Annotated in this window: 51 protein-coding genes (2 of these 51 only partly in view); 25 read left to right on the top strand and 26 right to left on the bottom strand. The window is 67.6% G+C overall.

Annotation, left to right across the window (positions count from 1 at the left end; genetic code table 11):
- Positions 1–1280: the 3' portion of a sigma-54 dependent transcriptional regulator gene (locus VL15_RS10575; protein WP_048245430.1), read on the top strand. 112 nt of this gene lie to the left of the window's left edge; only the last 1280 of its 1392 coding nucleotides appear in the window; its start codon lies off the left edge, out of view; its stop codon occupies positions 1278–1280.
- A gap of 40 nt (positions 1281–1320) precedes the next feature.
- Here VL15_RS10575 and VL15_RS10570 read toward each other — a convergent pair whose 3' ends face one another.
- From VL15_RS10570 to VL15_RS10545, 6 genes are all read right to left on the bottom strand, one after another.
- Positions 1321–3780 (bottom strand): glycoside hydrolase family 2 protein, encoded by a 2460-nt coding sequence (locus VL15_RS10570; RefSeq protein ID WP_230684422.1) that lies wholly within the window; start codon positions 3778–3780, stop codon positions 1321–1323.
- Positions 3781–3809: 29 nt separating this feature from the next.
- On the bottom strand, positions 3810–4865 hold the full coding sequence (locus VL15_RS10565; RefSeq protein WP_048245511.1) for a DUF1839 family protein: 1056 nt from the start codon (positions 4863–4865) through the stop codon (positions 3810–3812).
- Positions 4862–5836, bottom strand: coding sequence for an amino acid--[acyl-carrier-protein] ligase (locus tag VL15_RS10560; RefSeq protein WP_048245428.1), 975 nt, complete (start codon positions 5834–5836; stop codon positions 4862–4864). Before VL15_RS10560 ends, VL15_RS10565 begins: the two co-directional genes overlap by 4 nt.
- Positions 5833–7029, bottom strand: coding sequence for an acyl-CoA dehydrogenase family protein (locus VL15_RS10555; RefSeq protein WP_048245427.1), 1197 nt, complete (start codon positions 7027–7029; stop codon positions 5833–5835). The genes VL15_RS10560 and VL15_RS10555 overlap by 4 nt, the downstream gene beginning before the upstream one ends.
- Positions 7026–7277 carry an acyl carrier protein gene (locus VL15_RS10550; RefSeq protein ID WP_048245426.1) on the bottom strand — a complete coding sequence of 84 codons (252 nt, stop codon included), beginning with the start codon at positions 7275–7277 and terminating at the stop codon, positions 7026–7028. The genes VL15_RS10555 and VL15_RS10550 overlap by 4 nt, the downstream gene beginning before the upstream one ends.
- 179 nt (positions 7278–7456) lie before the next feature.
- Positions 7457–8239 carry a Crp/Fnr family transcriptional regulator gene (locus tag VL15_RS10545; RefSeq protein WP_196319571.1) on the bottom strand — a complete coding sequence of 261 codons (783 nt, stop codon included), beginning with the start codon at positions 8237–8239 and terminating at the stop codon, positions 7457–7459.
- A 942-nt stretch (positions 8240–9181) separates the two neighbouring features.
- Here VL15_RS10545 and VL15_RS10540 point away from each other — a divergent pair.
- The 4 genes from VL15_RS10540 (at position 9182) to polX (ending at position 14078) form a co-directional block, all read left to right on the top strand.
- Positions 9182–9964: a Crp/Fnr family transcriptional regulator gene (locus VL15_RS10540; protein ID WP_048245424.1), complete on the top strand. Its 783-nt coding sequence runs from the start codon at positions 9182–9184 to the stop codon at positions 9962–9964.
- Between the two features lie 11 nt (positions 9965–9975).
- Positions 9976–11382: an undecaprenyl-phosphate glucose phosphotransferase gene (locus VL15_RS10535; protein WP_048245510.1), complete on the top strand. Its 1407-nt coding sequence runs from the start codon at positions 9976–9978 to the stop codon at positions 11380–11382.
- 390 nt (positions 11383–11772) lie between these two features.
- A complete protein-coding gene (locus tag VL15_RS10530) occupies positions 11773–12165 on the top strand; it encodes a TraR/DksA family transcriptional regulator (protein ID WP_048245423.1) in 393 nt (130 codons plus the stop codon).
- Positions 12166–12314: 149 nt separating this feature from the next.
- Entirely contained in the window at positions 12315–14078 is a 1764-nt protein-coding gene (polX, locus tag VL15_RS10525) for a DNA polymerase/3'-5' exonuclease PolX (protein WP_048245422.1), read from the top strand.
- Positions 14079–14117: 39 nt separating this feature from the next.
- On the opposite strand, the gene ald is transcribed toward polX, so the two are convergent.
- On the bottom strand, positions 14118–15233 hold the full coding sequence (gene ald / locus VL15_RS10520) for an alanine dehydrogenase (RefSeq protein ID WP_048245421.1): 1116 nt from the start codon (positions 15231–15233) through the stop codon (positions 14118–14120).
- 316 nt (positions 15234–15549) lie between these two features.
- Here ald and VL15_RS10515 point away from each other — a divergent pair, with 316 nt between their 5' ends.
- Entirely contained in the window at positions 15550–15966 is a 417-nt protein-coding gene (locus VL15_RS10515; RefSeq protein WP_048245420.1) for a DUF3995 domain-containing protein, read from the top strand.
- A gap of 12 nt (positions 15967–15978) precedes the next feature.
- On the opposite strand, the gene VL15_RS10510 is transcribed toward VL15_RS10515, so the two are convergent.
- Positions 15979–16563 (bottom strand): RNA 2'-phosphotransferase, encoded by a 585-nt coding sequence (locus VL15_RS10510; protein WP_048245419.1) that lies wholly within the window; start codon positions 16561–16563, stop codon positions 15979–15981.
- 565 nt (positions 16564–17128) lie between these two features.
- Between VL15_RS10510 and VL15_RS10505 the strand changes: the two genes are divergently transcribed.
- From VL15_RS10505 to VL15_RS10490, 4 genes are all read left to right on the top strand, one after another.
- A complete protein-coding gene (locus tag VL15_RS10505) occupies positions 17129–17869 on the top strand; it encodes a gluconate 2-dehydrogenase subunit 3 family protein (protein ID WP_048245418.1) in 741 nt (246 codons plus the stop codon).
- Positions 17869–19647, top strand: a complete 1779-nt coding sequence (locus tag VL15_RS10500) for a GMC family oxidoreductase (protein WP_048245417.1) — start codon at positions 17869–17871, stop codon at positions 19645–19647. Before VL15_RS10505 ends, VL15_RS10500 begins: the two co-directional genes overlap by 1 nt.
- The gene (locus VL15_RS10495) at positions 19644–21068 is read left to right on the top strand and encodes a c-type cytochrome (protein WP_048245416.1); all 1425 of its coding nucleotides are present in this window, start codon (positions 19644–19646) and stop codon (positions 21066–21068) included. The genes VL15_RS10500 and VL15_RS10495 overlap by 4 nt, the downstream gene beginning before the upstream one ends.
- 208 nt (positions 21069–21276) lie before the next feature.
- Positions 21277–22992, top strand: coding sequence for a cation:proton antiporter (locus tag VL15_RS10490; RefSeq protein WP_048245415.1), 1716 nt, complete (start codon positions 21277–21279; stop codon positions 22990–22992).
- A gap of 65 nt (positions 22993–23057) precedes the next feature.
- On the opposite strand, the gene VL15_RS10485 is transcribed toward VL15_RS10490, so the two are convergent.
- The 4 genes from VL15_RS10485 to VL15_RS10470 all read right to left on the bottom strand — a co-directional run bounded on the left by VL15_RS10485 (position 23058) and on the right by VL15_RS10470 (position 27668).
- Complete coding sequence (locus tag VL15_RS10485) at positions 23058–23822, bottom strand: SDR family oxidoreductase (RefSeq protein WP_048245414.1); 765 nt, start codon at positions 23820–23822, stop codon at positions 23058–23060.
- Between the two features lie 19 nt (positions 23823–23841).
- Entirely contained in the window at positions 23842–24837 is a 996-nt protein-coding gene (locus VL15_RS10480) for an arabinose ABC transporter substrate-binding protein (protein WP_048245413.1), read from the bottom strand.
- Positions 24838–25005: 168 nt separating this feature from the next.
- Positions 25006–26904 carry a peptidoglycan D,D-transpeptidase FtsI family protein gene (locus VL15_RS10475; RefSeq protein WP_048245412.1) on the bottom strand — a complete coding sequence of 633 codons (1899 nt, stop codon included), beginning with the start codon at positions 26902–26904 and terminating at the stop codon, positions 25006–25008.
- Between the two features lie 419 nt (positions 26905–27323).
- Complete coding sequence (locus VL15_RS10470) at positions 27324–27668, bottom strand: DUF3564 family protein (RefSeq protein WP_048245411.1); 345 nt, start codon at positions 27666–27668, stop codon at positions 27324–27326.
- A 649-nt stretch (positions 27669–28317) separates the two neighbouring features.
- Between VL15_RS10470 and VL15_RS10465 the strand changes: the two genes are divergently transcribed.
- Positions 28318–29529, top strand: coding sequence for an SDR family oxidoreductase (locus tag VL15_RS10465; protein ID WP_048245410.1), 1212 nt, complete (start codon positions 28318–28320; stop codon positions 29527–29529).
- Positions 29530–29584: 55 nt separating this feature from the next.
- On the opposite strand, the gene hpaR is transcribed toward VL15_RS10465, so the two are convergent.
- Complete coding sequence (gene hpaR / locus VL15_RS10460; protein WP_048245409.1) at positions 29585–30025, bottom strand: homoprotocatechuate degradation operon regulator HpaR; 441 nt, start codon at positions 30023–30025, stop codon at positions 29585–29587.
- A gap of 152 nt (positions 30026–30177) precedes the next feature.
- On the opposite strand from hpaR, the gene VL15_RS10455 reads away from it, so the two are divergent.
- The 8 genes from VL15_RS10455 to VL15_RS41875 all read left to right on the top strand — a co-directional run bounded on the left by VL15_RS10455 (position 30178) and on the right by VL15_RS41875 (position 36482).
- Positions 30178–30867, top strand: coding sequence for a fumarylacetoacetate hydrolase family protein (locus tag VL15_RS10455; RefSeq protein WP_048245408.1), 690 nt, complete (start codon positions 30178–30180; stop codon positions 30865–30867).
- Positions 30864–31628 (top strand): fumarylacetoacetate hydrolase family protein, encoded by a 765-nt coding sequence (locus VL15_RS10450; RefSeq protein ID WP_048245407.1) that lies wholly within the window; start codon positions 30864–30866, stop codon positions 31626–31628. The genes VL15_RS10455 and VL15_RS10450 overlap by 4 nt, the downstream gene beginning before the upstream one ends.
- Positions 31629–31650: 22 nt before the next feature.
- A complete protein-coding gene (gene hpaE, locus VL15_RS10445; protein ID WP_048245406.1) occupies positions 31651–33114 on the top strand; it encodes a 5-carboxymethyl-2-hydroxymuconate semialdehyde dehydrogenase in 1464 nt (487 codons plus the stop codon).
- A gap of 209 nt (positions 33115–33323) precedes the next feature.
- A complete protein-coding gene (gene hpaD, locus VL15_RS10440; protein WP_048245405.1) occupies positions 33324–34172 on the top strand; it encodes a 3,4-dihydroxyphenylacetate 2,3-dioxygenase in 849 nt (282 codons plus the stop codon).
- Between the two features lie 104 nt (positions 34173–34276).
- Positions 34277–34669, top strand: coding sequence for a 5-carboxymethyl-2-hydroxymuconate Delta-isomerase (locus tag VL15_RS10435; protein ID WP_048245404.1), 393 nt, complete (start codon positions 34277–34279; stop codon positions 34667–34669).
- A gap of 20 nt (positions 34670–34689) precedes the next feature.
- Positions 34690–35493: a 2-oxo-hept-4-ene-1,7-dioate hydratase gene (hpaH, locus tag VL15_RS10430; protein ID WP_048245403.1), complete on the top strand. Its 804-nt coding sequence runs from the start codon at positions 34690–34692 to the stop codon at positions 35491–35493.
- Between the two features lie 7 nt (positions 35494–35500).
- Positions 35501–36307 (top strand): 4-hydroxy-2-oxoheptanedioate aldolase, encoded by an 807-nt coding sequence (hpaI, locus tag VL15_RS10425; protein WP_048245402.1) that lies wholly within the window; start codon positions 35501–35503, stop codon positions 36305–36307.
- Positions 36308–36314: 7 nt separating this feature from the next.
- Positions 36315–36482: a hypothetical protein gene (locus tag VL15_RS41875; protein WP_196319570.1), complete on the top strand. Its 168-nt coding sequence runs from the start codon at positions 36315–36317 to the stop codon at positions 36480–36482.
- On the opposite strand, the gene VL15_RS10420 is transcribed toward VL15_RS41875, so the two are convergent.
- The gene (locus VL15_RS10420; protein ID WP_048245401.1) at positions 36473–37282 is read right to left on the bottom strand and encodes an AraC family transcriptional regulator; all 810 of its coding nucleotides are present in this window, start codon (positions 37280–37282) and stop codon (positions 36473–36475) included. The genes VL15_RS41875 and VL15_RS10420 overlap by 10 nt on opposite strands.
- A gap of 95 nt (positions 37283–37377) precedes the next feature.
- On the opposite strand from VL15_RS10420, the gene VL15_RS10415 reads away from it, so the two are divergent.
- Complete coding sequence (locus VL15_RS10415) at positions 37378–37629, top strand: hypothetical protein (RefSeq protein WP_048245400.1); 252 nt, start codon at positions 37378–37380, stop codon at positions 37627–37629.
- Between the two features lie 46 nt (positions 37630–37675).
- Positions 37676–38638 carry a quinone oxidoreductase family protein gene (locus tag VL15_RS10410; RefSeq protein WP_048245399.1) on the top strand — a complete coding sequence of 321 codons (963 nt, stop codon included), beginning with the start codon at positions 37676–37678 and terminating at the stop codon, positions 38636–38638.
- Between the two features lie 148 nt (positions 38639–38786).
- On the opposite strand, the gene VL15_RS10405 is transcribed toward VL15_RS10410, so the two are convergent.
- The 5 genes from VL15_RS10405 to VL15_RS10385 all read right to left on the bottom strand — a co-directional run bounded on the left by VL15_RS10405 (position 38787) and on the right by VL15_RS10385 (position 45774).
- Positions 38787–39878 carry a porin gene (locus tag VL15_RS10405; RefSeq protein WP_048245398.1) on the bottom strand — a complete coding sequence of 364 codons (1092 nt, stop codon included), beginning with the start codon at positions 39876–39878 and terminating at the stop codon, positions 38787–38789.
- A gap of 157 nt (positions 39879–40035) precedes the next feature.
- Positions 40036–41103, bottom strand: coding sequence for an ABC transporter ATP-binding protein (locus VL15_RS10400; RefSeq protein ID WP_048245397.1), 1068 nt, complete (start codon positions 41101–41103; stop codon positions 40036–40038).
- Positions 41096–42868 carry an ABC transporter permease gene (locus VL15_RS10395; RefSeq protein WP_048245396.1) on the bottom strand — a complete coding sequence of 591 codons (1773 nt, stop codon included), beginning with the start codon at positions 42866–42868 and terminating at the stop codon, positions 41096–41098. Before VL15_RS10395 ends, VL15_RS10400 begins: the two co-directional genes overlap by 8 nt.
- Before the next feature lie 100 nt (positions 42869–42968).
- Positions 42969–44069: an ABC transporter substrate-binding protein gene (locus tag VL15_RS10390; RefSeq protein ID WP_048245395.1), complete on the bottom strand. Its 1101-nt coding sequence runs from the start codon at positions 44067–44069 to the stop codon at positions 42969–42971.
- A 217-nt stretch (positions 44070–44286) separates the two neighbouring features.
- The gene (locus VL15_RS10385) at positions 44287–45774 is read right to left on the bottom strand and encodes a PLP-dependent aminotransferase family protein (RefSeq protein ID WP_048245394.1); all 1488 of its coding nucleotides are present in this window, start codon (positions 45772–45774) and stop codon (positions 44287–44289) included.
- Positions 45775–45876: 102 nt separating this feature from the next.
- Between VL15_RS10385 and VL15_RS10380 the strand changes: the two genes are divergently transcribed.
- The 4 genes from VL15_RS10380 (at position 45877) to VL15_RS10365 (ending at position 50150) form a co-directional block, all read left to right on the top strand.
- Positions 45877–47112 (top strand): multidrug effflux MFS transporter, encoded by a 1236-nt coding sequence (locus VL15_RS10380; RefSeq protein ID WP_048245393.1) that lies wholly within the window; start codon positions 45877–45879, stop codon positions 47110–47112.
- Positions 47113–47236: 124 nt separating this feature from the next.
- Complete coding sequence (locus VL15_RS10375) at positions 47237–47908, top strand: response regulator (protein WP_047903423.1); 672 nt, start codon at positions 47237–47239, stop codon at positions 47906–47908.
- 79 nt (positions 47909–47987) lie between these two features.
- Positions 47988–49388, top strand: coding sequence for a sensor histidine kinase (locus VL15_RS10370; protein ID WP_196319569.1), 1401 nt, complete (start codon positions 47988–47990; stop codon positions 49386–49388).
- Positions 49389–49661: 273 nt separating this feature from the next.
- Complete coding sequence (locus tag VL15_RS10365) at positions 49662–50150, top strand: hypothetical protein (protein ID WP_048245392.1); 489 nt, start codon at positions 49662–49664, stop codon at positions 50148–50150.
- Positions 50151–50272: 122 nt separating this feature from the next.
- On the opposite strand, the gene VL15_RS10360 is transcribed toward VL15_RS10365, so the two are convergent.
- The 7 genes from VL15_RS10360 to VL15_RS10330 all read right to left on the bottom strand — a co-directional run.
- Positions 50273–51139 (bottom strand): MOSC domain-containing protein, encoded by an 867-nt coding sequence (locus VL15_RS10360; RefSeq protein WP_048245391.1) that lies wholly within the window; start codon positions 51137–51139, stop codon positions 50273–50275.
- Positions 51140–51210: 71 nt separating this feature from the next.
- A complete protein-coding gene (locus VL15_RS10355) occupies positions 51211–52164 on the bottom strand; it encodes an ABC transporter substrate-binding protein (RefSeq protein ID WP_048245390.1) in 954 nt (317 codons plus the stop codon).
- Between the two features lie 37 nt (positions 52165–52201).
- Positions 52202–53383 (bottom strand): c-type cytochrome, encoded by a 1182-nt coding sequence (locus VL15_RS10350; protein ID WP_048245389.1) that lies wholly within the window; start codon positions 53381–53383, stop codon positions 52202–52204.
- Positions 53384–53433: 50 nt separating this feature from the next.
- A complete protein-coding gene (locus tag VL15_RS10345; protein WP_048245388.1) occupies positions 53434–54261 on the bottom strand; it encodes an ABC transporter ATP-binding protein in 828 nt (275 codons plus the stop codon).
- Positions 54255–55346 (bottom strand): ABC transporter permease, encoded by a 1092-nt coding sequence (locus VL15_RS10340; protein ID WP_048245387.1) that lies wholly within the window; start codon positions 55344–55346, stop codon positions 54255–54257. The genes VL15_RS10345 and VL15_RS10340 overlap by 7 nt, the downstream gene beginning before the upstream one ends.
- Positions 55347–55350: 4 nt before the next feature.
- Positions 55351–56385 (bottom strand): ABC transporter substrate-binding protein, encoded by a 1035-nt coding sequence (locus VL15_RS10335; protein WP_048245386.1) that lies wholly within the window; start codon positions 56383–56385, stop codon positions 55351–55353.
- Positions 56386–56417: 32 nt separating this feature from the next.
- Positions 56418–57229: the 3' portion of a class II aldolase/adducin family protein gene (locus VL15_RS10330; protein WP_048245385.1), read on the bottom strand. The gene runs 28 nt beyond the window's last position; the window shows 812 of its 840 coding nt (coding positions 29–840); its start codon lies beyond the right edge, outside the window; its stop codon occupies positions 56418–56420.

Below are 57229 nucleotides of genomic sequence, written 5' to 3'. Positions count from 1 at the left end.
CGCGACGCGACTGGAAAGTCTCGATCGTCGCGCAGGCGAGCGAGCTGCGCGACACGTCCGGTGAGATCACCTGCGGCATCCTCGACCTGAGCGGCGGCCATGCCGATGCGATCGGCAGCATCGCATCGACCTGCGCGTCGATGCGCGATGTCGTCTGGGTGGCACTCATCGACGTCGGCCAGACCGCGTCGCCGAACGTGCGCGCGCTGTTGCGCGACTATTGTTTCGACTACGTCACGTTGCCCGCGTCGCACCAGCGGATCGCCGATACGGTCGGCCATGCGTACGGCATGGAATGCCTGTTCGCGCGCGACCGTGAACAGCTCGAATCGGAAGAGAAAGGCATCGTCGGCACCTGCAGCGCGATGCTGCGGCTGTTCGATACGGTGCGGCGCTTCGCGCGCACCGACGCACCGGTGTTCGTGTTCGGCGAAACCGGAACCGGCAAGGAACTGACGGCGGTCGCGATCCATCGTCATTCGGAGCGGCGCAACGGCCCGTTCGTCGCGGTGAACTGCGGCGCGATTCCGCCGCACCTGCTGCAATCGGAGCTGTTCGGTTACGAGCGCGGCGCGTTTACCGGCGCGAACGCGCGCAAGATCGGTTATGTCGAGGCCGCAAACGGCGGCACGCTGCTGCTCGACGAGATCGGCGACTTGCCGCACGAGAGCCAGGCGAGCCTGCTGCGCTTTCTGCAGGAGCGCTCGATTCATCGCCTCGGCGGTAGCGATCCGGTGCCGGTCGACGTCCGGATCGTGTCGGCGACGCACGTCGACCTGCGTGACGCGATGGAGGAAGGGCGCTTTCGCGCGGACTTGTTCCACCGTCTGTGCGTGATGCGCATCGACCAGCCGCCGCTGCGCGCGCGCGGCAAGGACATCGAACTGCTCGCGCACCACATGCTCGAACGCTTCCGCGGCGACGCGCGCCATCGTGTGCGCGGCTTCTCGACGGATGCGATCACGGCACTCTACAAGCACGACTGGCCCGGCAATGTCCGCGAGCTGATCAACCGCGTGCGCCGTGCGGTCGTGATGACGGAAGGGCGCCTGATCACCGCGCAGGATCTCGAACTCGAATACTGTCTCGACGCGGCGTCGCCGTCGGTGGCCGACATCCGCAAGTCGATCGAGCGCGAGGCGATCGAAACCGCGTTGCTGCGCACGCGCGGGCGTGTCGCGGCTTCGGCGCGCGAGCTCGGCGTGTCGCGCGCGACGCTGTATCGCTGGATGGAGGCGTACGGGATCGAGCGGCCGCGCGGTACGGGCTCTTCCGACTGAGATTGGACCGGCGACGCTCGCGGCGACCGCGAGCGTCGCGTCAACCGGCGTGCGTGGCGCGCACCGTTCGCGCGGCGTTCACGGCACGGATTTCGACAGCGGGTGGCGCATCGGCGGCGGCCGGATGCTTCCCGGCATCCCCTGCAATTTCCAGCGGAACGAGCGCGACATGTGCCGGCGTGCCGGGCGCGAGATGGAACCAGTCGTCGCGCGGCATGAAGCCCGGCGCGTCGATCTGCACGTGCCGCGCCACGTGTCGCGTGTCGATGTCGACGTGCCATGTATCGCCGCTACGCGATACGCACGCCTCGATCCCGAGTTCGCGACGTGTCAGCACGGCCGGATGCGTGCGGGACGGGAAATGGAACGCCTGCGACAGCAGCGTGCCGTCGTCGGCGCGCAGCGTCGCGACGACCGTGTCGTGTTCGCACGGCCCGAAGCGGTACGCATAGGTCCAGTCGAAGAAGCGGCCTAGCAGCTCGGCCGAGCCGATCCGCACCGCGTCGTGCGCGGCGATCCGCACCGGGCAGCCGGCCCGCGCGACCGGCGTGCGGCCGTCGCGCAGCGCGACCAGCTCGAGCGCCGCCGACAGCGGCGCCGGGTGCTCGTTGACCACGTGGACGTCGAGCCCGTTCAGACCTTCGTCGACGAGCAGCACCTGCACCGGCTGCAGCACCTGGCGCAGCGCATACCACGCCGATTTCGGCCGGTGCTCGGCGTCGATCACGCCCCATCCGGCGCCCGGCATCACGTCCTGGAACTGCCACACGAGCGCGCCGGCGCAGCGCGAGCCGGTGCGGCGCCATTCGGAAAACGTCTCGCGCATCAGGTCCGCGATCACCGCGCGCGACAACTCGAAGTAGCGCGCCGGATCCTCGCGTCGCAGCCGGTCGGGCACGACGTCGTACAGCGTCTGCAGATAGTGGTCGCGGACGTCCTCGAAATCCCACGACGTGCCGGGGTCGCGTGGCACCGCCGCCTTCCAGCGCGGCTCGTGCACGCTCGGCCAGCCAAGCTCGGCGAGCGTCGCGTCGCACGGCACGTTCGCGAACGCGAGGCATTCGCTCGCGAAGCGCACGTCCGCGCGGCGCGCGTCGTCGAGCGGGCGCAGGTACGCGCCGACGCCGTAGTAGTGCGACACGCGTTCGCGCGGCGTGAACGGCAGCACGCCGCCGTCGGGCGAATCGGGCACGTACGGGACGTCGGGGCGGCGCGCGGCCGCCAGGCCGGCCAGCCGCTCGGCGGTCAGCTCGAGGAAGCGCTGCTTCGGCCCGAGCCCCGACATCGCGGCCTGTTGCGCGATCTCGCTGCCGCCGCACAGCACCGTGAGCGATGGCGACGCGCCGTGACGTGCGAGGAACTGCCGGGCTTCACGGTCGATGTTCTCCGCGAACCCGGGATCGTCGAGCGCATAGTCGAAATTCGCGAACATGAAATCCTGCCAGACCAGCAGCCCGAGCCGGTCGCACCACGCGTGGAACGCGTCGGCCTCGTAGGTCATCGTGCCGCCGACGCGGATCATGTTGAAGCCCGCGTCGCGCGCGAGCCCGAGCAGGCGGCCGTAGGTCGCGTCGTCCGCGTGCAGCGCGAGCGGTGCGGCGCTGCTCCAGCACGCGCCGCGCGCGAACACCGGCACGCCGTTGATGCGCAGCCCGAAGCCCTTGCCGTCGGCGCCCGCGTCGACCTCGATCGTGCGAAAGCCGGTCGAGCCGAGCGGCCGCCGCTCGTCGCCGAGGTGCAGCGCGATCTCGTAGAGTGCCGGCTCGCCGTGCGTATGCGGCCACCAGCGGCGCACGTTGGGCACCGCGACGCTCGCGTGCAGCCGGTCGGCGCCGGCGTGTTCGAGCGTTGCGTGGTGTTCGCCGCACGACAGCCGCGCCGCGAGCGTATCGGGCAGCGGTGCGGAGAACGCCAGTTCCGCGTCGAGCCAGCCCGTGTCGCCTTCGATGCGCGCCTGCAGGTCGCAATCGACCAGAACGGGCCCGGCGGCCGGATCGAGCACGTCGACGGGCCGCCACGGGCCCGCCGGCACGTAGGGCGGAAACCACCCGGGCATGTGCCCGAACAGCGAGGTGCGGACCGTGCGCAGTGCCGCCGGCTCCGCGAGCCGCGTGCGCCAGCGCGCACGGCGCGGCGCGCGCGCGTCACGCAGGTGCGGGGCGAGCGCGCGGAAGCACAGGGTCAGCCGGTGCGTGCCGTCGAGCGACACGGTAACGTCGTGCGCGACGAACATGCTGTCGGCGCTGAGGAGCGGCGTGTCGTCGAGCCACGCTTGCGCGAGCGTCGCGAGGCCGTGAAAGCGCAGTACGCGCGGCCCGCGTCCGCGCAGCTCGATCCGGTACCAGTGGTCGCGTTCGTCGAGTGTCCCGGCTTCGTCGAGCCGGCCGGCGAGCGCGAGCGCCTGCGCGACCGTGCCGGGTACGGGCGCCGCGATCCAGCCGTTGCCGGCGGCCGGGAGGTCGCGCGGTGCCTGCGCGGCGCCCGCGGCCGTCGCCAGCATCGACCACGCGGGCTGGGCACGCGCGCGCGTCACCGCATGACCGGCACGGGCGCCGCATCGCTGCGGGCGGGCGTCATGTGCCGCAGCGGCGCGCCGATCTGCCGCGCGCAGGCGACGAGGTCGGCATACGCGGTCTCGATCGCTTCGAGCGTCGAATCGCCGCGCTCTTCCTTGCCGCGCGCGCAGGCGCGCGCGAGCCGGAATTCCAGCACCATCGCTTCGGACGCGATGCGCTCGCACGCGGCGCGGATCTCGGCGAACGGCCCGACGCAGCCGCTGGCCTGCAGCCAGCGCGCGTAATGACCGAACAGTTCGAAGTTCGCGCCGAGCTGCCGCACCGAATTGAACGAGTACGCATGGAAGCGCTCGAGCGGCGAATCGGCGAGCGTCCGCGCGTCGGTCTGCAACTGCCGCCGGAATGCCGCGATCGGATTGACGATCGGCAAGCGCCGCAGGTGACGCTGCAGCGCGGCGAGCGACGCTTCGCACAGCGCGCGCTCGTCGAGCGGCGCAAAACGCCGCTTCGCGCATTCGACATACGGCGGCAGCGTCATCGTCGAGCTGTCGCCGACGAGCCCGTTGTAGTCGAAATCCTCGGCCACGTAATAGCCGCTGTTGTGGAAGTAGCCGATCTGGTGCTTGTCGCGGTCGATCGCATCGATGCCGATCGTCGTCTTCGTGTGCTGCGTGCGATAGCTGCTGCCGCGCGTGTCGGGCAGGAACCACGCGTCGACCTCGACGATCATCAGGTGACCGCGCGCGACCTGCGTTTCGATGTGCTGGTCGAGCGGCTCGTAGATCGAGTGTTCCTGCACGACGACGCCGTAGAGCCGCTCCAGTTCGTCGTGCGGGAACTTGAAGAACGTGAACTGGTCGCCCTCGAAATCGAGCGCGATCGTAAACGGCAGCGCCGCGTACGGATTGAAACCCCACCACCGGAGCACTTCGAGCCACATGTCGACGTAGCAGTTGGTCTGCTTCCAGACCATCTCCTGACTGTGCAGCGGGTGCGGCCGGTAGTGGCGCGCGCGGTGGCGCACATCCTCGAACGACGCGTCTTCGCCGTCGCGGGACACGAACCTCATCGCGTGCCCCACAGCACGTCGCGGACTTCGCGCGGCCATGCGTCGAGGTCGAAGCCGTGATGGCGGAACAGCGCGAGCGTGAGCCGCTCGAGGCCGAAGCCGACGCAGCCCGTATGCGCGACGTCGCCCGTCGCGGTGCGGATGTCCCACAGCAGGCCGAAATGGTCCATGTGGTAGTTGAAGCTCAGGCACGCGGTCTGGCGGTCGTCGTGCTCGATCGGGATCAGCAGCTCGAACTTCAGGTTCTGCTCGCGCTGGCTGTTCGCGACGATCTTGCCGCCGCGGCCGAAGAACGGGTCGTTCGCGAGATCGATCGCGTTCGGCAGGCGCAGCGCCTCGATCATCCGCGTGCCGCGTTCGATCCAGGTCTCGCGGAACGCGACGATCTGCTCGGGCGTGCCGATCCGCACGAACTCGCGCATCCGGAACAGCTGCATGCGGGTCGGGTCGAGCGACGGCTCGTGGCGGAAGCAGTACGAGAACACGTCGACGATCCGGCCGTCGCCGGGCAGCGCGCCCGCGCGCGCGACGACCGGATAGACGGGGTAGCATGCGGCCGGCGTCATCACGACGTAGGTCGGCTTCTGGTTTTCGGTCCAGTCGTCGCCGCGATCGAGGCACTGCAGCAGGCGCTGGTGCTGATGCTCGTCGCCGCAGAACGCATGCACGCTGCCCGCGAGTTGCGGAAAGCTCTTCATGTACTCGCTGCGCTCGAACTCCAGGCGGCTCATCGCCGGCGGAAAGCGCAGCACTTCGGCCTGCTGGTCGGCGCCGATGCGCGTGACGAACGCGTCGAGCGCTTCCACGACGCGCTCGAACCGTTCGCTGCGGCCGAACAGGCCCTGGATGCCGGTCGAGACCAGCAGGCCCGCATCGATCAGCGCATCGCGCAGCGGGTTGACGCCCGCGCGGTCGAGCGGTGCATCGGCGGGAGCGGAGGCGGCGGAGGGCACGGCGAGGCGATCGTTCACGTATGTTTCTCCAGCGTCGCAGGACGCAGCGCGAGCAGCAGGCTCGCGGTGTTGGCGGCAATGCGGTCGTTGCTGATCATCAGCGGCGCCGCGTACAGGTCGCGAATATGGCGGCCGATGCTGAACGGCGTGCCTTGCTTGTAACCGGCCATCCCGCAGATCATCATCGCCTGGTGCGCGACTTCCAGCGCGGTCGCCGACACGTAGGTCTTCAGCGTGTTGATCTCGGCGGCCCAGGCCATGCCGGCCGACCACGAGCGGGCCGACGCGTTCGCATAAAGGTGCAGCACGTGGTCGACGCGGGTCTGCATCGCCTGCATCAGCGCGAGCGATTCGGCGATGCGCCGCGCCGCGGGCGACGGCGCGCCGTCGGTCTGGCGTGCCTGCGCGCGGAAGAACTGGTGCGCGCGGTGGAACGCGTCGCCGGCCACGCCGATCCATACCGCGGCCCACAGGATGTGCGAGACCGGCACCATCGTTTCCTCGGCGATCTTCGCGAACGGCACGGGCAGGCACTGGACGGTGGCGCCTTGCGCATCGAGCGCGAAGCCGTTGCTGCACGTGCCGCGCATGCCGAGCGTGTCCCATTCGCCGCGGCGCGTGAGCGTATAGCCGTCGCGCAGCAGCGTGACGAGCACCTGCTCGGAGGCCGGCGCGTCCGCGTCGCGTCGCGCGGTCGCCAGGATGCCGTCCGCGTAGTCGCCGTACGAGATTGTCGGCGCGGATTTGCGCAGCCGGAACTCGCCGCCGTTGGCTTCGAGCGCGCACTGGCTCGCGCGCAGGTTACCGCCGACGCCGTCTTCCGACGTAGCCGACGCGAGCAGCCACTGGTGGCGCACGAGCTGCCGCAGGAACAGCTTGTGCCAGCCCTGGTCGACGGCGTGGTTGACGATGCAGGCGACCTGGATCTGGTGCATCGCGAACACCATCGCCGACGATGCGCAGGCCTGGCCGAGGATCGAGCAGGCGGAAGCGACGTCGGCCAGCGATGCGCCGGCGCCGCCCAGATGGGTCGGCACCATCGCGCTCAGCAGCCGGCGCGCGCGCATCGCCTCGATCGCCTCGACGGGGCAGCGCGCGTCGCGATCGACCGCATCCGCGTGCTGCGCGGCGATCTGCGCAACGGCATGCGCGGCCTCGTCGAGCCGATGCGCGTCGCTGTCGGCCGCGAGTTCGGGAAGCAGCCCGCTCATGCGGAATGCTCGGTGCGTTGAAGTGCGGCGATCGTGTCCGCGAGCGCATCGATGCTGCGGAACAGGTTGCGGTTCAGCATCTCGTCGGGAATCTCGATGTTGAACTGCTTCTCGATCGCGAGCATCAGCTGGATCGTATCGAGCGAGGAGAGGCCCGCTTCGTAGAGGTCGTCCCCGTCGCCGATCGAATCGATCGCGGCTTCGAGATGGGCGACGTGCCTGAGGATGGTTCTGATTTCGTTTTTCACGTGCTGCTCCGGCGTGCGTGGTGTCGTCCGCTCGGGCAGACGCGCGCTAAGCGCTGACGTCCCCCCGGCAGTCCGGCATCAGTAGACCATTGGCAGGCACGGCGTTCTGTTCGCCACCCTACAAACAGCTAACCCCGATGCAGCCGGCGCCGAAGCGCCGCACCGATCGGGCAGGCCAATCAGGCGCGCGCCGCGGCCGGCACGCCCGAGTCGGCCGACAGGATGCGCTTCATCTCGTCGCGCACGATCGCGCGGCAGCCGCACGACATTTTTTCGAGGCCGTCGAGGTCGGCCAGCTCGATCGAGCTCCGGTATTGCCGGATCAGGCCGAGCTTCTGGATTTCGCCGGCGGCATCCGTCACCGTTTCCCGCCGCACGCCGAGCATCTGCGCCAGCATGTTGTGCGTCACCTGGATCTCGATGCTGCGCGTCCGGTCGTACGCCAGCAGGAACCATCTGCATAACTGATGTTTGAGCACGTGATGGCGGCTGCAGAACGTGATCTGCGATACCTGCGCCATCAGCAGCCGCACGCAGACGAACACCAGGTGGCGAATCACCGGCGACGCATCGAACGCGGCGGCGAATACACGCCGGTCGAGCCGGTAGACGAAACCGTCGCGGCAGGCGACCGCTCGGCAGGGCATCCGGCCGCTGCCGCCGATCACGTCGTCGCAGACCACGCTTTCGCTGCCGATTTCGGCGACCTCCAGCGTCATGCCGCCGGACGACACGTACTGCAGCGAAATCGCCGTCGTGACGGGCAGGTAGACCGCGGCGAGCATTTCGCCGGGTTCGCAGAGCACTTGCCCCGATTTCAGGTGGACGAGTTGAAGGTGGGGGACCAGCGTGGCGAGTTCGTCCCGATCGATGGCCGCGAGAAACCGGTTGGCATCGAAGCTGTGGGAAAGCTCGATCATGCCGTTCGCGTGCGCGACGGCGTCAAGGGCCTGGAGAGTCACGGCACATCCTCGTAGGGTGGCGGTCGCGCGTCGTCGCGGCGATACCCCGCAAAAGGGGATTTCGCACGATCGTGCGGACTTGTGTTCGTCGAAAATAAAATGACGATGCTGGCAAAAAGGCTAACACGCAATTGAATTAAAACAATTGCACCTTGCGTCATCTCACAAAGTTTGACGATTTGGATTGAGCGAAAACGTCATGTGGATTTAATGATTCATTTCCACGAAATTAATCATCCGGAAATGGAATGACTGGCCGGCGAACCATTCGATGTCGAACGGGAATCAATCGCGCGACGCCGCGCATCGTACAGCGAAAAGTGCCGGGCGCACATTGAACATTATTTGACAAATGCTGGTTCGGTGAAAAAATTCCTATGCGCATCAATGGCTTGGGTGCGATTTGTACGGTAGCGTACAGATCGTGGAATTAGTGTGCAGATTCAAATTTGAGACAGTTTCAAACGTGTTCATGAGGCGTGGCATCGCTGCGGAGCGCCGTCCGGCACATCACGGAAACAATTGAAAATCGGCTGTAAGTATTTGAACGATAAGCCTCGCGGCTTCGAGGCGGCTGCTCGGACACGACGCGCACGAATTGATCAGGCGAATGGCGAGCCGGGTCCTTTGCACGGAAGAGTGTCCGTCGCACGGAAGAGTGTCCGGAAATGAGACGCTTTTTTTGCTTTTAGACAGCTTATTCGATCGATCTAAATCGGACGTGATTCATATATTAAGGATGGGCGGGTATTGGCACGTAAATCGCTTATTCGGGCTGGCGTGTCGAAACGGGACGGTCGATTCAATCCAACGGCAACAAGCCGACGGTCAATCGGATTCAGGGTTGTGGGCCGCAACCACGGTCAACGTCCGGACGCGCATCGCGATAACGAGTTCCGTGCACGCGGCTGCAGGCTGCGCGGACAATAAAAGGATACAGACATGCTTCATCTTCACTCGAGCTACTCGGCGAATGCCATCCTCGATGCCCTCCCCGAGGACAGCATCCGCGCCATCGCACCACACCTCGAACTGGTCAGGATCAAGGCCGGCATGCTCGACCGGGTCGGCGAGCCGGCGCGTCACATGCATTTCCCGACGACGGCGATGATGTCGGTGCAGCACCTGATGGAGGACGGTGCGATGGTCGAGGTGGCGGTGGTCGGCCGCGAGGGCGTGGTCGGGCTCGCGACGCTGGTCGGCGGCGCCGCGGCGTCGAGCCGGGTCGAGGTCCGGATCGGCGGGATGGCGTATCGCGTGCCGAGTTGCGTGATGCGCACCGAATTCGAGCGTTCGCCGGCGACCTACCGGCTGCTGCTCAACTACTGCCAGGCGACGATGGCGCAGATTTCGCGCAGCGCGCTGTGCAACCGGCATCATTCGGTCAGCGAGCAGCTCAGCCGCTGGCTGCTGCTGGCGCACGACCGTATCGACGGCGACGAGCTGGCCGTCACGCAGCAAACCATCGCGAACATGCTCGGCGTGCGGCGCGAGGGTGTGACGGAAGCGGCCGGCAGCCTGCAGGAAGCCGGGCTGATCCGGCAGCGCCGCGGCCGCATCACGGTGCTCGACCGCGACGGTCTCGAACATCAAGCATGCGAATGCTACGACCTGATTCGCGCCGACTATCGCCGGTTGCTCGGCACGCGCGGGAACACGAGGCCGATGCCGGTTCGCCCCCGACTGCCGGAGGTACGTTGCGGATTCCCGGCACATGGTGCGTGACGATGCAGTCGATGTCCGGTGGAACGAATGCGATGCGGCGTGCCGCGATCGCGGCGGCCGACGTCGTGCTCGTGCTGGCCGGCGCGCTTGCGGCGCAGGCGGCGTCGGGCCTTGCCTGGCGCGAGCTGTCCGACGCGCAGCGCGGCGCGATTGCGCTGCTGTGCGTGCTGACCGCGGCGCTGCTGCCGCGCTACCTGCACACCGTGCGCGGCGGCATGGCGGCGCAGGGTGGCGTGCACGCGCTGACGCGGACGATGGTTGCCGTCGTCTGCGCGAGCGTGCTCACGGTGGCCGGCACGGCGTGGGTCATGAACCGCGGCGGCACGGTCACGACCCGTTGGATCGTGTGCACGGTGCTGGCCGGCGACGCGGCGCTGCTGCTCGGCCGCGCCGTGCTGCTGGCACTCGTGCTGACGCGTGACGACCCGCGCGCGCGGCAGCGCCGCGTCGCCGTCGTCGGCGCAACGGCGTACGGGCGCGTGGCGATCGAGCGGATGCAGCTTGCGCCGAATGGCCCTTTCGTGGCGGCGTGCGTATTCGACGACGACGTGCAGGCCACCGCGGGCGGCATCGGCGGCGTGCCCGTGATCGACGACTGGAACACCTTGCGCGACCTGATTCGCGGCGGCGAGATCGACGAGGTGTGGCTCACGCTGCCGATGTCGCACGCGCGGCGGATCCAGCGCATCGTGCGCGAGTTGCGCGACGAATTCGTCGAGCTGCGGCTATTGCCCGACGTGCGGCAGATGGCGGTCATCGATCGCTCGGCGACCGACGTGCTCGGCATGCCGGCGATCAATCTCGCGACCACGCCGCGCTCCGCGCCGGAGCTGTGGGCGAAGTTCGCGTTCGACCGGCTGTTCGCGTTCGGCGTGTTGGTTCCGTTGTTGCCGCTGCTGTCGATGCTGGCGATCGCGGTCAAGCTGTCGTCGCCGGGGCCCGTGCTGTTCAGGCAGCGCCGCAAGGGCGTCGACGGCCGCGAGTTCAATATCCTGAAGTTCAGGACGATGCGCGTGCATCGCGCGCAGCCGGGCGTCGTGCGGCAGGCATCGCGCAACGATTCGCGGATCACCTCCGTCGGCGCGTTCCTGCGGCGCACGTCGCTCGACGAGCTGCCGCAGTTCTTCAACGTGCTGTTCGGGCAGATGTCGGTCGTCGGCCCGCGCCCGCACGCGATCGAGCACGATGACTTCTATCGGCAGCTGATCGACAGCTACATGTACCGCTACCGCGTGCGGCCCGGCATCACCGGATGGGCGCAGGTGAACGGCTATCGCGGCGAGACGCGCAAGGTCGAGGCGATGGAAGCGCGCGTGAAGTTCGATCTCTTCTACATGCAGAACTGGAGCTTCTGGTTCGACATGAAGATCATCCTGTTGACTGTCGTGCGCGGCTTCACCGGGCGGAATGCTTTCTGAGGATCACGAATCATCGGGGGAGCGGTACGTCGTGTTAAAAGCCGCCAACGAACGGGTTGGCGGCGGTTCGAGTGTATCTAAGGAAGCAGGCAGCAACGCAGCGAATTGCTGCACTGCGGCTGCGCCGCCGGGCCGCTCGGCGCACGTCGAGCGTGGCGATTTCGCGTCCGTCCCCAGTTTCCGCGAGCGTGTCGCGCGCGTCGCCGGCCCGGTGATTCCCGTCAACACACGCGTGTTCAATGGGTTTATCCTGCATCGAATGCGTTCGGCGCTTCATGTGTCCGGGCGCGCATCCGGGCGCGGCGGCGCCGGTCTTGCCATGCCCGCCGCACACCGGCGCGACACCGCGCGCCGCATTTCCGCGCGGAATCTGGAACAGGAGAGACGGCCATGTCGCTCGACCAACAACAACGGCGGACGCTGCAACAGCGCTTGAACGAAAGCGAACAGACGTTGCGTGCGGAAATCCGTACGAGCGAGGACCAGCGCGCGGCGGAATCCTATGCGGACCTTGCCGGCGCGGCGCCGGACGAGGGCGACGAAGCGAACGCGGACCTGTTCGTCGACGTCGACCATGCACTGATCGGCATGAAGCTGACCGAGTTGCGCGCCGTCGGCCGCGCCCAGCAGCGGATGCGCGACGGCAGCTACGGCGAATGCATCGACTGCGATGCGCAGGTCGCCTACGCGCGCCTGCTCGCGCGTCCGACCGCCGAACGCTGCACGCATTGCCAGTCGATCTACGAACGACGGTACGCCACGACGCCACGCGCATCGCTCTGACGTCGCGGCCGCCTGCGCGCTGCACCCGCCGCGCGGCCGGCGCACGATGACGAACGGGCGCCCGGCGGCGTCGACATGCGGCGCCGGGCGGGCAGACGCCGTCGCGCACGCGCACGGCGTCATCCACGTGGAAGGGAGCCACGCCGATCATGCCGATCCGCAATGCCGAGTGCGCGGCCGTGTTCGCCGAGATCGCCGACATGCTCGAGATCCAGGGCGCCAACCCGTTCCGCGTGCGTGCGTACCGCAATGCCGCGCGTACGATCGCCGACTACGGGCGCGATATTCCGGCGATGGTCGCGAACGGCGACGATCTCGGGAAGATTCCGTCGATCGGGCCCGACCTCGCGTCGAAGCTGCGCGAGATTGCCGCGACCGGCACCTGCGAACTGCAGCAAACGCTGCGCCATGCGCTGCCCGGCGCGATCGTCGAACTGCTCGAGGTGCCGGGGCTCGGCGCGAAGCGCGTGAAAGCGCTGCATGACGCGCTGCATGTCGATTCGCTCGAGCAGCTTCGCGCCGAAGCGAAGAGCGGGCACGTGCGCGAGCTGCCGGGCTTCGGCGCGAAAACCGAAGCGCACCTGCTCGACGCGATCGACGAGCGCTTGCGCGATCCGCAACGTTTCCTGCTGCCGGATGCCGCGCACGCGCTGATGCCGTTGCTCGAACGGCTGCGCGCGGTCGAAGGCGTCGGCAAGGCCGTGCCGGCCGGCAGTTTTCGCCGTCGCCGCGAGACGGTCGGCGATCTCGACATCCTCGTTACCTCACGCGATCCGGTCGCCGTAGCCGACGCATTCGTCGGCTACGGCGACGTGGCGCGCGTGCTCGCACACGGCAAGACGCGTTCGAGCGTCGTGCTCGTCAACGGGTTGCAGGTCGACCTGCGCGTCGTCGATGCCGATGCGTTCGGCGCGGCGCTCGTCTACTTCACGGGATCGAAGGCGCACAACATCACGCTGCGCAGGATCGCGCAGGCCGGCGGGCTGAAGATCAACGAATACGGCGTGTTTCGCGGCGACGAACGGATTGCCGGCGCGACGGAGGCATCGGTCTACGAAGCAATCGGGCTGCACGAGGTACCACCCGAACTGCGCGAGGATCGCGGCGAGATCGACGCGTCGCGCGCCGGCACGCTGCCGGCGCTGGTCGAGCGCAAGCACGTCCGCGGCGACCTGCATGCGCATACCGACGCATCGGCCGGCCGCGACAGCCTGCACGCGATGGCCGATGCGGCGCGCGCACGCGGGTTCGCGTATCTGGCCGTCACCGACCGGACGCCGCATGCCGCCGGCGGTCGCAACGCGTTCGAATGGCTCGCGCGGCAACTCGACGAGATCGATCGCGTCAATGCGTCGTTCGACGATTTCGTGCTGCTCAAGGGCGTGGAGGCCGGCATTCGCGAGGACGGCAGCCTCGACGTGCCCGATGAGATGCTCGGCCGGCTCGATCTCGTGGTCGGTGCGGTACGCAACGGCTTCGACCTGTCGCGCGACGCGCAGACCGAGCGCATGTTGCGCGCGATGGACCATCCGCATTTCACGATTCTCGCGCACCCGACCGGCCGCGTGCTCGGCGAGCGCGACGCATGCGAACTCGACCTGCCGCGTGTGATCGCGCAGGCCGCGGCGCGTGGCTGCTTCGTCGAACTCGATGCGCAGCCGCGGCGGCTCGACCTGCCTGACATCTGGTGCCGCGAGGCCGCGAAGGCCGGTGTGCCGGTGGCGATCGGTTCGGACGCGTGCAGCGCGGATGAACTCGACAATCTCGCGTACGGGGTCGATCAGGCCCGGCGCGGCTGGCTTACGCGGCAGGACGTGCTGAACACGCGCACGCTCGCGCAACTGCGGCCGCTGCTGGCACGCACGATGGGGGCGGGCGGCGCGTCGAAGCGCAGCCGCTCGAAGGGCGCGTGAAGGCGGCCGGCAGCGCGTGCCGCCAGCCGTGCGTTCAGGTCAGGCCAGCACGCCGGCCGCCGGGACATAAGGCAGGCCGAGCGCCTGCGCGACCGCTTCGTACGTGATGTGTCCGTCGCAGACGTTCAGGCCCGCGCGCAGATGCGGATCGTCGGTCATCGCCTGCTTCCAGCCCTTGTCGGCGAGCGCGAGCGCATGCCCGAGCGTCGCGTTGTTCAGCGCGAAGGTCGACGTACGCGCGACCGCGCCGGGCATGTTCGCGACGCAGTAGTGCACGACGCCGTCGACGACGAAGGTCGGGTCCGCGTGCGTCGTCGCGTGCGATGTCTCGAAGCATCCGCCCTGGTCGATCGCGACGTCGACGACGACGGCCCCCGTGTGCATCGTCGCGATCATGTCGCGCGTGACGAGCCGCGGCGCCGACGCGCCCGGCACGAGCACGGCGCCGATCACGACGTCGGCATCGCGCACGGCTTCGTCGATCGTGTGCGCATTCGAGCAGACGGTCGTGATCCGGTTCGCGAAGACCAGGTCTAGCTGGCGTAACCGGTTGACGTTGGTGTCGAGCACGGTGACGCGCGCGCCGAGACCGACCGCCATCTGCAGCGCGCCGGTGCCCACCACGCCCGCGCCGAGCACGACGATATGCGCGGCCGGCACGCCGGGCACGCCGGCCATCAGCAGGCCGCGGCCGCCGCGCGGGCTTTCGAGATGGGTCGCCGCGACCTGGATCGACATGCGTCCGGCCACCTCGCTCATCGGCGCAAGCAGCGGCAGTCCGCCGCCGGGGCCCGTCACGGTTTCGTATGCGATGCAGACGGCGCCGGACTTCACGAGCGCGGCCGCCTGATCGGGATCGGGCGCGAGATGCAGGTACGTGTAGAGGATCTGGCCGCGCCGCAGCATCGCGCATTCGGCCGGCTGCGGCTCCTTGACCTTGACGATCATGTCGGCGCGCGCGAAGACTTCGTCGGCCCCGTCGCACAGCGACGCGCCCGCGGCCGTGTAGTCGTTGTCGAGCAGGCCGATCGCAGTACCCGCGCCGCGCTGCACGAGCACGGTATGGCCGTGCCGCGTGAGTTCGTGTGCGCTGGCCGGCGTGAGGCCGACGCGGTATTCGTGGTTCTTGATCTCCTTCGGCACACCGATCAGCATGAGTCACCTCCATGGCCTTCGTTATCGTTGTCGTGCATCCGCGCGGCGGCGATGCACGTGCGGCCGCTGGCGCAGGGGCATGCGGGCCGCAGTACTGGAATAACAGCGTAGTAGTGCGCGGAGGGAAGTCAAGCGGCCGGCCGGCGTGACGATGCACGCGCACTGCATCGCAACATGCGCAGTCGCGGGTTGCGACCGGACGTCGCAATGCACGCGTTGCCAGGTTTCGGTATCGTCATGCGTGTCGCGGGCCGGGCCGCGTGCCGGAACCGTTCCGGCAGAACAACGACACATCGAGACGAGGACATTTACCGACATGACCGGTGCGTATTTCAGCGTGCCGACGCTTTGCGCGATTGCGCTCGTTCACGTCTACTGGGCGTTCGGCGGGCGGCTGGGCAAGCGTGCGGCCATTCCGGAACAGGACGGCGAGCCGCTGCTGCGGCCGACCGCCGTCGGCACGCTCGCCGTCGCGGCGGCGCTGCTGGCCGGCGCGTGCATGGTCGCCACGCGAGCCGGCTGGTTCGGGCGGAACCCGTATCCCGGCACGATCGCATTCGCGGTCGTTGCGCTCGCATTGATCTTCGCGGTGCGGGCCGTCGGCGATTTCCGCTACGTCGGTTTCTTCAAGCGGATTCGCGGGTCGCGTTTCGCGCGGATGGACACGCTGTACTACTCGCCGCTTTGCGCGGCCCTCGCGCTGTCCATCGCGTCGATGTTCTGGCCGTGGTGAGCGGCGTGCGGCTCAGCACGCAGGCGGATCGATCGGTGTGAGGAATTCGGCCGGCACGGCGTCGGTCAGCCATACGCCGTTTTCGGCGACGAAGAACGTGTGGCCTTGCCGCTGCATGCGCAGCGCATCGATCTCGAGAATCACGGGGACGCCGTAGCGCGTACCGACGGCCAGTGCCGTCCCGATGTCCGGCGACAGATGCACGTGATGTCGGGCGCCTGGTTTCAGCCCTTGCGCACGAATCGAATCCAGAAAGCGTGTCGCGGTGCCGTGATAGAGGCGCTCGGGCGGTTGCGCGGCCGGATACCGGCGCTGCACGGCGGATGTCGAATGGCCTTGTACCGCGCGGATGCGTCGACCGTCGTCGGAGAGGGCGAAGCGCTGCTTGTCGCTGGTCGCGCAGACGGTTTCAATCGTCGTGCGATCGAGGCTGCGCCCGTCGCGGGCGGCGCCGGCGATCAGCTCGCCGATGTCGGCCCAGCCTTCCGGGTCGAGTTGCAGGCCGATCGTCTGCGGCGCGTGGCGCAGCAGGTAGCTAAGGTATTTGCTGATACTGGTCGCGTCGGGCGCCAGCGGATTGTTGTTCTGTGTATTCATGAGACGCGGAGGCTACCAGACCGCGCTGCAAACCGGCACCGGCGCGTTGCGCCAGCGTCGCTGGAAAGAGACAGTCACCGGCTCGGCACGACTCGGAACAATCGCCTGCCCGGCGGGCGGATCGGCCTGTAATCGCGCCGTCCTTGCGTATTCCACATCCCGGATTTTTCAATTGTTGCAATTTTCGATGCATTGAATTGCATTGAACTGTCTAATAATGGAACCGGTTCCATTTATAATTCGCGCCACGCGTCGCCGGACCCGAAAGAGGGTCGTGCACGTTGCGCTTGCCGTCGGCAAACGTGGCGTCTAAGTTGAATCAGGGTCATGGCGATGGCGGGCAGATGCGGGCCGATGGCTGGTATTTGTCCGACGATAAGGCCCGCGTAGAGGTCGATCCGCGCAGCGCCCCCGGAACCCGGCGCGCACGCGGCTGCATCGAGGTTGTTCGCAGCATCCGAAAGAACAGGACGGCCGGCCGCGTGCGGCATGGCTGCCGTGCCGGACACGCAGCACACGGAATGCGTGCGTCCGGCCCCCGATCCCCAACGATCAACATCCGACCATGTCCACGCCATCTGACAAACCCAACTCGCGCCGCCGTTTCCTGCGCACGTCGGTCGCGCTCGTGCCGATCGCGTCGGTTGCCGGCTGCGACCTGCGCTCGTCGTCGCAGTCCGCGACGACGGCCGGCAGCGCGCCCGCCGCATCGGCCGGCGCCGAACGCGCCCCGTACAAGCCGACCTTCTTCGATGCGAAGGAATGGGCGTTCGTCCAGGCCGCCGTCGACCGGCTGATCCCGGCCGACGCCGAAGGCCCCGGCGCGCTCGAATCGGGCGTGCCCGAATTCATCGACCGCCAGATGGAGACGCCGTATGCGCAGGGCGCGACGTGGTACATGCAGGGGCCGTTCCAGCAGGGCGTGCCCGAGCTCGGCTACCAGCTGAAGCTCGTGCCGCGCGACATCTACCGGCTCGGCATCGCGGCCGTCAACCGCTATTGCGAGAAGGCCCACGGCAAGGCGTTCGCGGAGCTCGACGCGCCGACGCGCGACACGGTGCTCGGCGCGCTGGAGAAGGGCGGCGCGCAGATCGACGACGTGCCGCCCGAGGTGTTCTTCGGGCAGCTGCTGCAGAACACGCGCGAAGGCTACTTCTGCGATCCGGTGCATGGCGGCAATCACGACATGGCCGCGTGGAAGATGATCGGTTTTCCGGGTGCGCGCGCGGACTTCATGGATTTCGTCAACCAGAACGGCAAGGCCTATCCGTATGGCCCCGTCTCGATCAACGGGGAGCGCAGCTGATGGCCGCAGATAAAAAACCGCATGTCGATGCGGTGATCGTCGGCTTCGGCTGGACCGGCGCGATTCTCGCGAAGGAACTGACCGAAGCGGGCTTGAAGGTCGTCGCGCTCGAGCGCGGTGAATATCGCGACACCTATCCAGACGGCGCGTATCCGAACACGATCGACGAGCTGACCTACAACATCCGCAAGAAGCTGTTTCTCGACCTGTCGAAGACAACCGTGTCGATTCGCCATGGCGTGCAGGACACCGCGTTGCCGTACCGGCAGCTCGCCGCGTTCCTGCCGGGCGAGGGCGTGGGTGGCGCGGGGCTGCACTGGTCGGGTGTGCATTTCCGGATCACGCCGGAAGAGCTGCGCCTGCGCAGCCACTACGAAGAGCGCTACGGCAAGAAGTTCATCCCCGCGGGGATGACGATCCAGGACACGGGCGTCAGCTACGACGAGCTCGAGCCGCATTTCGATTTTGCCGAGAAGGTGTTCGGCACGTCGGGGCAGGCGTACAAGGTCGGCGGCAAGGTGGTCGGCGACGGCAACGTGTTCGAGGCGAACCGCAGCGACAATTTCCCGTTGCCCGCGCAGCTCAATACGTATTCGGCGCAGCGTTTCTTCGATGCGGCCCGGTCGCTCGGGCTGCACCCGTACCGGCTGCCGTCGGCGAACACGTCGGGCCCGTACACGAACCCGTACGGCGTGCAGATGGGTCCGTGCAACTTCTGCGGCTACTGCAGCGGCTACGCGTGCTACATGTACTCGAAGGCGTCGCCGAACCTGAACATCCTGCCCGCGCTGAAGCAGGCACCGAACTTCGAGTTGCGCTCGAAGTGCCACGTGCTGCGCGTCGACCTCGACGACACGAAGAAGCGCGCGACGGGCGTGACGTACGTCGACCCGGCCGGGCGTGAAGTGCACCAGCCGGCCGATCTCGTGATCGTGGCCGCGTTCCAGTATCACAACGTGCACCTGCTGCTGTTGTCGGGGATCGGCAAGCCGTACGACCCGATCTCGGGCGAAGGCGTGGTCGGCCGCAATTTTGCGTACCAGAACCTGTCGACGATCAAGGCGTTCTTCGACAAGGATACCTACACGAATCCGTTCATCGGCGCGGGCGGCAACGGCGTCGCGGTGGACGACTTCAACGCGGACAACTTCGACCACGGCCCGCTGGGCTTCGTCGGCGGCTCGCCGCTGTGGGTGAACCAGGCCGGCGTGAAGCCGGTCAGCGGCATCGCGACGCCGGCCGGCACGCCGCAGTGGGGCTCGGCGTGGAAGAAATCCGTGAAGGACTACTACGCGCACACGATCTCGATGGACGCGCACGGCTCGAACATGTCGTACCGCGATGTGTATCTCGACCTCGATCCGACCTATCGCGATTCGTACGGCCAGCCGTTGTTGCGGATGACCTTCGACTGGAAGGACAACGACATCAGGATGGCGCAGTACGTGACCGGGCAGATGAAGAAGATCGCGGAGGCGATGGGGCCGAAGTCGATCGGCGTATCGACGCGCGAGTTCGGCAAGCACTTCGATTCGCGTGCGTACCAGACGACCCACCTCGTCGGCGGCGCGGTGATGGGCACCGACCCGAAGACGAGCGTGCTGAACCGTTACCTGCAGTGCTGGGATGTGCACAACGTGTTCGTGATGGGCGCCTCGGCGCTGCCGCAAGGCATCGGCTACAACCCGACCGGGATCATCGCGGCGCTGGCCTACTGGTCGGCACGCGCGATCCGCGAGCAATACCTGAAAAATCCCGCCCCGCTGGTGACCGCATGAAGAGGACGATGAACCACGACGCCGCGCGTCGCCTTTCGCCGGTGCGACGCGTACTGGCGGCCGGTGCGGCCTGCGCCGCGTTCGGTCTCGCGGGCACGGCGGCTTTCGCCCAGCCGGCGGCTGCGCCCGCGGCGGCTTCCGGCCCGGCGGCCGCACCCGTGACCCAATCCGCCGATGCGAACCTCGTCAAGCGCGGCGAATACCTCGCGCGCGCGGGCGACTGCATCGCGTGCCACACCGCGAGCGGCGGCAAGCCGTTCGCGGGCGGGCTGAAGTTCGACACGCCGATCGGCGGCATCTATTCGACGAACATCACGCCGGACCCGAAAACGGGCCTGGGCGGCTGGACGGTCGAGGACTTCACCCGCGCGGTGCGCGAGGGCGTGCGCAAGAACGGCGACACGATGTATCCGGCCATGCCGTTCCCGTCCTATGCGCGCCTCACCGACGACGACATGAAGGCGCTGTACGCGTACTTCATGCACGGCGTCGCGCCGGTCGAGCACGAGAACCGCGCGGTCGACATCGTGTGGCCGCTGTCGATGCGCTGGCCGCTCGGCATCTGGCGCACGATGTTCGCACCGTCGCCGAAGCCGTTCGACGCGGCGCCGTATACCGACCCGGTGGTCGCGCGCGGCGCGTATCTTGTGCAGGGCCTCGGCCACTGCGGCGCGTGTCACACGCCGCGCGCGCCGACGATGCAGGAGCGCGGGCTGACCGACGCGGACGGCCCGGACTTCCTGGCCGGCGGCGCGGCGATCGACGGCTGGGTGCCGACGAGCCTGCGTGGCGAGCCGCGCACGGGGCTCGGCACGTGGACGGAAACCGAGATCGTGCAGTTCCTGAAGACGGGTCGCACGCTGCGCACGGCTGCGTTCGGCGGAATGACGGACGTGGTCGGCCACAGCATGCAGCACATGACCGACGACGACCTGAACGCGATCGCGCGTTATCTGAAGACGCTGCCGCCGCGTGTGCAGGGCGAGCCTCCGCACGTGTACGATGCGGCCGCCGCGAAGGCGCTGCAGACCGGCGACGCGAGCAAGCCGGGTGCGGCCGTCTATCGCGACAACTGCATGGCCTGCCACCGCAGCGACGGCCACGGCTACACGCGCGTGTTCCCGGCGCTGGCCGGCAACCCGGTCGTGCAGGGCAACGATCCGACGTCGCTGATCCACGTCGTGCTGGAAGGCAGCGCGCTGCAGGGCACGCGCACCGCGCCGTCGACCTTCACGATGCCGCCGCTCGGCTGGCGCCTGTCGGACCAGGAAGTCGCGGACGTGTCGAACTTCGTGCGCACGAGCTGGGGCAACACGGGCGTGCAGGTGACGGCCGCGCAGGTCGCGAAGGTGCGCAAGAGCGTCCCGTCGACCCGGCCCGAACCGCCGCCGGGCGCGCGGTTCCCGCAAGCGTCGCGCTGACGGGAGCGGCGGGGCGCCAGCCCCGCCTGTCCGGGCCGTTTCAACGTGCCGGCGCGCTCGCGCGGCGCCTTGCGTTTCGCCGGGGTTGCACCCCGCCAAGGCGCGCCGCCGCGTGAAATTTTCGCGGCGGCGCGCCATTGTTCCGCCTCATCCCTTATCCTTCCATTCTTGAACCTTACTAAATAGTTACAAGAACTTGGGAGGGGGGATGCCTCATGACGTCAGCCTGATTGCGTTGCTCGCGGCCGGTTTCGGTCTCGCGATGATCTTCGGTTACTTCGCGTCGCTGCTGAAAATGCCGCCGCTCGTCGGCTATCTGCTCGCCGGGATCGTGATCGGTCCCGGCACGCCCGGTTTCGTCGGCGATCTTTCGCTCGCACAGCAGCTCGCCGAGGTCGGCGTGATGCTGCTGATGTTCGGCGTCGGCCTGCATTTCTCGCTCGGCGATCTGCTCGCGGTGCGCAAGATCGCGCTGCCGGGCGCCGTCGTGCAGATTACCGTCGCGACGCTGCTCGGCGGCGGGCTCGCGCTCACGTGGGGCTGGAGCGTCGGTGCGGCGCTCGTGTTCGGGCTCGCGCTGTCGGTCGCGAGCACGGTCGTGCTGCTGCGCGCGCTCGAAGGGCGCGGGCTCGTCGAAACGGTGAACGGACGCATCGCGGTCGGCTGGCTCGTCGTCGAGGATCTCGTGATGGTGCTCGTGCTGGTGCTGCTGCCGCCCGTCGCGGGGCTGCTCGGCGGCACGCCGCCCGGCGACGTGCATGCGGCCGGCGGCAGCATCTGGGGCACGCTCGGCGTCACGATGCTGAAGGTCGCGGCATTCATCGCGCTGATGCTCGTGGTCGGCAAGCGCGTATTTCCGCGCATTTTGTGGCTCGTCGCGCGCACGGGCTCGCGCGAGCTGTTCACGCTGTGCATGATCGCGGCCGCGGTCGGCATCGCGTTCGGCGCGGCGAAGCTGTTCGACGTGTCGTTCGCGCTCGGTGCGTTCTTCGCCGGGATGATGATGCGCGAGTCGGAATTCAGCCGGCGCGCGGCCGACGAGACGCTGCCGCTGCGCGACGCGTTCTCGGTGCTGTTCTTCATTTCGGTCGGGATGCTGTTCGACCCGAAGGTGCTGCTCGACGAGCCGCTGCACGTGATCGAGGTCGCGGCGATCGTGCTGGTCGGCAAGACGCTCGCGGCGGTCGCGCTCGTGATCGCGTTCCGCTATCCGCTGAACACCGCGCTGACGGTCGGTGCCGGCCTCGCGCAGATCGGAGAATTCTCGTTCATCCTCGCGGGGCTCGGCCGTGCGCTCGGGCTGCTGTCGGCCGAGGGGCAGAGCCTGATTCTCGCGGTCGCGCTGATCTCGATCGCGATGAATACGCTGCTGTTCGCGATGATTGATCCGGCGCTCGCATGGATCCGCAAGCATTCGGCGTTCGCGCGCAGGCTCGAGGCGCGCGACGATCCGCTCGCCGCGCTGCCGATGTCGACGCCGCAGACACACCTCACCGGGCAGGTCGTGATCGTCGGCTATGGCAAGGTCGGCACGCGGATCGCACATGAACTGGACGCGCGCGGGATCGCGTATGTCGTCGTCGAGCAGAACCGCGAGCTCGTCGAGAAGCTACGCGCGGACGGTATCGCGGCCGTGTCGGGCGACGCGATCGAGCCGATCGTGCTCGTGCAGGCGCATATCGCGCGTGCAGGGATGCTGGTCGTCACGCTGCCCGACGTGTTCGACGTGCGGCAGATCGTCGAGATCTCGCGCACGCTCAACCCGACGCTCGAGGTCGTGCTGTGCACGAACAGCGGCGACGAGGCCGCGCTGCTGTCGAGCGAGGGTATCGGCACCGTGTTCATGGGCGAGACCGAACTCGCGCGCGGGATGACCGAGCACGTGCTCGGCAGGATGGTGAAGCCGGTCGCGGCTGCGCATTGAGACGGCGCGCGGCACCGCGCCGCGCACCGGGCCGCGCGGCGGCCAGGCGGCCGCCCGCGCTGCAGTCAGTAGAACGTCTCGAGCGTCAGTTCCTGCGCCATCACACGATTGCCGGCCAGCAGGCCGCCGTCGACGGGCAACGCGACGCCGGTGATGATCCGCGCGGCCGGCGAGCACAGGAACAGCGCGGCCTGCGCGACGTCGTCGGGCGTCGCGAAATCGTCGAGCGGATACCACTTCCTCAATTGCTCGAACACCTGCGGGTTGCGCTGCACGCGCGCTTCCCACGCGGGCGTCTTCACCGTGCCCGGCAGCACGATGTTCGCGCGCACGCCGTCGCGGCCGTATTCGATCGCGAGCGATTTCGTGTAGCTGATCAGCCCGGCCTTCGCGGCGCTGTACACCGGATGCCCGAGCGCGTGCACGCCGTTCACCGAACCGATGATCGCGATCGCGCCGCGCCGGCGCGCACGCATGCCGGACAGCACGGCCTCGACGCTCACGTAGGTGGCCGTCAGGTTCGCATCGAGATCGGTGCGCCAGCTGGCGGGCGTCGTATCGCGCAGCGTGGTCGACGCGGCCGTGCCCGCGTTCGCGACCAGCACGTCGACTTCCGGATGCGATTCGAGCATCGAATGCAGCCGCGCCGCGTCGGTCAGGTCGTCGACGATCGGTGTCGCGTGCGCGTCGGCGAGCGTTTCGATGAAGCGGTCGAGCGCCGCGCGGTCGCGATCGAGCGCGAGCACGCGGTCGCCGGCCGCGAGGAAGGTGCGGCACAGCGCCTGGCCGATGCCGCCGGCGGCGCCCGTCACGAGGGTGGTACGTGTCATGTCGGCTCCTGGTGCAGTCTCACAGACCGAGCGCGGCGCGCGCCTGCTTTTCGTTGTCGCGCGTGATCAGCGTGCCGGACGTCAGCACGAGCGGCGGCGGTGCCTGGTTCTTCGTGATCCAGTCGACCATATTGATGCTTGTCTGGTAGCCGTGCTGGCGCGGATTCAGCAGGATGGAACCGTAGAAGCCCGTCGGCTTCGGCTTCGCGAACTCGTTGAGCGCGACCTGGCTGCCGTTGATGCCGACCGCGACCATCGCGTCCGCGCCGATGCCGCGCCCCTCGGCGGCGCGTACCGCGCCGACCGTCGTGTCGTCGTTCGAGCCGAACGCCACCCAGCGCTTGAAGTTCGCATGTTTGGTGAGCGCGATGTTCGCCGCATTGAACGCGCCTTCGGTGTCGGCCGTCATCTCGGGCGCGTCGATCACGTTCGCGGCCGGAAAGCCGGCGGCCTTGAGCGCGTCGACCGCGCCGGTCGTGCGCTCGCGCGCGGTCGGCAACTGGTCGTAAGCGAGCCGGATGATGCCGACCTCGGCCGGATTCCAGCCGCGCCGCTTCGTCTCGTCCGCGATGGCCTGGCCGACCTGCTGGCCGATCTTGTAGGCGGAGATGCCCATGTGCGGCACACCCTGCAGCGGCGCGCCGTGGCCGTCGACGAGTTGGTCGTCGACCGACATCAGCTTGATCCCCGCGCGTTTCGCTTTTGCCGCGATGCCGGGGCCGAGCTTCACGTCGGGCGCGCAGATGATCACGCCCTGCGCCTTCTGCGCGGCGAGGCTGTCGAGCGCGGTCGATACCTTTTCGCCGCTCGGCGTCGCGATCTTGATCAGCGTGAAGTGCTTTTCCTTCGCCGCCTGCTCGGCGAAGCGCCATTCGTCCTGGAACCACGGATCGTCCGGCTGTTTGACGAGGAAGCCGATTTTCACGTCGGTGGCATCGGCGGCGCGGGCCGGCGCACCGCCGAACAGCGTGATGCTCGCGGTGGCCAGCACGAGCGTTTTCCAGTGGAATCGCATGCGTCTCACTCCATTGTTGTAGTCGGGCGCGCGGGCAAGGACGCCCGCGGCGCGAAAAAATTGTAGGAGGACGCGGCGGGAACGCTCAAATAATGCGGTGCGTTCCTAGTAAGTGGGATGAAAGCGAGGTGAGGGCGAGGGGCGCACCGCATCGCCCGCCTGGCGGTTTCAGCTTGCCGCCGCTTTTGCCTGCACGGCGGCCGTGCCCGCATGCGCGGCGGTCTTGACCGGCACGGCGGCTTTCTGCGCGGCAGCCGTTTTCGGTTGAGCCGCCGCCTTCGGCGCCGCGACCGTCTTCTGCGGTGCAACCGCCTTGGCCGGCTGCGGCTTCTCCGGCTCGACCGGCGCATCGGGCGGCACGCCGAGCAACTGCAGCGAGCCGCTCGTAACCGACGCGAACACCGGGCCGGCCACCGTGCCGCCGTAGTAACCCTTGCCGCGCGGCTCGTCGATCATCACCGCGACGATCAGGCGCGGGTTGCTCATCGGCGCCATCCCCGCGAACAGCGCGCGGTACTTGCCCTTCGCATAGGTCGCGCCGACCTGCTTGCGCGCGGTACCGGTCTTGCCGCCGATCCGGTAGCCGTCGACGCGCGCGCGGCGCCCGGTTCCACCTTCGCCGACCGCCATCTCGAGCATCGAGCGGATCGACGCGGCCGTTTGCGGCGTCGTCACGCGGTGGCCGCGATGCGCGTCGATCGTCTGCTGGTCGGTGCCGTTCTTCAGCAGCGACACCGGGTGCAGCGTGCCGTCGCCCGCGTAGGCCGTGTAGGTCTGCGCGATCTGCAGCAGCGACATCGACAGGCCGTAGCCGTATGCCATCGTCGCCTGCTCGATCGGCCGCCAGCGCTTGTAGCCGCGCAGCCGGCCCGACGCGACGCCCGGGAACGTCAGTTCCGGCGCGCGGCCGATCCCGTATTCCTGGTACTTGTTCCAGATCGTTTCGGCGGGCAGGTTCAGCGCGAGCTTCGCGAGCGCGATGTTGCTCGACTTCTGCAGTGCCTGCGACACCGTCAGCGACCCGTGGTTCGACGTGTCGTGGATCACGGCCGGACCGATCTTGTAGGTGCCCGGCGACGTGTTGATGATCGTGTTCGGCGTGACCTTGCGTTCGTCGATCGACAGCGCGACGACGAGCGGCTTGATCGTCGAACCGGGTTCGAACGTGTCGATCACCGCGCGGTTGCGCAACTGCTGGCCGGTGAGGCGCGCACGGTCGTTCGGGTCGAAGGTCGGGTAGTTCGCGAGCGCGAGGATCTCGCCGTTCTGCGCGTCGAGCACGACGACGCTGCCGGCCAACGCGTTGTTCTCGACCACGGCTGCCTTGAGCTGGCTGAACGCCAGCTGCTGGATCCGGCGGTCGATCGTCAGTTCGATCGTCGCGCCGTGCTGCGCGGGCACGAGCGGGCGCGTGTCCGACACGATGCGGCCGAGCCGGTCGCGGATCACCTCGCGCTGCCCCGACGTGCCCGACAAGCGTGCATTCGCCGCAAGTTCGACGCCTTCCTGGCCCTTGTCCTCGACGTTCGTGAAGCCGACCACGTGTGCGGCCGATTCGCCCTCCGGGTAGAAGCGCTTCGAATCGGCGATCTGCGTGATGCCGTCGATCGCGAGCTTGTCGAGCCGGCCCGCGGTGTCCGCGTCGACCTGCCGCTTGAGCAGCACGAACGTCTTGTCGTTGCCGAGGCGCCGCTTCACCTCGACGAGCGGCATGTCGAGCAGCTTCGCGATCTGCGGGTAGTCGGTATCGGCGACCTGTTTCGGGTTCGCCCAGATTTCATAGGTCGACAGGCTGACCGCGAGCATCGCGCCGTTGCGGTCGACGATGCCCCCGCGCATCGCGTCGAGCTCGATCGTGCGCTGGTAGCGTTTCTGGCCCTGGCCGACGTAGAAATCCTGGTTGGCGACCTGCACCCAGAAAGCGCGCCCGATCAGTGCGGCGAACGCGAGGAACACGACGATCACGATCAGCTTCGAGCGCCACATCGGCAGGCGCGACGCGAGCATCGGATTCTTGGTCGCGGCCGCGTACGGATCGGCGGGGTGGGTCTTCTTTTTTACGCTCATGCAATGGCCGGGTCGGACCGCCAGGTGGCGGCAAGTCAGTCTGAATAATGTGATTGTAATAAATGAGTAAACGCCGTGTGGGGAAAGTGTGTTCCGGCCCCGAGAAAAAGCGTTCGGCGGCCATTCGGCAGTGCGCGGAAAAGAGGGCGGGAAAGGCGGGCGGAGGCGGAATTTCACCGCCGCGACAGACGATGAAAGACGGGCGATCGGCGGTGTGTCGATCCGGGTGCATGGTATTCGACACGCCACCGATCGCGATCATCACCGGTGTGCGATCAATTGCCCGGTCGCCGATTATTTATTTGGTGCAGAAAATAAAAAGCGCCCCAAAATGAGGCGCTGTTAATAATGAATATCGAAATTAATATCGGTGAACCTGGAATAAACCCGAAAACCGCAGACGATTCAGGGCGATATTGCTATCGCGCGACTGAAATAAATTCCTGGTATTCCGGCTGGGTCGTGCAACGATCGACGGCCTGCAGCCGCCATGCACCGGCGTGATCGCCGGCTAGCACGGCGGGACCCTGTTCGCGCTGCGTCGCATCGAACGACAGCCCCTTCAGCTGGCATACGGCATTCCCGCCGTCGGCCGCGCAGAGCGCCATCGCGCCTTCGACATCGCGGACCTTGCCCCAGGTCGGAAGATCCATGCCCTGATGTGCCTCGCGCGACCACAGCCCCTCGTCGGTATCGACCCACAGTACCGCGAACGATTGCAGGGTTGCTGATTCGCTGCCATTAATCCGAATAGTGAGGCGCATAGGATCGTCTCCCAAGAAATTGACGTATTCGACCGTTTTGACTTGAACAGTCTAGATAGACTGGTGTGAAACGCAAGTGATAATCCGCAATAAATCCGGATTGAGTCTATTTCGGTTTCGGATGAAACGACGTCTGACGATTCATGGTTATTCCGGCAGCGCGCGCAAATGCAGGCGACACCGGCGATCGTGGTATCGATGCATGCATGGCCGACGTTCGAGACATGCGATGACATGGCCGTGGGGCGCGTCGATCTGTCGCGTGCGACCGGCCACCGACACCGGGCCGGCCGATGCGACACGGCACAGCCTGGATGCCGCCCGATCGGATGTGTCAGTGTTCTGACGGCGCGGCCGGAACGACACACTCCGACAATCGCGTACAAATCGGCACACTTTCACGAAACTTTCGGGACAGACTTGCATACGGTCGAGCCCCACACTGGGAGCTTCCCGATCCTGTGCCGCGGACGCCCGTCCTCGGCGGCTGCCGCCGCCTCGTACCAGAGACGCGATCGATGCGATCGCGGGCCGCACGCCCGATCGGGACTGCCGGGGCGCGCGTTAGCCCCGGCCCGGCCGGTGAGCCGTGCGCAGCCCGCAACCGCGGGTGCCGCGCCGCCCGGCCGACTCTTCGAAGGAGACTATCGTGCTGATCTGGAAAACCGCGTTGTCGCTCAACTGGCGGACCAGCCTCGTGTCGCCGGCCAGCGCACCGGTCGCGGCGGCCAACGTCGGACGGCTGGTGCTGACCGGCGCAACCGGCTTCATCGGCAGTACCGTACTGACGGCGCTCGTCAATGCAGGGCTGCTGGAACGTATCGTGTGCGTCGTGCGCGCGCAGAACCGCGGCCACGCCGTCGCGCGGCTGCGCGAAGCCGCGTTGCGCGCGGGGCTCGCGCCGTACTGGGCGTCGCGTCTGACCGAAGCGAACGTGATCGTCGGCGCGCTCGGCGACGTGTGGCAGGGTGCCGACGCGTCGCGTCTCGCCGGCGCGACCCACGTGATTCACTGCGCCGGTCATGCGTCGCCGGCCGACGGTGCGCACCTGCAGTCGGACATTGCCGATTCGGTGCGTTTTGCCGAACGCTTCGCACGGGCGTCGCGCTTGCAGCGCTTCGTCTATGTCGGCACGGCCTACGCGCATGCGGGCCGTGGCGGGATCGTGCAGGAAGAGGCGGCGGGCGACGCGGCGAACGACGTTGCGCAGGACGGCGAAGGCCTGCCGGGCGCGGTGCTCGCGGCGGACTACCTGCACGCGAAGGCCGAAACGGAGCAGCGCCTGCGCGTGCTCGGGCTGCCGCTCGTCGTCGTGCGGCCGTCGCACGTCGTCGGCCACACGGTGCTCGGCACACGGCCCGCGCCGAATTCGTTCTGGATGTTCCGGCTTGCGCATGCCGCGCGCCGCTTCACCGCACGGCCGATGACGCGTATCGACATCGTGTCGGTGGACGACGTGGCGCGCGCGACGATGCTGCTGGCCGTCAAGCCGACGCTCGCGCACGACGTCTATCACGTGTCGGCCGGCGACGAGGCGCCGCAGGTCGCGCAGATCGTGCGTGCGATGGACGAGGCGGCGGGGATGACGGGCGCGCCGCGCTACGCGGCATGCGCGCCGGCCGAGCTGCCGCTCGTGGTGCGCGACGTGCTCGGGCGGCCCGATCCGGCACTCGAACGCGTGATCGGCCGGGCGCTGCAGCGTTGCGCGGAATTCGCGACGGTCGATCGCGTGTTCGACAACCGCCGCGTGCGCGATGAAATCGATTTCGAGCCGTTGCCGTTCATCGATTACGTCGAGGAATGCATGCGCACGTCGCGCGGCGTCGCGGTGACCGAACTGATGCGCGGCGCGGTGCACTGACCGCCGGCGCAATATCGGCGCCCGTTCCCGCGACTGACGGGAATGGGCGCCATCTTCACGTGTTGCCGCCGAGTTCGATCAGACGGTCGAGCGCGCGGTAGATATCTTCGAGGCCGTCCTGGCCGAAGCGCGATTCGAGCTGCCGGTATTGCTCGTCGATGCGCGGACCGATTTCCGTGACGAGTTTCCTGCTTTGCGGCGTCAGGCTGACCAGCAGCCGGCGCTGATCTTCCTGCGCGCGCGTGCGCGTGATCAGGCCGTCGCGCTCCATCCGTTCCAGCACGCCCGTGAGGCTCGGGCTCAGGATGCAGCAGCGCCGGGCGATCTGTCCCGCTTCGAGCGCATGCGCCGGTTCACCGTCGAGCACGCGGATGATCCGCCATTGCTGTTCGGTCAGCGCGAATTCCTTGAGAATGGGGCGGAACAGACCCATCAGCGTTTCGCGGGCTTCCAGCAGCAGCATGGCCAGGTTGCGATGGTCGAGCGTACGGTTCATCGGGGTGGACAGTGGACGGGGACGCATCAATCTTAACAGCCGAAGGTGGTGAATTTCGCGTATCAGGGTAATCGAGGTTGCCAGCGCCCGATTGTTTACTTAAGATATTAACTATTGACGATGCGCCGCGACGCGCGGCAGGGGAATGACGCATGGAGCTGTCTTGCACGACCGCCGCGGCGCCGCCGTTGCCGGTCGCCATCGGTACCGTCTACGGTGCGCTGCTCAACGAGCGCGCGGCGCTCGACGCGCTCGGCGCTGCCGTGAACGCACCGCCTTACGGCCGCCCGCCGCAGGCGCCGATCCTGTATATCAAGCCGGCCAACACGCATGCGGCCGACGGCGCGGCCGTCGTCGTGCCGGCCGGTGTCGACGCGCTGGAGATCGGCGCGTCGGTGGCCGTCGTGTTCGCCCGGCGCGCCACCCGCGTGCCGGCCGCGCAGGCGCTCGACTACGTGCACGGCTTCACGCTCGCGAGCGACGTGTCGGTGCCGCATCCCGATTACTACCGTCCGGCCGTACGTTTCAAGTGCCGTGACGGCTTCTGCCCGCTGGGTCCCGCCATCGTGCCGGCCGCCGCGCTTGCCGATGTCGACGCGCTCGCGTTGACCGTGCGGATCGACGGCGAGGTTGCCGTCTCCGCTTCGACCGCCACGCTGATCCGCCCCGTGCGCGACCTGATCGCCGACGTGACGGCCTTCATGTCGTTCGACGCGGGCGACGTGCTGCTGCTCGGCGTCGCCGGCGGCGCACCGCGCGCCCGCGCGGGCAGCACGGTCGAGATCGCCGCCGCCGGCATCGGCACGTTGCGGCACACGCTGATTGCGGAGGAAACCCGATGAAGACGGCGCGCATCATCTACAACGGCGCACTGCATGCGGCCGAACCGGCCGGCGACGGCGCGATCCGCCTCGATACCGGGCGCGTCGTGGCCGAGGAGGAGGTCGCATGGCTGCCGCCCGTCGCGCCGCGCACGACGTTCGCGCTCGGCCTCAACTACGCCGACCACGCGAAGGAACTCGCGTTCAAGGCGCCGAGCGAGCCGCTGATCTTCCTGAAGGGGCCGAACACGTTCATCGGCCACCGGTCGCGCACCGTGCGCCCGGCGGATGCCACCCACATGCACTACGAGTGCGAACTGGCCGTCGTGATCGGCCGGCCCGCGCGCAACGTGCGCCGCGCGCAGGCGCTCGACTACGTGGCCGGCTATACGGTCGCGAACGACTACGCGATCCGCGACTATCTCGAGAACTACTACCGCCCGAACCTGCGCGTGAAGAACCGCGACACCTGCACGCCGCTCGGGCCGTGGTTCGTCAGCCGCGACGAGATCGGCGACCCGGGCGACCTGACGCTGCGCACGACGGTGAACGGCCGGGAGACGCAGCGCGGCAGCACGCGCGACATGATCTTCGACGTGCCGGCGCTGATCGAGCACATCAGCGGGTTCATGACGCTCTCGCCGGGCGACCTGATCCTGACCGGCACGCCCGAGGGGCTGGCGGACACGCAGCCGGGCGACGAGGTCGTGACCGAAATCGAAGGGATCGGCCGGCTCGTCAACACGATCGTCGGCGAAGCAGACTACTATCGCGCCGGCTGAGCCCGTCGCCCAAGGAGAACCCATGACCATCAAGCACTGGATCGACGGCCGCGAAGTCGAGAGCCGCGAGACCTTCACGACGCTGAATCCCGCGACGGGCGATGTCATCACCGACGTCGCGTCGGCCGGCGAAGCCGAAGTCGACGCGGCCGTGCGCGCGGCGAAGGAAGCCTTCCCGAAATGGGCGAACACGCCCGCGAAGGAGCGCGCGAAGCTGATGCGCAAGCTTGGCGAACTGATCGAGAAGAACGTGCCGATGCTCGCGGCGCTGGAGACGCAGGACACCGGCCTGCCGATCGCGCAGACGAGCAAGCAGCTGATTCCGCGCGCGTCCGAGAATTTCAATTTCTTCGCCGAAGTGTGCGTGCAGATGAACGGCCGCACCTATCCGGTCGACGACCAGATGCTGAACTACACGTTGTACCAGCCGGTCGGCGTGTGCGCGCTGGTGTCGCCGTGGAACGTGCCGTTCATGACCGCGACGTGGAAGACGGCGCCGTGCCTCGCGCTCGGCAACACGGCCGTGCTGAAGATGTCGGAGCTGTCGCCGCTGACGGCCGACCAGCTCGGCCGGCTCGCGCTCGAAGCCGGCATCCCGCCCGGCGTGCTGAACGTCGTGCAGGGTTACGGCGCGACGGCCGGCGACGCGCTCGTGCGGCATCCGGACGTGCGCGCGGTGTCGTTTACCGGTGGCACCGTCACCGGCAAGCGGATCATGGAGCGCGCGGGCCTCAAGAAGTATTCGATGGAGCTCGGCGGCAAGTCGCCGGTGCTGATCTTCGACGATGCCGATTTCGACCGCGCGCTCGATGCATCGCTGTTCACGATCTTCTCGATCAACGGCGAACGCTGCACCGCGGGCTCGCGGATCTTCGTGCAGCGCACGATCTACGACCGCTTCGTGCAGGAATTCGCGCGCCGCGCGAACAACCTGGTGGTCGGCGATCCGTCCGATCCGGCCACGAATCTGGGCGCGATGATCACGCGCCAGCACTGGGAAAAGGTGACCGGCTATATCTGCATCGGCGAGCAGGAAGGTGCGCGCGTGGTCGCGGGCGGCGCGGACAAGCCGGCGGGCTTGCCCGACCATCTGCGCAACGGCAACTTCGTGCGTCCGACCGTGCTGGCTGACGTCGACAACCGGATGCGCGTCGCACAGGAAGAGATCTTCGGGCCGGTTGCGTGCCTGATCCCGTTCGAGGACGAGGAAGAAGGGCTGCGGCTCGCGAACGACACGTCGTACGGCCTCGCGTCGTACATCTGGACGCAGGACGTCGGCAAGGTGCATCGCCTCGCGCGCGGCATCGAGGCCGGGATGGTGTTCGTGAACAGCCAGAACGTGCGCGACCTGCGCCAGCCGTTCGGCGGCGTGAAGGAATCGGGCACCGGGCGCGAGGGCGGCGAGTACAGTTTCGAGGTGTTCGCGGAGATCAAGAACGTGTGCATCTCGATGGGTTCGCACCACATTCCGCGCTGGGGCGTGTGACGGGCGCGGGTCGTTTCGCCGCAAGAATGATTCCTTAGCCGGCACGCCGGCCAAGCATGGGGCTGGAGTAACCGCTAAAGCGCCAACTCTGGCCGACCGCGAAGCATGGGACCCGATGCAAAGCATGGGGCCCGAGTAAGTTCTGAAGCACTAACTCGGGCCGACATAAGCGCTAAAGCGCTAACTCGGGTCGACAGGAGACTTGAACGATGGGCAAACTGTCCCTCGCCGCGAAGATCACGCACGTGCCGTCAATGTACCTGTCGGAATTGCCCGGCAGGCATCACGGCTGCCGCGAAGCGGCGATCCGCGGCCATCAGCTGATCGGCGAGCGCTGCCGTGCGCTCGGCGTCGACACGATCGTCGTGTCGGACGTGCACTGGCTCGTCAACGCGGGTTATCACGTGAACTGCAATGCGCACTTCGCGGGCACGTATACGAGCAACGAACTGCCGCATTTCATCCGCGACATGCAGTACGAATATCCGGGCAACCCGGCGCTCGGCCGGCTGATCGCCGAGACGGCCACCGCACGTGGCGTCGCGACGCGTGCGCACGAGATCGACAGCCTCGAACTCGAATACGGCACGCTCGTGCCGATGCGCTACATGAACGGCGACCAGCACTTCAAGGTCGTGTCGATCGCCGGCTGGTGCATGTGGCACACGCTCGACGAAAGCCGGCGCTTCGGCGAGGCGCTGCTCGAGGCGATCGAGAAGAGCGATTCGAACGTCGCGTTCCTCGCGAGCGGTTCGCTGTCGCACCGTTTCAACGACAACGGCAGCCCCGAGGAATCGATCCACCAGATCAGCCGCGAATTCTTCCGGCAGGTCGACCTGCGCGTGGTCGAGCTGTGGAAGCAGGGCGATTTCAAGACGTTCTGCGCAATGCTGCCCGAGTACAACACGCATTGCCACGGCGAAGGCGGCATGCACGACACGGCGATGCTGCTCGGCCTGCTCGGCTGGGATCGCTACGACCAGCCCGTCGAGATCGTCACCGACTATTTCGCGAGTTCGGGCACGGGGCAGATCAACGCGATCTTCCCGCTGCCCTGAACGGCGCCGCCCCGCATCCGACAATCGACAATCGACATCCGACTGCTATGCATGGGACCCGAGTAACCGCTAAAGCGCTAACTCGGGTCGACAGGAGAATTGCTATGCCACACATCGTCGTCGAATACACCGCGAACATCCGCGACGACGCGCGCATCCCCGCGCTGCTGCGCACGATCAATGCAACGCTGATCGCGCAGGGCGGCGTGTTCCCGACGGGCGGTATCCGCTCGCGCGCGATCGAACTGCAGGACTACTGCGTCGCCGACGGCACGGAGGACGACGCGTTCGTCCATGTGACGCTGAAGATCGGCTCGGGCCGCAGCGACGAAACGAAGAAGGCCGCATGCGACGCGCTGTTCGACGCGATCAAGGCGCATTTCGCCGAGCTGTACACGAAACGCTACCTCGCGCTGTCGATGGAGCTGACCGAGTTCAGCGAAAGCGGCTCGTACAAGCACAACAACATCCACGCCCGCTACAAGCGGGCCGGCTGAACCCCATTCCCGATCCGACCATGCTCGAACCCGCCCTCATCGACCAGCTTGCGCAGCGTCTGCACGACGCCGAGCGCGCGCGCACGCAGATCCGCCAGATCTCGCTCGACCATCCCGACATCACGATCGACGACGCGTATGCGATCCAGCGCGCGTGGGTGTCTCTCAAGCTCGCGGAAGGCCGCACGCTGAAGGGACACAAGATCGGCCTCACGTCGAAGGCGATGCAGAACACGTCGCAGATCGACGAACCCGACTACGGTGCGCTGCTCGACGACATGTTCTTCGCGGACGGCGGCACGATCCCGACCAGTCGCTTCATCGTGCCGCGCGTCGAGGTCGAACTCGCGTTCGTGCTCGGCAAGCGGCTCTCGGGCCCGGACTGCACGATCTTCGACGTGTACGACGCGGTCGATTACGTCGTGCCCGCGCTCGAGATCATCGACGCGCGCAGCCAGTCGATCGACCCCGATACGAAACGGCCGCGCAAGGTGTTCGACACGATCGCCGACAACGCCGCGAACGCGGGTGTCGTGATCGGCGGGCGGCCGGTGAAGCCGCACGACGTCGACCTGCGCTGGGTCGCGGCGATCATGTCGCGCAACGGCGTGGTCGAGGAGACGGGCGTCGCGGCCGGCGTGCTGAACCATCCGGCGAACGGCGTCGTGTGGCTCGCGAACCGGCTGTCGCGCTTCGACGTCGCGCTGGAACCCGGGCAGATCGTGCTCGGCGGCTCGTTCACGCGGCCGTGCGCGGCGCGGCCGGGCGACACGTTCAGCGTCGACTACGGCCCGCTCGGGACGATTCAGTGCTACTTCGAGTGAGCGAGCGATGCAGATTCCGTCGAATGTCTTCAAGGCCGCGCTCGCGCGCGGCGACGCGCAGGTCGGGCTGTGGCTCGGGCTCGCGAATCCGTATAGCGCCGAAGTGGTCGCGGGCGCCGGTTTCGACTGGCTGCTGATCGACGGCGAGCATGCGCCGAACACGGTGCCGACGATCCTCGCGCAGTTGCAGGCGATCGCGCCGTATCCGTCGCATCCGGTCGTGCGCGTGCCGTGGAACGATCCGGTGATCGTCAAGCAGGTGCTCGATCTCGGCGCGCAGACGCTGCTCGTGCCGATGGTGCAGAGCGCCGACGAAGCGCGCGCGGCCGTTGCCGCGACGCGTTACCCGCCGCACGGGATTCGCGGCGTCGGCAGCGCGCTGGCGCGCGCGTCGCGATGGAATCGCGTCGGCGATTACCTGCACCGCGCGAACGACGAGATGGCCGTGCTCGTGCAGGTCGAGACGCGCGCGGGGCTCGATGCGATCGACGCGATAACACGGGTCGAAGGCGTCGACGGCGTGTTCATCGGGCCGGCCGACCTGGCAGCCGATCTCGGGCATCTCGGCAATCCGGGGCACCCGGACGTGCAGGCCGCGATCGACGGCGCGATTCGCACGATCAAGGCGGCCGGCAAGGCGCCGGGCATTCTGAGTGCGGACGAAGCGGCTGCGCGACGCTATCTGGAAGCGGGCGCGTTGTTCGTCGCGGTCGGGGTCGATACGACGTTGCTTGCGCGAAGCGCGGAGCGGTTGGCGGCGCAGTTCAAGGGGGTATCTCGACCGGCGCAAAAGAATGGTGACACGACGTATTGAGCGACGGGTGCTGACCGATATGCCAAGCAAAACAGACATACTGCCTGACGAATCGGAGCATCGGCGCAAGGTTTCGCAAAGGGACCGGATGGCCTCGCTTGAATCGAATGCAATCCCGGATGCGATGGCGGAATTGAGTGCGCAGGCGCAAGCCCTGCGGATGGGTTATGACTGACTTTCCGTTGTCCCGACTGCCGATCTTGCTACGTCCATATACCGCCCCGGCGTCGTCCCCAACGCCCGCCGGAACATGTCGATGAACGCGCTCACGTTGTCGTACCCGAGATCGAGCGCGATCGTCGTCACCGGCACGCCGTCGGCGATTTTCTCCAGCGCACGCAGCAGCCTCGCCTGCTGACGCCACTGCGCGAACGTCAGCCCCGTCTCGGCGACGAAGCGGCGGCTCATTGTCCGTGCGCTGATGCCGGCCCATTCCGCCCATTCCTCCAGTCGCCGGTTGTCCGCGAGATCCGCGGCAAGCGCATCGGTGATCTTCATCAGCCGCGGGTCCTGCGGCCGCACCAGCCCCAGCGCTTCGACTTCCGATAACGCGATTTCATCGAGGATCACGTCGGCGATCCGCGTCTGCGCGGCATCCAGTTCCGCATCGCCCCAGCTTGCGGCGCGCTGCACGGCTTCGCGCAGCAGCGGCGACGTGCGAATCGCGCGCGGCGTGTCGGGCAGTGCCGCGCAGCGCGCTTCCGCGACGAACGCCGACCAGCCGGAAATCGGCCCGAACGAACGCAGCGAATGCCGGCAATGCGGCGGAATCCAGATCGCATGGATCGCCGGTACGACCCAGTCCTGGTCGTCGAGACCGATCGTCAGCAGTCCGCTGAGCGCGCCGACGAGCTGACCGCGCGCATGCGCGTGCGGTGCGGTGATACGTGGGTCGCGTTGCGACAGGACGGCGGCGACGACGAACGGGCCATCGTCGGACACGACGAATCGGGCGGGCAGGAGTGGATCGGACATGGCCGGATAACGGTATCGAATGGCTGTTATACCGGAGATCGGCCGGCTTCGCACGCCTACACTGCCTCCATCGATGACAACCGGAGTACGACACGATGCGAGCCGAACAAATGCTTCCCGACCATGCCGACCGGATCGAGGCCGGCGGAACGACGATCCGCAAGGGCACCATCGGCGCGTTTCTGGTCAACGCGCGTGTGCTGACCGATCCGAACGCCGCGCCCGCCGACCGGGCGAGCGCGGAGGCCGACACGCTCGACGCGTTGCCGGCACTGCGCGCGCTTGGCCTGTTCGACGTGATGGAAGTGCGCGATCCCGCGCTGCGTGCGTGGCTCGACGCACGCTGATGCCTGCCGGAGCCGTCGATCGAGATCCCCGATACAAGGAGCCAAGATGAAAGCTGCAGTCGTGACGGGCGCCGGCGAGCGTCCGGTCCATATGGAATTCGAACCGCCGCGCGCGATGCCGGGCCACAGCCTGATCGACGTGACGGCATCCGCGCTGAGCCGGATCGCTCAGGGGCGTGCGTCCGGCACGCATTACTCGTCGGACGGAGGCTATCCGTTCGTCGTCGGCGTCGATGGCGTCGGCCGCCTCGACGACGGGCAGCGCGTCTATTTCTTCGGTGCGCCCGTGCCGTTCGGCGCGATGTCCGAGCGCACGATCGTGCCCGATGCGCGGTGCGTGCCGCTGCCGGACGCGCTCGACGACGTCACGGCCGCGGCGATCGCGATTCCCGGGATGTCGTCGTGGGCCGCGCTGACCGAACGCGCGCGGCTCGTCGCGGGCGAGACGGTGCTCGTCAACGGTGCGACGGGGACGTCGGGGCGGCTGGCGGTGCGGATCGCGAAGCATCTCGGCGCTGCAAAGGTGATCGCGACGGGCCGCAACGCGGCTGCGCTGGACGCCTTGCTGAACGCGGGTGCAGACGCCGTCGTGTCGCTGCAGCAGGACGATGCGCATCTGGCGCGTGCGCTCGAACCGCATTTCCGCGCGGGTGTTGATGTCGTGCTCGACTACCTGTGGGGTGCCAGCGCGCGGACGCTGCTGGTTGCCGCAGCGAAGGCGACGCCCGATGGGCGCCGGCTGCGTTTCGTTCAGATAGGCTCGATCGGCGGCGCGGACGTGCTGCTGCCGGGCGCCGTATTGCGCGCCACCGCGATCGAATTGATGGGTAGCGGTATCGGCAGCGTATCGCTGCCGCGTTTGCTGGACTCGGTGCGCGGCGTGTTCGACGCGGCCGGGCCGGCGCGGCTGGTGATCGATACGCGCACCGTGCCGCTGTCGGCGGTCGGCGAACACTGGGGTGATGCGAACAGCCTCGTGCGCACGGTGTTCACGATGCGGGACGAGTGAACGGCGATCGAACCACAGCGGGCCAGGCGCGGTGCGACGAACGAGCCGTGCAGCGACAACCGGCTAGCCGTCGTGATCCTGCCGCGCGTGGGGCGAAAGCAGGGCGGCCGCGCGCGAAAGACGCCCGTCGCCGCCCGCCGCTTCAGGCTCAGAACCGCTGCTGAATCCCCGCCGTGACACCGACCTGCGTCGTGCCGTACCCGTTGAAGTCGCGCGACACACCAACCTTCTGGTCGTGCTTCGCGATCGCGAACGCGCCGGCCGCGTACAACACCGTGCGCTTCGACAGCGCGTACTGCGCACGCAGCGACACGAGCGTCGGATCGGCATCCGTGCCGCCCTTGACGTTCTGGTGATAGACGGCCGCGATCAGCGAGAACGTCGGCGTGAACTGGTACGACCCGCCGACCCAGGCCATGTCGCTCAGCTGGTTTGCCGCCGTGGTGCGGAACGTGCGCTTGTAATTGCGGTAGCCGGCCATCGTCTTCAGGTTGCCGAAGTCGTAGCTCAGGCCCGCGTGGATGCCCTGGATATAGTTGACCGTGTCGGCCGGCGTGACGCTGTCGGCCGCGCCGTTCTGCCGGTCGAACGTGACCACGGCCGCGAACGGGCCGGTCTCGTAGCCGAGCGCGATGTCGTACTTCGAGCTGGTCTTTACGCTGCCCGGCACGTTGCCGAAGCCGTACAGCGCGCCGAACTTGAAGCCGCTGAATTCGCCGTCGTAGCGCACCGCGTTCGACGAGCGCGTGAACATGCCGTCCTTGCGGCCGCCCGTCGCCATCGACGACGTCGCCCACGAGTAGTTCTGCGCGTAACCCATCGGGTCGAACGGCAGCATGTAGTCGTAGGTGACGGTGAAGTTGCGGCCAAGCGACAGCTCGCCCCATTTGCCTTTCAGGCCGACCGTCGCGCGGCGCGCGAAGATCGAGTCGGGGCCGTCGTCCGACGTGCCGTTCGCGAGATCGATCCCGCTTTCGAGGCGAAACACCGCCTTCAGCCCGCCGCCGAGATCCTCGACGCCGCGCAGGCCCCAGCGCGACGTGTTCTTGTTGCCCGACTTGAGCTTGACCGAATTGCCGCCCTCCGGCGCCGCATGGTTCGCGAATTCGATGCCGGCATCCATGATCCCGTACATCGTGACCGACGACTGCGCGTGCGCGGCGGGCGCGGCGATGCAGGCCGCGGCGGCCGAGCCCGTAAGGACTACTGTGCGAATCGAACGTTCTGCGCGTGACTTCATTGACGGTGTCTCCTTGGTTCTTGTGGGTTGGGTGAAACGGATGCGGCGCGCGGCAGCCCGCGACGGACGCCCAAAGACGTCCGCCGGTCATGCAAGTCATCGCCTGGCGGGATGCGCGCGGTGCATGCGCGGCGGCGCGTGGGCCGCCGCGCTCGGGTCAGCCCGCTTTCGCGAACGCCCAGCAGTCGTTGGTCGGGAATTCGATCCAGTGCTTGCCGGCCGCACGCGGCACGTTGCCGAACGCGCGCAGGCGCATGTCGCCGCAATGGAACAGGTATTCCCAGCGGTCGCCGAGATACATCGACGTGACGAGGTCGGCCTGCAGCCGGTTCGCGCCCGGGCCGTCGGTCACCTGCACGCGTTCGAGACGGATGACGGCCTGCGCGTCCTGGCCCGGCGCGAACGTGTCGCGCGCCATCGCACGGATTTCCCAGCCGTCGCCGGCGAGCGTCACGCATTCGCCGTCGATCGCGGCGACACGTGCGTCGATCCGGTTGTTGCTGCCCATGAATTCGGCCGTGTACAGCGAGCGCGGCGCGCCGTACAGCTCGGCCGGCGTGCCTTCCTGCTCGATGCGGCCGTTGCGCAGCAGCAGGATGCGGTCGGACATCGCCATCGCTTCGGTCTGGTCGTGCGTCACGCACAGGGCCGACAGCCCGAGCGACACGATCAGCTCGCGCAGCCATGCGCGCGCTTCCTCGCGCAGCTTTGCGTCGAGGTTCGACAGCGGCTCGTCGAGCAGGATCACCGGCGGGTTGTAGACGAGCGCGCGTGCGATCGCGACGCGTTGCTGCTGGCCGCCCGACAGCTGGTGCGGAAAGCGTTCCGCGAGATGGCCGAGGCCGAGCTGGTCGAGCGCGCTCTGCACGCGGCGCTTCTGTTCGGCCGGCGCGACGCGGCGCAGCTTCAGCCCGTAGCCGACGTTGTCGGCGACGGTGCGGTGCGGCCACAGCGCGTACGACTGGAACACGAGGCCGAGCGAACGCTGCTCGACGGGCAGGTCGACGCGTCGCGCGCCGTCGAAGAACACGCGGTCGTCGAGCTGGATGCGTCCTTCGGACGGCTGTTCGAGGCCGGCCACCGCGCGCAGCAGCGTGGTCTTGCCGCTGCCCGACGCGCCGAGCAGGCAGACGACTTCGCCGGCCTTCAGTTCGAACGACACGCCCTTGAGGATCGGATTGACGCCGTAGCTGAGATGCAGGTCGTCGACGATGAGCTTATCCATGAAGTTTCACTCCGAAACGCAGGGCCACGCCGAGTCCGACGCCGACCATCGCGATGTTGATGACAGAGAGCGCGGCGACCTGGTCGACGGCGCCCGTCGCCCACAGCGACACAAGCAGCGCGCCGATCACTTCGGTGCCGGGCGACAGCAGGTAGACGGCCGTCGAGTATTCGCGCTCGAAGATCATGAAGATCAGGAGCCACGCGGCGAGCAGGCCGAAACGCACGAGCGGCAGCGTCACGTCGAGCGACACGCGGCTGCGCGTCGCGCCGACGCTGCGGCCGGCTTCCTCGAGCTCGGGGCCGACCTGCAGCAGCGCGCTCTGGATGAGCCGCATCCCGTACGCGAGCCACACGACGGTGTACGCGATCCAGATGCTCCACATCGAGTTCTTCAGTTCGCGCAGGCCCGGGACGAACAGGAAGATCCACAGGAACGCGAGGCCGGCGAGCAGGCCGGGCACCGCGCGCGGCAGCAGCACGATGTAGTCGAGCAGCTTCGTCGCCCAGTCGTGGCGGCGGTGGCCGGCGAACGCGACGAGCGAGTAGAAGCCGACCGCGAGCGCACCGCCGATCACGCCGATGCCGAGCGTGTTGACGATCGCGCGCACGAGGTTGTCCTGCTCGAACAGCTCGATGAAGTTCGACAGCGTCAGCACCTCGGCGAGCGCCACGCCTTCGCCCCAGTTGGTCACGAATGCGCGCAGCACGATGCCCGAGATCGGCACGATCACGGTCAGCATCAGCCACAGCGCGACGATCGCGAGCGCGACCCAGCGCCACACGCCGAGCGGCAGCACCGTCGCGCGGCCGGCCTTGCCCTTCACGGTGACGAAGCGGTTCGCGGTCTTCAGCAGACGGCGCTGCAGCAGCACGAGCGGGAACGTGATCGCGACGATGCACACGGCGACCGCGGCCATCAGGTGATACGACGGCACGCCGAGCTTGTTGGTCAGCTTGTACAGGTAGGTCGCGAGCACGAGGTGGCCTTCCGGATCGCCGAGCACGAGCGGCAGCCCGAACACTTCGAAGCCGAGGAAGAACACGAGCACGCCGGCGAACAGCAGCGCGGGCATCGTCATCGGCAGGCTCACGTCGAGCGCGACGCGGAACGGGCGGGCGCCCGTCACGCGCGCGGCTTCCTCGACGTCCGAGCCGAGGTTGCGCAGCGCGGCCGACGAGTACAGGTACACGTGCGGCACGTGCGTGAGGCCGACGATCACCGTGATCGCGAAGATCGAGTACACGTTCCAGGGCACGTTCGCGACGCCGAACAGTTCCTTGAACCACACCGAGTAGAAGCCGACCGGGCCGGCCGCGACCACGTAGCCGAACGCGAGCACCATCGGCGACACGAACACGGGCGTGAGCAGCAGCGGTTCGAGCCAGCGGCGGCCGGGCAGGTCGGTGCGCACCATCAGGAACGCGAGGATGCCGCCGAGCGGGATCGAGATGAACAGCATCCCGCCGGCGATGATGAACGAGTTCTTCACGGCCGACCAGAAGTCGGGATCGCTGAAGATGAAGCGGAAGCCTTCGATGCCGAGCGTCTTGTTCGCATCGAAGAACGGCGCGGACAGCAGGCTCTGGAACAGGATGAAACCGAGCGGCAGCGCGACCGCGATGGTCAGCACCGCGACGACGATCCAGCGCAGCATGCCGGCGAGCGGCTGCAGGCTGTTGACCGGCAGCGCGGGAATCGCGCTGCTCTGGCCGGTAGAGGGCGGAACGGCCGGCGCCGTTCCGCGTGTGCTGGTTGAAAGCATGAGTTCGCCCCTGCGGCCATCCGGATGGCCGCCTTTAGGAAGTCGGTAAGGGGAAGGGGCCGCCCGCGCCAGATGCGGCGGGTGGCCGGCAGTCAGCGGATCAGCGCTTGATCGACTGCTGCCATTGCTTCAGGAACGCAAGCCGCTTCGACTGGTCGAGATAGACGAGCAGGCCGGTGCCGATCTGGATCGGCTTCAGCGAATCGCCGAGTTCCTTCGACAGGCTCGCGGCCGACGTTTCGCCGGTCACGTCCGCGCGGATCGCGTACAGGTTCGCCTGGTTCGCGATCAGCGTCTGGCCGCGCTTCGACAGCAGGTAGTCGACCCACAGCTTCGCGGCGTTCGGGTTCTTCGCCTTCTTCGACACGGTGGCGAGGCGGCTCACGACTTGTGTGTAGTCCTTCGGAAACACATAACCGATCGACTTGTCCTTCTTCGCCTTTGCATAGGCATACGAACCGATGATGTTGTAGCCGATCAGGTTTTCGCCCGACGAGATCCGCTCCATCATCGCGCCGGTGCTCGACTGCAGCTTCGGGCCGGTCGCGCCGATCGCCCGCACGAGTTCCCACGTGACCTTCTCGTTCACGTGTGCGTCCTGCGTCAGGTAGTTGAAGCCGACGCCCGATTTCTCGATGTCGTAGGTCGTGACCTTGCCCTTGAACTTGTCGCCCTGCGTGGTGAGCAGCTTGATCAGGTCGGCGCGCGTCGTCGGCACTTCGTTCTCGGGGATCAGGCGCTTGTTGTAGACGATCGCGAGCGGCTCGAACGTCGTGCCGTACGCCTGCTTCTGGTATTGCGACCATTGCGGCAGGTTCGGGCTTTCGGGCGAATCGTAGGACGCCATCAGGCCGTCGTTGACGAGCTTGACCTGCAGGTCCATCGCCGAGCTCCACAGCACGTCGGCGCTGGTGCTGCTCGCCGCGTTCTCGCTGATGTAGCGGTTGTACAGCTCGGTGCTGTTCATGTCGTTGTACTCGACCTTCACGCCGTACAGGCTTTCGAAGTCCTTGATCAGCGGACGCACGAGGCCCGTGTCGGTCGTCGAGTAGACGATCAGCTTGCCTTCCTTCTTCGCGGCGTCGATCACGCCCTGGTAGTTACCCGGATACCCGGCCGGAACCTGCGCGGCGGCGCTGCCGGCGGCAGTGCCCAGAACGACCGCCAGCGCGGCGGCGAGGGTCTTCGGTGCAAACGACATGTCTTCCTCCAGTACGTATCGGTGTTGTTCGAGTGACGCGGATGTTAATTGCGAGGCACTTTCAGCCTGCTTTCATTTCCGTTCACAATCGCGTCCTTTGTGTCATGGATTTCCCGAGGTCGAAACGACGGCGGCCGCGGTTTTCGCGGCGCGCGTCACGGTTTGAAAAGGGAAGGAAGTGCGTTGCCGTCAGGCGCGGCAACGATGCCGAAGACGGCTATGTGGATTGCGCCAGCAGCTTTCCGAGGATCCGGCCGCCGTGCCGCGCGTGCGCGGCCGTCAATGCCGAATAGCCGACGACGACACCCGCTTCGCACTCGGCGCTTCGGCAGAATCCGCGGATTGCCTGCAGCGCGACGCCGGCCGCGTGCGCCTGCGCGACGTACGATGCGTCGTCCATCCCGGGTGGCAGCCACAGCACGAAATGAAATCCCGCGTGCTCGCCCGACACCGTGTACCGTCCGCCGGCGTGCTTCGCCAACTGGTCGAGCACGATGTCGCGCCGCTGGCGGTACGCGTGGCGGCTGGCACGCAGGTGCTTCGCGAAATCGCCGTGCGCGATGAAGCGGGCCAGCGCAAGCTGCGGCGCCACGCCGACGGAGCGTGCGGTCGCGTGCCACACGGCCGACAGCATCGGCCGTAGTTCCGTCGGCACGACCATGAAGCCGATGCGCAGCCCCGAGAACAGCGTCTTGTTGAACGAGCCGCAGTAGATCACGCGATCGCATGCGTCGAGCGATTTCAGCGCGGGCAGCGGGGCGGTCTGGTAACTGAATTCGCCGTCGTAGTCGTCCTCGATGATCCATGCCCGGTTGCGCTGCGCCCAGTCGAGCAGTTCGAGCCGGCGCGACACCGACATCGTGACGCCGAGCGGTGCCTGATGGGCGGGCGTCACGTATGCCGCGCGCGCATCCGGATGGCGATCCAGCGATACCGTGTCGATCCCTTCCCGATCGACCGGCACGTCGATCACGGTCGCGCCCGCGATCGTGAAAATCTGCCAGGCCGACGCATAACCCGGATCTTCCATCAGTACCGTCGAGCCGGGCGCGAGCACCGTTCGCGCGACGAGATCGATCGAATGCCGGATGCCGGTCGTGATGAAGATGTCGCCGGCTTCGCACGGAATGCCGCGGTATTCCCGCAGGTACGCGGCGATTTCGACGCGCAGGCTTTCGACGCCTTGCGACGGCGTCGCCCCGAGGTCGTTCGCCGTCGCGGCGAGCAGGCTCGCGCCGAGCGCCTTCTTCCATTGCTGCATCGGCAGCAGGCCGGGATCGGCGAGCCGCGCGACGAACGGGACGCCGGGACGCACGCCATGTTCCGGCTCGGCCGTGTCCGTTGCACCCGCCGACGCGCGCGGCGCGTCGGGGCGATTGGCGCCGCTGTGGCGCGACTGCGCGGCCGCGCGCAGATAGCTGTCCGGCACCATCGCGCAGACCCGCGACCCGGAGCCGCGCGTGCGCGCAATGTAGCCCTCGGAGCCCAGCAGGTCGTACGCCGCTTCGACGGTTCCCCGCGCGACGCTCCAGCGCGCGGCAAGCGTCCGGCTGGACGGCAGCGGGCTGTCGCCGGGTAGCAGGCGCTTCAGGATCGCGTCGCGAATCGCGTCGGCAATGCACGCCTGCTTCGACTGCGGGCTGCCGGTCGACAGCCCGGAAGGGCGCGGCAGATCAAGCGGAATCGCGGCTTTGCCTCGCGGCATAGTGGTCCAGTCGATGTTCGATTTAATGGTCCTTCAGCTTATATCACTTTCCCCTTAGATTGCTGTCGACCACCTCCATCCGACCGAAGACGGACTCACCGCATGAAGACGCGTTTATTGCCCCAGTGGGGCTGGCTGTTCCTGTTGATGCTCGTCGTGTGCCTGCCGCGGGTCACGATCGATGCCTACCTGCCGTCGCTGCCCGCGATGGCCGACGCGTTGCACGGCACCGATGCCCAGTTGCAGCTCACGCTGACGCTCTACATGGTTGGCTATGCGCTGTCGATGCTGGTGTCGGGGCCGTTGTCCGATCGGTACGGACGCCGTCCCGTACTCGTCGGCGGACTGTGCATCTACGTAATCGCGAGCGTTGCCTGCGCGTTGTCGACGGGCATCCCGGCGATCATCGCCGCACGTATCTTCCAGGCGCTGGGCGGCTGCAGCGGAACGGTGATCGGACGCGTCATCGTGCGCGAGCGCTTTCCGACCGCGATGCAGGCCACGATGCTGGGTCGTATCTCGGCCGGCATGGCGTTGTCGCCGGTAATTGCGCCGCTGGCCGGCAGCGCGGTCGCCGAGTGGTTCGGCTGGCGCGGGGTGTTCGGGTGTCTCGCGGCGGGCGGGTTGATCGCGACGGCGATGGTGCTGCGCTACCTGCCCGAGACCCGCGAATACGACGCACGGCCGGTGCCGGGCCGCGGGCTCTTGCGGACGTATGCCGGCCTGCTGCGCGAGCGCCGTTTCCTGCGCTATTCGCTGGCCATCAGCTTCGCTTACTGCACGTACTATCCGTTCATCGCGGAATCGTCGACGCTGTTCCAGCGGCAAATGGGCGTGTCCGGCCCGGTCTATGCGGCGATCTTCGGCCTGACCGTGCTCGGTTACCTGATCGGTTCGAGCCTGTTCGCGCGGACCAGCGGCCGCTGGGAAGCCGATGCGGTCATCGTCGCGGCGGCAGGCGTCAATCTGGTCGGCGCCGCGGTGTTGTGGGCGGGCGGTGCGATCGCCCCCACGGCGGTGACGGCCCTCGTCGTGCCGATGTTCGTCGTGATGATTGCCGTCGGGATTGCGATTCCGGCCTGCCAGTTTGCGGTGATGCAGCCGTACACGAAAATCGCCGGCACGGCGTCCGGGCTTTTCTTCTTTATCCAGATGGCGATCACGGCCGCGTGCGGCGGCGTGCTGGCGTGGCTGTCGGACGGCACCGCCCGCCCGATGATTGTCGTCACGGTCGGTGCGAGCGTCGCGTTCGTCGCGGTGGCCGTTGGCCTTCGCGAACGTCGCGTGACCGACGGTTCGCGTTTCGCGACGGGGAGCCGTCGCGCGCCCGAGCGATGAGCGATGTCGACCGGACCGCGCGGCGCGGGTTCGCGGGCGCGGTGCAACAGGTGTTTCCGCGAGGCGTCGAAACGGAAAGGATCATGTAATGTAGCGGCCTGTCGCTGACCTTACCGGATTCCCCATGCGTGTGCTGCTCGTCGAAGACAACCCGAACCTGGCCCAGTCGCTGAACGACGCGCTGAGCGCCGCGCGCTTCGCGGTCGATCACATGGCGGACGGGGAGGCGGCGGACCACGTGCTGCGCACGCAGGATTACGCGCTGGTGATCCTCGATCTCGGGCTGCCGAAGCTCGACGGGCTGGAAGTGCTGCGGCGGCTGCGCGCGCGCCGCAATCCGGTGCCGGTGCTGATCCTCACCGCGCACGGGTCGGTCGAGGACCGCGTGAAGGGGCTCGATCTCGGTGCCGACGACTATCTCGCGAAGCCGTTCGAGCTGACCGAACTGGAGGCCCGCGCCCGCGCGCTGATCCGGCGCAGCCTCGGCCACGAGCATTCGCGGGTCGAATGCGGGCCGCTTTCGTATGACAGTATCGACCGCAGCTTCCACCTCGCGGGTGAACCGCTGTCGCTCACGCCGCGTGAACGCTCGGTGCTCGAGGTGCTGATCCTGCGCAATGGCCGCGCGATCAACAAGGAAACGCTGTCGGAGAAGATCTTCGGGCTCGACGAGTCGGTCAACGCCGACGCGATCGAAATCTACGTGTACCGGCTGAGGAAGAAGCTCGAGAACACGGGCGTCGCGATCGTCACGTTGCGCGGGCTCGGATATCTGCTGGAAGCGAAGGCCGTATGAGTGACTGCCGCCACTCTCACTCTTGTTCGCTACCCCTCAAGGGGGCGCATGCCTTCCTTGGGGCGGCCCGGCGGGAGGCATGTTGACCCGCCCTAATCTGCGCACCCAGGTCGCGCTGTGGCTGCTGCTGCCGCTGCTCGGCCTGCTCGCGCTCGACTCGTGGCTCACGTACCAGCGCGCGATGAGCGCCGCGCACGTCGCGTTCGACCGCACGCTGTCGTCGTCGCTGAAGTCGATCCGCGAAGGCGTGCGGCTCAACGACGGTGAAATCGAGGTCGACCTGCCGTATCTCGCGCTCGAAATGCTCGAATCGAGCGACGGCGGCAAGATCTACTACCTGATCCGCGAAGACAACGGCCACACGATCACCGGCTACCCGGATCTGCCGCTGCCGCAGGGGCGCGACGCGGGCGACGGCGCGCTGTTCGTCACGCGTTACTACGACGTCGTCTATCGCGGCGAGCAGTTGCGGATGGCCGCGCTGCGCATTCCGGTGCATGACGTGCCGACCGCGCAGTCGCGCATCGTATGGGTGATGGTCGGCGAGACGATCGAGGCGCGCCAGGCGCTCGCCCGCGAGATCCTGGTCGGTTCGCTGCTGCAGGAAGGGCTGCTCGTCGTGCTCGCGCTCGGGATCGTATGGCTCGGCGTCGGGCGCGGGTTGCGGCCGCTGAACCGGCTGTCGGCGACGGTCGCCGCGCGCAGCGAGGACGACACGACGCCGCTCGACACGGGTGCGATGCCGAGCGAGCTGACGCCGCTCGTCGATTCGATCAACCAGTACATCGGCCGCACGCAGCGCATGCAGGTCGCGCGGCGCCGCTTCTTCGCGGATGCGGCGCATCAACTGAAGACGCCGCTCGCGGCCGTGCAGGCCGGCGTCGAGCTCGCGCTGCGGCCCGACGAGCAGCCGCGCGCGAACGCACACCTGCGGCGCGCGAACGGCGCGGTGCGGCAGGCCGCGAAGATCGTCCAGCAATTGCTGTCGCTGTCGCGGCTCGATTCGGACAGCGGCCACGCGGTCGCGCGCAAGTCGGTCGAACTGCACCGGCTCGCGCGCAGCGTGACGCTCGACTGGTCGCCCGTCGCACGCGCGCGCGACATCGATCTCGGCTTCGAACACGAGGCCGACGTCGACGTGCACGGGCAGTCCGACCTGCTCGGCGAAATGATCGGCAACCTGATCGACAACGCGATCCGCTATGCGGGCGACCGCGCGGTGATCACGGTGCGCGTGTCGCGCGACGGCGAGCATGCACGGCTCGACGTGATCGACAACGGGCCGGGCATTCCGGCCGACGAGCGCGACGCGGTGTTCGAGCGCTTCCATCGCGGCAGCAAGACGCAGACGGTCGAAGGGACGGGGCTCGGGCTGTCGATCGTGCGGGAGATCGCACGCGTGCACCAGGGCACGGTGGCGCTGGCCGATGCGAGCGGCGGCGGGTTGATTGTCACGGTGGCGCTGCCGATCAGCCTTTAGATACACATTTCGGAATGTGTTTCCCGGGGAGACGGTGGATATGCGGAGGGCAGGTGATTATCTGCGCCATTATGCACAGCCGCGAGATTTTATAAAATCGAAAAATACAATAATGGAATTGAGTATTTTTATAATCTCGTGACATGCTGCTATTTATAACAGCTACAAATTCCGATTATCCGACCTAAGCTGAATCAGCCGTTCAATGCACGGCTTCGTCTCGTTAATTCAGGGATGAATCGTAATTTTCCACAATTAAGTGAGGGCAAGGCCATGGCCACGACACTCGATGAAGAAGTTCTGCCGGAGATTTTCGTCAAACGATTCAGAATCAGCGGTGGGCAGGTCACGTCAGGAAAGGGGCATGCGCCGACCATCCACTTTGCCGCCGCATTCCACCCGGAACTGGATCATCCGTCGGGCTCGCTGCAAGGCTCCGGCACGATTGTCTGGACCCATCGACCCAATAACGTGACCAGAATCACGATCGGCGGAAACTATACCTACTTCCCGTCAAAGGAAGAGGAAAGCGCGTCCGCTCTTCTGGTACGGTCGCTTTTGCTGCACGTGCATGGTTACGTCGGCGGGATCATTCCCGTCAGCAAGTACCATGGCATCCCGCCGGCATTGTTTCCGGTGCTGGATTTGTCTTCCCTTATTCCGCAGGGTTCGAAAACCGGAACGGCCAGCTATACGAGCGTCGATCCCCAAAATCCGGAAGAAAAGATCACGGTGAGCGACGCAAAGATCACGGAATTCTGATTCCAGCAGAAATCAATCGGCGCATTATCTGAAATCGAATCCGGTGGCGCATTGCGGTAAACGATCGCATGCGCCGCCTTCCGATTCAGCGCATTGCGCCATTCATGCGGGTTCGCGATTGTCTAATCGCCGAACCCGATCTCCACTTCGAGCGGCTGGCCGATTTCGAGCCACGCGCCCGCGCCTGCGATGACGATCGCGTTGATGCCGAACGTCAGCGCGCCTTCGTAATTCGGATTCGCGCGATAGGTCTGCATCGTGTCGGTCGGCTCGTGCGGCCACGCCGGATCGGGTGCGGCGGTGGCCTGGTCGATCGTCGGCATCGGGCAGCGCGTGCACAGCTTCACGAGGCGCAGCCGCACAGGCGTCGCACCCTCGGTATCGAGGTGTTCGACGAAATCCTCTTCGTACGCATCGAGATCCGACACGACGATGTTCGGGCGGAAGCGGTTCATCGGAATCGCCGGCGCGCCTTTCGCGGCGAGCCGCGCGTTCAGGTCGTCGAGCGACGACTGGCCGATCACGAGCAGCGGATAAGCATCGGCGAACTGCGTGTGCGTATCGATCTCGCCGGTCCATTTGTGGTCGCAGCCGCGGCGCGCGTCAGCCCCGAAGCGGGCGAGCTTCGCAGGCGTGCCGAGGAATTCGGTGAGCCACGCGGCTGTTTCGGCACCCGTGTCGATCGCGTCGACGGTGTCGCGCCAGACGGTCGCGGCCATTTTCGGCGTGGCGGGCGACGCGTCGCCGTCGAGCGGCGTGCGGATCTCGCGCATGCCCGGCGCGTTCAGCACAAGCGCATCGCTGTCGAGCGCGGTGCGGATCAGCGCGAGGCGCGGGTGCGTGCGCTGCGTGATCATTTGCCCGTCGCGATCGGTGATCAGCCAGTGGCGGTCGTAGGCAAGGCCCGTTTCGAGCAGTTGCGCGCGCGACAGCGCGACGCCGGCGCAGGATTTGATCGGATAGACGAAAAGTTCGCTGATGGCTGGCATGGCGCTGGCTTCGAATGACGTGGATAGTCAAAACGCGATTGTGCCAGATCGTGCCAAAGCCGTTCGGCCGGTTACGCGAGCGGGAAGCCGGTGTCGAACGTCGTGCGCACGTCGAGCGGCTGACGCAGCAGCCCGGCCTTCAGGTAGAAGTCGGCCGTGCGCTGCTGCCCGGCGATTACAGTCGCGTCGATCGGCAACCAGCGCGTGTTGCGGCGTTCGAACTGCAGCTTCGCGGCGGCCGGCGGGATGCCGATGATGCGCGCGAGCGCCGCGGAATACGCGTCGACATGACGGTACGACCACGTCTGCGCGCGCACGACGCGCAGCAGGAAATCGTGCAATACGTCGCGCTTCGACGCGATCGCCGCGTCGGTCGCCGCGACATAGCTGAGGCCCGACCACAGCCCGCGGCCGTTGACGAGCACGCGCGCGCGGCCGCTCGTTTCGGCGAGCGCGGTATAGGGTTCCCAGGTCGCCCACGCGTCGATCGATCCGGTCGCGAGCGCGAGCATCGTGTCGGCCGGCGGCAGGAAGCGGAACGACACGGCGTCCGGCGGCAGGCCGGCCGCGTCGAGCGCCTTCAACGTGACGAAATGGCCGATCGAGCCGCGCGTGGTGCCGATGCGCTTGCCCTTCAGGTCGGCCGCGCTTTTCAGCGCCGCGTCGGGCCGCACGAGCACGGCCGTGCCGTACGGATCGGAACGGTTTGCGCCGATCACCTTGATGCGTGCGCCCGACGCGAGCGCGAAGATCACCGGCGCGTCGCCGATCGGCCCGCAGTCGACGGCGGCAGCGTTCAGCGCTTCGGCGAGCGGCGCGGCGGCCGGGAACTCGGTCCATGCGATGTCGTAGGCGAGGCCGTTCAGTTCGCCCGCCGCTTCGAGCAGCGCGCGCAGCCCGCCTTTCTGGTCGCCGGCGCGCAGTAGCGGCCGTGTGCCCGATTGCGCGCGCAGCGCGGCCGGGGCCGCTGCGATCGTGGCGAGGGCGCTCGCTTGCGCGAGGAAATGGCGTCGGGTCGGATTCATCGTGAAGTTCGGTCGGTCGGAGAAAGGGTTCGGGAATTCAATGCGGGAGTCCGGCTTGCACGTCGCGGACGGGTTCCGTGTCGACGCGCAGCAGCAGCGCGGTCAGCGGATCGCCGGTCGCCGACGCTGCGGCCGGCCGTGCGGCGGCGTCCGAGCGGCACAGCAGGTCGGCGTCCGACCAGCCGGCACTGCCCGGCAACGCGCGCGCCCGCAGCCAGCCGCGACGATCGGCGAGCAACTGCGTGCCGCCGAGTGCCTCGGGCGCCACGCCCGCGATCGTCGCGAATGCGAGCCACGCATCGGGCGTCGACGCGACGCAGTTCGCACGCGTGCCGGTTGCGGGCGGCACGGATGCGCCGCGTGCCGTGACGAGCAGGGTCTGCCAGCGCGGGTCTTCCGGCGGCGCTGCGGTGCCCGGCGCGAGCGCGATGACGCGCACGCGCTGGCCTTCGCGCCAGTGCTCGAGCGATTGCGGCGCGGCGGTGCCGCAGCGCACGTCGAGCGCCGGCAGCGGGACGGGCACGGGCCACGCGCCTTCGGCTCGTGCGCCGCTGCCCGCGGAAAGCGCTTTCAGGTAGTCGAGCACGGCCCACGTGTCTTGCGGGTCGAGCGTGGCCGCAAAGCCGGGCATTGTCGACATGCCGTGTTCGTCGCGCGTGCCGTGGCGCACCCGCCAGAACAGTTCGCCGTCGAGGCGACGGGCGAGCAGCGCGCCGGCGAAGGTCGGCGGCCAGTGCGCGAGCGTGGCCGCGAGCGGCCCTTCGCCACGGCCGTCCGCGCCGTGGCAGGCGGCGCAGTGTTGCGTGTACAGATGCGCGCCGCGCACCACGTTCGACACCGAAAACGGCGCGGGATCGCGCTGGAAACTCGTCGGCACGGCGGCCGAGAGCCATAGCGACGACGGCGGCCACGGCGCGAACCATGCAACGGCCAGCGCGGCGATCGCCGACGCGAAACGCCACTTGCGCGAAACGAGCGCGACGCACGCGAACACGACGGCACACGCGGTCGCCGCCAGCGCGAACGCGAGTTGCCGGGTGAGGCCCGCGTCGATGCGCAGCGTCTCGAGCGCGATGCGGTGCGCCCACGGCCACGCGGCCTGACCGTCGGCGTCGCCCGTCAGGCCGAGCATGTGCAACACGCGTGCCAACGCGAGTTGAGCGCGATACAGCCCCTGCAGGAACACGAGCGCCCAGTCGGCGAACGGCGGCGCGTTCATCGGCCGCGCGCCCGCCGCGTGGCGGCCGATCGTCGAACGGCAGCCCGCATCTACCAGCTCGCATCGAGCCCGAGATGCCGCAGCGCGTCGTGGCGCAGTGCCGCGAGGCGCGGGTCGCCGCGATGGCGCGGGTAGGGCAGGTCGACATGCAATTCGGCGACGATCCGTGCGGGACGCGGCCCGAACACGATCACGCGCTGCGCGAGGAACAGCGCTTCCTCGACATCGTGCGTGACGAGCAGCGCGGAAAACCCGTCGCGTTGCCACAGCGCGGTCAGTTCGCCCTGCATCGTGAGCCGCGTCAGCGAATCGAGCTTGCCGAGCGGTTCGTCGAGAATCAGCAGGCGCGGATCGTTGACGAGCGCTCGGGCGAGCGCGACACGCTGCGCCATCCCGCCCGAGAGCTGATGCGGGAACACGTTCGAGAATTCCTGCAGCCCGACGCGCGCCAGCGCATCGTCGACGCGATGCTGCGCGACGCGCGCCACGCCGCGCGCTTCGAGGCCGAGTGCGACGTTGGCGCGCACGCGTCGCCACGGGTACAGCGTCGGGTCCTGGAACACGACGATGCGCGACGGGTCGGGGCTCTCGATCGGCACGCCGTCCTGCGCGATCGTGCCTTGCCGCGCGGCGTCGAGGCCCGCGACGAGGCGCAGCAGCGTCGACTTCCCGCAGCCGCTCGGGCCGAGCAGCGCGACGAATTCGCCGGCCGCGACCGACAGCGTGACGTCGTCGAGCACCGGCAGCGGGCCGCCGGGGCCGTCGAACGCATGGCTGACGCGGCGGATGTCGATACGCGCACCGCGCGGCGCCGCGATGGTGGACGAAGCAGCGGGCGAAGCGGCTACGGACGGTTCGAGTACGGCGGTGCTCACCATTTGACGGTTCCTTTCTGCCACGCGAGCACGCGGTCGCGCACCGTGAACAGCAACGCGATCAACCCGGAAAACAGCAGCGCCATCACGATCAGCGCCGCATACATGTTCACGTACGATGCCCAGCCCTGCGCCCAGCTCAGGTACCAGCCGAGCCCCGACTTGACGCCCATCATCTCGGCGACGACCAGCACCGTGAACGACGCGCTCAACCCCATGAAGATGCCGACGAACACATGCGGCAGCGCGGCCGGAATCGCGACGCGCAGCACGAGGAAGCGCGCGTTCGCGCCGAGCGTGCGCGCGACGTCGTAATACTGCCGGTTGACGCTCGCGACGCCGGACCACGTCAGCACGGCGACCGGAAAGCCGGTCGACAGCGCGATCAGGAACGCGGCGGCCGAATAGCTCGACGGGAAGAAGTAGAACGTGAGCGGCAGCAGCGCGGTGGCCGGCACGGGGCCGAGCACGCGCAGCACCGGATGCACCCAGTAGCCGATCCGGCGCGACCAGCCGATCGACACGCCCACCGCGAAGCCGACCGTGACGCCATACGCAAACCCGAGCGCGAGCAGCTTCAGCGTGTTGCCGGCGCTGCCGAAGAGGCGCGGCCAGTCGTCGACATAGACCTCGATCAGCGCCTGCGGCGGCGCGAAAAACGGCGTCGGCAGCCAGCCGGTTTTCGCGGTGACGATTTCCCACGCGGCGAGCACGAGCGGCAGCGCGACGAGCCATGGGCCGGCCGGACGCACGCGTGCAAGCCGCGTGCGGGTGGCGGGGACGAGATGGCCGAGCGTCGCGGCGGCGAGCAACAGCGCGCCGATCGACCAGGCGGCCGTGCCGAACGTGTCCGTGTACGCCCAGTCGCTGAAGCCGACGACGCGGTTTGGCCACAGTTGCGTGAGCGCGCCAAGCGCGGCCCACGCGAGCGCGGCGGCGATGCCGGTCGGCCAGGTCCGTGCGCGGCGGGCTTCGGCTGCGAGCGTGGCTTCGCATACCGTGCAGGCCACGCGCGCGGACGCGGTGGCGCTGCCGCCGGCCGGTGCGGATGCGGTGCGTGCGGGGGAAGCTTGTTCGATCGTCGACATCTCGTCACCCCAGCACGTTTGCATAGACCTGCTGCGCGAAGCGCTGCGGGTCGGTGCTTTTCTTCAGCACGCTGATGCGGCGGAAGTCGTCCGCATAGAATGCGATTTCCTGCTGCAGGTCGACGTTGGTCGGATGATGCGTGTAGGTGAGCGTTGCGTAGAGCTTGCGCAGATCGTCGGGGCTGATCTTCGGCGAATACTTCGCGAACACCTTCGCGGCCTCGTTCGGGTTGTCGTGCGTGTACTCGGTGGCCTGCACGATCGAGCGCGCGAGCGCGGCGGCCGACGGCCGGTCGTTGCGCACGAGGTCGCCGCGCGCGCCGATCACGCAGCACACCTTGCGCGCGTATTCGCCGGACAGGTTCGTCGCCAGTTCCGTATACGCGCCGTTGCTGCGCTTTTCGAGCAGGAAGAGATTCGGGTCGCCATCGGCGATCGCGTGGATCTCGCCCTTGTCGACCGCGACGCCGAGCAGGTCGGCCGGATACTGCCGCCACGTGATGTCGCGCTCGGGATCGATGCCGTTCTTCGCGAGCAGGATCGAGAAGAAATGCTTGCCGGGCGCGGCGAGATCGCTGACGCCGACCGTCTTGCCCTTCAGCGCCTGCAGCGTCGTGACACCGGCCGCCTTCGCGCCGAGCAGGCGCACGCAGCCGCCGTGCGAGCTGCCGATGATCTTCACGTCGAAGCCGGCTTCGAGCGGCTTCAGCCAGCGGTGGATCATCCCGACCGCCGCATCGGCCTTGCCGGTCGCGATCGATTCGAGCAACTGGTCGGTCGACCCGCTGTAGTTGATCAGCTCGACCTTCAACCCGTTCTTCTCGAAGAAGCCGCGTTCCTGCGCGACGACGATCGGCGTCAGGCAGAACGCGTTCTGGTTCCACGCGAACGTGAGTTTCTTCAGCGGCGGCGCGGACCAGGCCTTGCGGCCGAGCGTGATCGCCGGCGCGGCAAGCGCGGCGGCACCGGCCGCGCGCAACAGCTTGCGGCGTTTGTCGTCGTGCGCATCGGTGGGCGCGGGTGCGGTGGTTCGGGTCATGTGGTCTGGTCTCCGGTCGTGCGGAAAGGCGCTCAGTCGAGCAGGTCGGGTTCGTCGGCGACGACGCGCGCGAACAGGCTGTCGAATGCATGCAGCGCGCCGTCGGGGCCGCCGATCTGGCCGTGCGTGTGGCGCGCGGTCGCGTGATCGATCGGCTGCGGCGTGCCGGCCGCTTCGGCCAGCAACTGCGTGTGCGCGGCATTGTCGAGCGCGATGTACCACCATGCGGCGGCCTCGACCGTCGGGCCGGCCGTCAGGATCCCGTGGTTCTTCAGGATCACGCCCTTGTGCGTGGTGCCGTCCGGTTTCGCGAGCGCATCGGCGATCCGCGCGCCTTCGCTCGTGTCGACGACCATCCCCGTGAAGTCGTCGAACAGCGCGTGATCTTCGTAGAACACGCACGCGTCCTGCGTGAGCGGATCGAGCGGGCGGCCGAGCGTCGACCACGCCTTGCCGTAGGTGGAATGCGTGTGCGCGGCGGCAACGACGTGCGGATGCGCGTCGTGGATCGCCGCATGGATCGCGAACGCGGCCTTGTTCAGCGGGCGCGTGCCGATTGCGGTTTCGCCATGCGCGTTGACGAGCAGCAGGTCGGACACCTTGATCTGCGAGAAATGCACGCCGAGCGGATTCACCCAGAAATGGTCGGGCAACTCCGGATCGCGCGCGGTGATGTGGCCGGCGAGTCCCGACGCGAAACCGAAGCGCGCGAACAGGCGGAACGCGGCCGCGAGCCGCTCCTGCCGGTGGCGGCGTTCGGCGGCGACATCGATGCGCGGCGCGGGCGGGTCGAACCAGAAATGCTGGCGCGGCGCTTCGGCGAGCACGAGGCCCGATGCGGTGC

It is taken from the genome of Burkholderia cepacia (assembly GCF_001039005.1).
In the GTDB taxonomy this organism is placed as follows: Bacteria; Pseudomonadota; Gammaproteobacteria; order Burkholderiales; family Burkholderiaceae; genus Burkholderia; species Burkholderia theae.
This window is presented reverse-complemented; position numbering and strand designations above follow the sequence as displayed.

Coding starts and splice junctions, on each gene's coding strand:
- VL15_RS10370 (WP_196319569.1), top strand. CDS start 47,988: ATGTTGACCCGCCCTAATCTGCGCACCCAGGTCGCGCTGTGGCTGCTG.
- ald (WP_048245421.1), bottom strand. CDS start 15,233: ATGCTGATCGGTGTGCCGAAGGAGATCAAGAACCACGAATACCGCGTC.
- VL15_RS10450 (WP_048245407.1), top strand. CDS start 30,864: ATGAAGACGGCGCGCATCATCTACAACGGCGCACTGCATGCGGCCGAA.
- VL15_RS10565 (WP_048245511.1), bottom strand. CDS start 4,865: ATGAGGTTCGTGTCCCGCGACGGCGAAGACGCGTCGTTCGAGGATGTG.
- VL15_RS10395 (WP_048245396.1), bottom strand. CDS start 42,868: ATGCTTTCAACCAGCACACGCGGAACGGCGCCGGCCGTTCCGCCCTCT.
- VL15_RS10485 (WP_048245414.1), bottom strand. CDS start 23,822: ATGACACGTACCACCCTCGTGACGGGCGCCGCCGGCGGCATCGGCCAG.
- VL15_RS10415 (WP_048245400.1), top strand. CDS start 37,378: ATGCGAGCCGAACAAATGCTTCCCGACCATGCCGACCGGATCGAGGCC.
- VL15_RS10350 (WP_048245389.1), bottom strand. CDS start 53,383: ATGAACGCGCCGCCGTTCGCCGACTGGGCGCTCGTGTTCCTGCAGGGG.
- hpaD (WP_048245405.1), top strand. CDS start 33,324: ATGGGCAAACTGTCCCTCGCCGCGAAGATCACGCACGTGCCGTCAATG.
- hpaI (WP_048245402.1), top strand. CDS start 35,501: ATGCAGATTCCGTCGAATGTCTTCAAGGCCGCGCTCGCGCGCGGCGAC.
- VL15_RS10490 (WP_048245415.1), top strand. CDS start 21,277: ATGCCTCATGACGTCAGCCTGATTGCGTTGCTCGCGGCCGGTTTCGGT.
- VL15_RS10335 (WP_048245386.1), bottom strand. CDS start 56,385: ATGACCCGAACCACCGCACCCGCGCCCACCGATGCGCACGACGACAAA.
- VL15_RS10470 (WP_048245411.1), bottom strand. CDS start 27,668: ATGCGCCTCACTATTCGGATTAATGGCAGCGAATCAGCAACCCTGCAA.
- VL15_RS10400 (WP_048245397.1), bottom strand. CDS start 41,103: ATGGATAAGCTCATCGTCGACGACCTGCATCTCAGCTACGGCGTCAAT.
- VL15_RS10355 (WP_048245390.1), bottom strand. CDS start 52,164: ATGAATCCGACCCGACGCCATTTCCTCGCGCAAGCGAGCGCCCTCGCC.
- VL15_RS10340 (WP_048245387.1), bottom strand. CDS start 55,346: ATGTCGACGATCGAACAAGCTTCCCCCGCACGCACCGCATCCGCACCG.
- VL15_RS10375 (WP_047903423.1), top strand. CDS start 47,237: ATGCGTGTGCTGCTCGTCGAAGACAACCCGAACCTGGCCCAGTCGCTG.
- VL15_RS10380 (WP_048245393.1), top strand. CDS start 45,877: ATGAAGACGCGTTTATTGCCCCAGTGGGGCTGGCTGTTCCTGTTGATG.
- VL15_RS10495 (WP_048245416.1), top strand. CDS start 19,644: ATGAAGAGGACGATGAACCACGACGCCGCGCGTCGCCTTTCGCCGGTG.
- hpaE (WP_048245406.1), top strand. CDS start 31,651: ATGACCATCAAGCACTGGATCGACGGCCGCGAAGTCGAGAGCCGCGAG.
- VL15_RS10530 (WP_048245423.1), top strand. CDS start 11,773: ATGTCGCTCGACCAACAACAACGGCGGACGCTGCAACAGCGCTTGAAC.
- VL15_RS10570 (WP_230684422.1), bottom strand. CDS start 3,780: ATGCTGGCGACGGCCGCGGGCGCCGCGCAGGCACCGCGCGACCTCCCG.
- VL15_RS10385 (WP_048245394.1), bottom strand. CDS start 45,774: ATGCCGCGAGGCAAAGCCGCGATTCCGCTTGATCTGCCGCGCCCTTCC.
- VL15_RS10555 (WP_048245427.1), bottom strand. CDS start 7,029: ATGAGCGGGCTGCTTCCCGAACTCGCGGCCGACAGCGACGCGCATCGG.
- VL15_RS10540 (WP_048245424.1), top strand. CDS start 9,182: ATGCTTCATCTTCACTCGAGCTACTCGGCGAATGCCATCCTCGATGCC.
- VL15_RS10455 (WP_048245408.1), top strand. CDS start 30,178: ATGGAGCTGTCTTGCACGACCGCCGCGGCGCCGCCGTTGCCGGTCGCC.
- VL15_RS10345 (WP_048245388.1), bottom strand. CDS start 54,261: ATGGTGAGCACCGCCGTACTCGAACCGTCCGTAGCCGCTTCGCCCGCT.
- VL15_RS10515 (WP_048245420.1), top strand. CDS start 15,550: ATGACCGGTGCGTATTTCAGCGTGCCGACGCTTTGCGCGATTGCGCTC.
- hpaH (WP_048245403.1), top strand. CDS start 34,690: ATGCTCGAACCCGCCCTCATCGACCAGCTTGCGCAGCGTCTGCACGAC.
- VL15_RS10480 (WP_048245413.1), bottom strand. CDS start 24,837: ATGCGATTCCACTGGAAAACGCTCGTGCTGGCCACCGCGAGCATCACG.
- VL15_RS10535 (WP_048245510.1), top strand. CDS start 9,976: ATGTCCGGTGGAACGAATGCGATGCGGCGTGCCGCGATCGCGGCGGCC.
- VL15_RS10510 (WP_048245419.1), bottom strand. CDS start 16,563: ATGAATACACAGAACAACAATCCGCTGGCGCCCGACGCGACCAGTATC.
- VL15_RS10420 (WP_048245401.1), bottom strand. CDS start 37,282: ATGTCCGATCCACTCCTGCCCGCCCGATTCGTCGTGTCCGACGATGGC.
- hpaR (WP_048245409.1), bottom strand. CDS start 30,025: ATGAACCGTACGCTCGACCATCGCAACCTGGCCATGCTGCTGCTGGAA.
- VL15_RS10405 (WP_048245398.1), bottom strand. CDS start 39,878: ATGAAGTCACGCGCAGAACGTTCGATTCGCACAGTAGTCCTTACGGGC.
- VL15_RS10500 (WP_048245417.1), top strand. CDS start 17,869: ATGGCCGCAGATAAAAAACCGCATGTCGATGCGGTGATCGTCGGCTTC.
- VL15_RS10435 (WP_048245404.1), top strand. CDS start 34,277: ATGCCACACATCGTCGTCGAATACACCGCGAACATCCGCGACGACGCG.
- VL15_RS10505 (WP_048245418.1), top strand. CDS start 17,129: ATGTCCACGCCATCTGACAAACCCAACTCGCGCCGCCGTTTCCTGCGC.
- VL15_RS10365 (WP_048245392.1), top strand. CDS start 49,662: ATGGCCACGACACTCGATGAAGAAGTTCTGCCGGAGATTTTCGTCAAA.
- VL15_RS10410 (WP_048245399.1), top strand. CDS start 37,676: ATGAAAGCTGCAGTCGTGACGGGCGCCGGCGAGCGTCCGGTCCATATG.
- VL15_RS10390 (WP_048245395.1), bottom strand. CDS start 44,069: ATGTCGTTTGCACCGAAGACCCTCGCCGCCGCGCTGGCGGTCGTTCTG.
- VL15_RS10475 (WP_048245412.1), bottom strand. CDS start 26,904: ATGAGCGTAAAAAAGAAGACCCACCCCGCCGATCCGTACGCGGCCGCG.
- polX (WP_048245422.1), top strand. CDS start 12,315: ATGCCGATCCGCAATGCCGAGTGCGCGGCCGTGTTCGCCGAGATCGCC.
- VL15_RS10360 (WP_048245391.1), bottom strand. CDS start 51,139: ATGCCAGCCATCAGCGAACTTTTCGTCTATCCGATCAAATCCTGCGCC.